The following is a 56085-nucleotide window of genomic DNA, read 5'->3' on the forward strand; positions in this document are numbered from 1 at the left end:
CGCAGCGCACCCATCCCGGCGATGTCGACGCGCATCGGGTTGAGCGCGACGCGGTCGCCAACCGACCAGCCGTGCCCGCCCCCCGGCGCACCAAGCGCGACGATCTCGCCGACCGCCTCGTGGGCGATCGCGGCCGGGAGGTGCGCGGGCGGGAAGTGACGGCCTTCCAGATATCGATTTTCGGCCTGGTTCAGGCCCACGGCGCGGATCGCGACCAGCGCTTCGCCCGGCTCCGGCGGCGGCAGCCCTTCATGCCGGCGCCGCATCACCCGTTCGGCCGGGCCGAATGTGTCGAAGCACCAGGCCTCGCTCTCCATGGCGGCCCCCTGTCCTCAACGCCGGCCGGCGGCGTGGCGCGCGGGTCTGCGATGATCCGCCGGACGGGCCGGCGGCGCGTGCCTCAGGCGGCCTTCTCCCACTGGACCATCTTCGCCGACACGTCGTCGACCGTTTCCTTGATCTGGCGGCGCTCCTCGTCCGAGGCGGCCTCGATGTCGAACTCGTTGACCGGGCGGTTGCTCGTCTCGTGGAGGAACTCGTCGCGCTCCGTGCCGGTCGCGCCGATGGCGTCGAGATAGCGCTCGTTGGAGCGGCGGTAGAAGTCCATGATCCGCGCGGCGGTGGCGGCGTCGAGACCGTTATAGGCGGTGTCGTTCCAGCCATACTGGTCGGCGAACTGGTTCATGATGATGGAGGACCAGCTCCGGATCCGGTCGCCGATCTGGACGACGGACGACCCGCGCCGCCCGTTCAGGACCCCCGTTAGGATGCGGCCGGTGTAGATGGTCTTCGGGCCCGGCGTCTCGTTCACCCGCTCGACCTCCTCGCACACCGAGAGGGCGTCAGAGATGCCGAGGACGCGGAAGAAGTTCGCCGTGATCCCCTCCCGCTTCACCGAGTCGGTGAAGAGGACGGGCAGGATCTCGACATCGTCGATCGAGCGGAGCCGCTTCAGGCGGCCGAAATAGTCGTTCCGGTTCGGGCCCGGCGCGAGGTTCTCGGCGACCTCCTCCGCGAAGGACTGCGTCGTCGCGAGGGTCTTGGCGCGCTGGGTGTACTGGCTGTGGATCGAGCTCGCCTGGGGGCGCTCGTAGATCATGAGCTCCGGCGTCACGCCGAGCCGTTCGGCGAGGATGTGGAGGGCGCCCGCGAGGCGGGGGACCGCCACCATCGAGAAGGATTCGCTGCTGAGGATCAGGTGGGTCGGCTTCGCCTCGGCCACCTCGGCCGCGATCTTGTCCCCGATCGCCTCATAGACCGGCCGGCTCACCTCGCCGTGCAGGATGTGCGCCGCGATCGGGTGATGCGCGCCGTACGCCAGCCGGTCTTCGCCACGCCCCGTCTGGGGGAAGAGGATTCCGCGGGTCGCGAGCGCGTCGCTGTTCGAGGACAGGAACCTCTGGAGTGTGGTCGTACCGGTCTTGTGGGCGCCGATATGGACGATGAAACGCATGGTCTCTGGGGTTTTGTTCTACTCTTTGGGAAAGCCTAGCACACCGAAGACGCCCCCGTGAACGCCGTGGACCGGACCAATGCCGGCGCCTGCCCGCTTGATTGCTGCCGCGCGACCCCGGAGCGCCGCCCGCATTGCTGCGAGACGCTCCGGCACGGGCGTCAGGCGGCGCGGGCCTTGTCGAGGAAGATCTCGACCTCGCGATCCAGCGTCTCGGCCTGGGTGGTGAGGGCGCCGGCCGCCGTCAGGAGCTCGCTCGCCGCATTGCCGGTCTCGCTCGCATCGCGGGAGACGCCGGTGATGCGCGAGCGGATCTCCAGCGTGCCGGACGCGGCTTCCGCGACGCGCTTCGCGATCTCGGCGGTGACCTGCGTCTGCTCGCCCACCGAGGTGGCGATCGTGGAGGAGATGCCGTTCATCTCACGGATGATTTCGCCGATGATGCGGATCGCGGCGACCGCCTCGTTCGTCGCCTCCTGCATGTTCGCGATCTGCTTGGCGATGTCCTCCGTCGCGGCCGCCGTCTGGTTGGCGAGATTCTTCACTTCCCCCGCGACCACAGAGAAGCCCTTCCCCGCCTCCCCCGCCCGTGCCGCCTCGATCGTGGCGTTGAGGGCGAGGAGGTTCGTCTGCGCCGCGATCTCGCTGATGAGGCCCACCACCTCGCCGATCCGGGCGGCGCCGTCGGCGAGCGTCTTCACCGTCGCGTCGGTCGCGTCCGACTGGGCGACCGCGTTCTGGGCGATCTCGGTGGAGTGGGCGACCTGGCGCGAGATCTCCGCGATCGAGGTCGACAATTCCTCCGCCGCGCTCGCGATCGTCTCCACGTTGCCGGCCGTCAGCTCGGTGGAGGCGGCGACCGCCTCGGCGCTGTGAGAGGTGGCGTGCGCGTTCTGCGACATCGAGCGCGCGCTGGTGTTCATCTGGCTCGCCGCCGAGGCGACGGTGTGGACGACGGTGCCGACGCGCCCCTCGAACGCATCGGCGAAACCGGCGAAGGTGCGCACGCGCTCCACCATGCGCTCGCTCGCCCCGTTCAGCGTCATCGCGCAATGGCGGTAGTAGCCGGGGAAGCCGCGCGGCAGGACGCGGCGATAATAGCGCCCCTCGGTGAAGGCGAGCATCGAGCCGTTCGCCTCGCGCGCGAAGGCGTCGGCGACGTCGAGGAGGTGGTTGACCGCGAGCTGAAGGCGGCCGAGCCGGCCGGCGGGCGCCACGCCCAGAATGCGGCGCTCGATGTCACCCTCGGCCGCGGCGTCGCACACGGCGGCGATCCCGTCGATCTGCTTGAGCGCGCTGCGGAAATAGAGGATCGCGACGAGGACGACGACGAGCCCCGCCCCGGTCGCGCCCGCACCGACCCACCATCCGCCGATCCCGGTGAGAAGCGCGAGGTCGGCCGCGAAGAGGAGCGAGACGCCGATCGCCCCCGCGAGCACGGACTTAGATAGAGAAGACGAACTCATCATAGCCAACCCCCTTGTCCGCCAGAATCGCGTTCAGCCGCTCCGCCCCGCCCATCATCCCGTCCTTGCGGTTCTTCGGCTCCGCCTCCGCCGCGCGGAGCGTGCGGTAGAGGTCGGCGATGGTCGCGACCTGGTGGGCGTCGGGCTTGCGGCGGTTCGAGTGGTAGCCGACGATGTTGCCGCGCTGGTCGTAGCTCGGCGTCACGTGGGCGAAGACCCAATAGTGGTCGCCGTTCGAGGCGAGATTGACGACGTAGGCGAAGATCTCCCGCCCGCTCTGCACCCGCTCCCAGAGGAGGCGGAAGACGCAGCGCGGCATGTCGGGATGGCGGTTGATGCTGTGCGGCTCGCCGAGCACCTCCTCGGCCCGGAAGTGGGAGACGCGCAGGAAGACCTCATTGGCGTAGGTGATCCGGCCCTTGAGGTCCGTCTTCGTCACGATGAGATCATTTTCGGCGAGGGGGCTCTCGCGCCCCGTCGGCTTGACGCCTTTGCGCATCTCTCCTCCGGCAACCGTTCGGGCCGCCGGTCGCGTGTACCGGACAGGGCTTGCGCCGGGCTCACGATGTGAGGGCGGCCTCGCCGAGACAGTGGTCGCGCAGGTGCGCCGAGAGCGCGGCGAGGTCGCCGACGCGCGTCGCCCGCCCGCGCCAGGCAAGGCCGAGCGCCCGCCAGGCGCGCGGGGCCTCGAACGGGATCGTCGCAACGCGAGACTGGTTCACCGCCCCCGCCCACACCGCGATCTGCGGGATCAGCGTCACCCCCATCCCCGCCTCGACCATGTGGACGAGGGTCGCGATCGTGTAGGCGCTGACGGCGCTCTCCTCGGCGATGTCGTCCCGCCCGACGGCGGTCAGCACGTGCTGGCGCAGGCAGTGGCCCTGATCGAGGAGAAGGAGCTTCTCGTCGGAGAGGTCGGCCGCACGCACGCGCTTGCGCGTTGCGAGGCGATGTCCCTCCGGCACCGCGATGAGGAGCGGGTCGCGCCCCACCTCCTCGAAATGGAGATCGTCGAGCCGGACGAGATCGGCGACGAAGGCGGCGTCGAGCCGGCCGTGGCGCACGTCGTCGAGCAGCGAGTGGGTGAGCCCCTCGCGCACATAGAGCTTGAGGTCGGGATAGCGCACCTCGAGCGTCTTCAGGATGCGCGGCAGGACGTAGGGCGCGATCGAGGGGATGATTCCAAGGCGCAGGCGCGTGGAGAGCGGCCGCGCGATCTCTACCGCGCACGTCGACAGTTCGGAGATCTGGACGAGGATCTCGCGCGCCTGCTGGAGCACGTTTTCCCCAAGCGGGAGCAGAACGAGCTCGCGGCCCGTGCGGTCGATGAGCGCACCTCCGAGGGTTGTTTCGAGCCCCTGAATCGCGCCGCTGAGGGTCGATTGCCCAATCCCGATGCGCTTTGCCGCTTTTGAGAACGACCCCGTCTCAACCAGCACGACAAAATAATGGAGGTGGCGAACGTTGAGATTGATCATCGCTTATTTATCGGATTTTCCGATTCCACCATTCCAAATTATCGGTTTGACGGAAAGACGCCGCGTCATTTTATTCGCCGCAACGGTGCTGTGATGAGGCCGTCACAGCGCCCGGCCAGGATCCATCCAGACCCCCGTCAAAGGAGCCCCGACATGCTCGGCATCGGCGACAAGCTGCCCGAATTCTCCGTCACCGGCGTGAAGCCCGGTTTCAACAACCACACCGAAAACGGCGAGTCCGCGTTCGAGCCGATCACCGAGACGAGCTTCGAGGGCAAGTGGAAGATCATCTTCTTCTACCCGAAGGATTTCACCTTCGTCTGCCCGACCGAGATCGCCGAATTCGCCCGCCTTTCCGGTGATTTCGAGGACCGCGACGCGGTCGTCATGGGCGGCTCGACCGACAACGAGTTCGTGAAGCTCGCCTGGCGTCGCGATCATCCGGATCTCGACAAGCTGCCGATCTGGTCGTTCGCCGACACTAACGGCTCGCTCGTCGATGGTCTCGGCGTGCGCTCGCCCGACGGCGTCGCCTACCGCTACACGTTCGTCGTCGACCCGGACAACACGATCCAGCACGTCTACGCGACGAACCTCAATGTCGGCCGCGCCCCGAAGGACACGCTGCGCGTGCTCGACGCGCTGCAGACGGACGAGCTGTGCCCCTGCAACCGCGAAGTCGGCGGCCTGACACTCGCCGCCTGATCGGCGCCGCGATCCTCCCACGACGCCCCGCGGCCGGCGACGGCCGCGGCCTCCCCGCGTCGCCGCCTTCGCGGCGGCGTCCCTTCATTCGCGCAAACGAGACGAAGCGATGTCCATCGACCAATTGAAGGCCGCCGTACCCGAATTCGCCAAGGACGTCCGGCTGAACCTCTCGTCCATGGCGAGCGACGAGACGCTGACCCCGGTGCAGAAATATGGCCTGATGGTCGCGTGCGGGATCGCCTCGCGCAATCCGATCGTGCGTCAGGCGATGATCGACGAGGCCAAGGGCCACATCGACGAGACGACCCTCAACGCCGCCAAGGCCGCCGCGGCGATCATGGGGATGAACAACATCTACTATCGCTTCACGCATCTGTCCGACAACAAGGACTACGAGTCGATGCCGGCGAAGCTGCGGATGAACGTCATCGGCAAGCCGGGCGTGGACCGGGCCGTGTTCGAGCTGTGGTCGCTCGCGGTGTCGGCGCTGAACGGCTGCGGCAAGTGCATCAACGCGCACGAGGACGTGCTGCGCAAGGCCGGCGTGCCGACCGACGAGATCCACACCGCGGTGCGCTACGCCTCGATCATCCAGTCCGCGGCGATCGCGCTGGAAGCGAACGAAGAGGCCGTGGTCGCCGCCTGAGCGGCGCCACAAATGACGGGACCGGTTGCGGGCGGAGCGCCCGCGCCGGTCATTCCGCGCCGCTCTTCAGGAGCGCCAGGATCGATTCCGGCCGCAGCGGCAGGCGGTTGACGAAGGCCCCCGTCCCGGCGAGCGCGTCGTTCACCGCGCCCGCGACGGCCGGCACCGCGCCGATCACGCCGCCCTCGCCCGCCCCCTTGAAGCCGCCGAGCGTCGCGTCGGTCTCCGACTCGATGTGGACCATCGCGATATCGGGAATGTCGCAGCTGCTCGGCAGCAGATAGTCGAGGAGCTGGGTGGTGAGGAGCTGGCCCTCCTCGTCGTAGACGACCCCCTCCATCAGCGCCTCGCCGATCCCTTGCGCGACGCCGCCATGGACCTGGCCGGCGACCAGCATCGGGTTGATCATTCGCCCGCAATCGTGCGCAACCGCGTACCGCTCGACCGCGACGCGGCCCGTTCCGACATCGACCGAGACGACGGCGATGTGGACGGCGTTCGCGATCGACACGTTCGGCGGATCGTAGAAGGCGCGGCTTTCGAGGCCGTAATCCTCGCCCTCGGGCAGCGGGCGGGCCTCCAGCGAATGGGCGATCGCGGCGAGCTCGCGGAAGCTCATCGCCATGTCGGCGCCCGCGACGCGCGCCTCCCCGCCGGTGAGCTCGATGTCGTCCGGCGCGACCTCCAGGTGGAAGCCCGCGATCCGCTTCAGCTTCGCGGCGAGCGTCTCGGAGGCGCGGAACACCGCCCCGCCCGCGACCACCGCCGCGCGGCTCGCGAAGGTGCCGGAGCCGAACGGGCTCGTCGCCGTGTCCCCCTCCTCCACGCTGATCTCGCCGGGGTCGACGCCGAGATGCTCGGCGATGATCTGGGCGAAGACGGTGAGGTGGCCCTGCCCCTGCGTCGACTGGCTGACGGCGGCGACGAGGCGGCCGTCCGATTCCATGCGCACCGTCGCCCCCTCGAAGCCCGGCACGCGGTGCAGGCCGCGCGTGCGGTAGCGCGAGGCGCCCTGGCCGGTGTGCTCGGTGATGCAGGCGATGCCGATGCCGTAGCGCTTGCCGTCGCGAACCTCGCCGCGCGGGTGGTCGCGGCGGAAGCCTTCATAGTCGATCGCGGCGAGCGCCTCTTCGAGGCAGGCCGCGTGGCTCTGCGTGTCGGAGCTGATGCCGGCCGCGTTGGTGAAGGGCAGGTCTTCCGGCTGCACGAGATTCTTGCGCCGCATCTCCAGCTTGTCGATGCCGAGCGCGGCGGCGGCGCGGTCGATCAGCCCCTCCTGCGCGAAGTGGGCGATCGGCGCCGCGACGCCGCGATAGACGCCGACGGGCGCGGTGTTGGTGAAGACCGAATGGGTCTCGAAAGCGTAGTGCGCGAACTTGTAGGCGCCGGGCAGATAGATCGCGCCCCCGCCCGCCTCGGCGCTGGAGCCGAAGGGGAAGCAGGCATAGGCACCGATATTGACGTGCAGGCGGTTCCGGACGGCAAGGATCGTCCCGTCCCGCGCGAGCGCCATCTCCACGTCATAGCGATAGTCGCGCGAGTGGGTGCTCGTGACGAAATCGTCCTGCCGGTCGCCGACCCACTTGATCGTCCCGCCGAGACGGCGGGCGAGCGCGGCCGCGATCACCTCCTCCGGATAGACGTGCGCCTTGATCCCGAAGCCACCGCCGACATCGGGCGCGACGACGCGGATCTGGCTCTCCGCCATGTCGAGGAGCTCGCCGAGGGAGGTGCGCAGGAGGTGGGGGATCTGGGTGGACGACCAGAGTGTCAGCGCGCCCTTGCCCTTGTCGTAGGACGCCATCACCCCGCGCGGCTCCAGCGAGACGCCCGCCATGCGCGCGGAGCGGAAGGTGTCCTTCACGACGAGGTGGGCCGAGGCGAAGGCCGCGTCGAACCCTTCGGTCTTGTATTGGCCCGCGAAGGGGATGTTGTCGGCGATGTCGTCGTGGACGGCGGTCGCGCCCTCGGCGATCGCGTCCTCGATGGAGACGACGACGGGGAGCGCCTCGTAGTCGACGAGGACGGTCTCCAGCGCGTCCTCCAGAAGGTAGGGATCCTCGGCGAGGATCACGGCCACCGTGTCGCCCACATAGCGCACGCGGTCGGTCGGCATCACGTCGCGGAAGGTCGCCTTGTAGCCGGGCTTCGGCCGGTCGGGCTCCATCGTGCGGATCGAGGGGGTGAGGTCGGCGGCGGTGTAGCCGGCGACGACGCCCGGCATAGACAGCGCCTCGGAGAGGTCGATCGACGTGATGCGCGCGTGCGCGACGGGGCTCCGCACGCAGCCGAGATAGAGCGTCCCCGGCGGCTCGGGCAGGTCATCGACATAGGCGCCATAGCCGCGCAGGAGGCGGCTGTCCTCCTGGCGGGGGACCGGGCGGCCGATATGGCGGAAGACGGGGCGCGTGTCAGACATGGCGCGCCTCCCCCTCGGCCCGCAATTCCTCGGCGGCGCTCATGACGGCGCGCACGATGTTCACGTAGCCGGTGCAGCGGCACAGATTGCCCGACAGCGCGGTGCGGACCTCCTCCTCCGTCGGCGTCAGCGTCTCGGCGAGGAGCTGGCGCGCGGCCATCAGGAAGCCCGGCGTGCAGAAGCCGCACTGGAGGGCGTGGTTGCGGTGGAAGGCCGCCTGGATCGCCGACAGCTCCTCGTCGGGGGCGAGCCCCTCGACCGTTTCGAGCGCGGCGCCGTCGACCTGGACGGCGAAGGTGAGGCAGCTTCGCGCTGTGCGCCCGTCGATCGAGACCGTGCAGGCCCCGCACACGCCGTGCGCGCAGCCCACATGCGTGCCGGTGAGGCGCAGATCGTAGCGCAGGAAGTCGGCGAGGAGGCGCCGCGGCTCGACCGCGCGCCGGTAGCGCCGGCCGTTGACGGTGACGCTGATGTCGATCTTGTCGCCGGTCACGCGGCCACTCCCATCTTGTCCGCCGCGACCCGCACCGCGCGCGCGACGAGAGTCGGCACGAGTTCGCGGCGGTAGGCGCTGGAGCCCTCCAGATTGTCGAGAAGGTCCGCATCGCCGAGCGGGTCGGCGACGCTGGCGACGGCGCTCTCGACCTCGCCGAGCGAACGGCCGGCGAGCGCGTCCTCCAGCGCGGCGAGCCGCACCGGCACCGGCGAGACGCCGATCGCGGCGAGCCGCACCCAGTCGATGCGTCCGCCCGCGATGCGCAGCGCCGCCGCGATCCCCGCGACCGCGAGGCCGTGGCCGCGCATTCCCGTCTCCACGAAGGCGGTGGCGGTGCCGGGCGCGAGCACGGGGAAGCGGACCGCCGTCACCATCTCGCCGGGCTCGACGACCGTCGTCAGCGCGTCGAGGAAGAAGTCGGCGGCCGGCACGGTGCGCCGTCCGCCCTGCCGCTCGATCACGACCTCCGCATCGAGCGCGACGGCGACGCCGGAGAGTTCGGCGACCGGGTCGGCGTGGGCGATCGTGCCGCCGACGGTGCCGCGATGGCGCGTCGCCGGGTGACCGTTCAGCGCCAGCGCCTCGGCGACCAGCGGACATGCCTCGATCACCACCGGCGACAGCTCGGCGTCGCGCTGGCGAACCATGGCACCGAGCTCGAGCACCCCGTCCGCGACGGTGATCGTCGCGAGGTCGGCGCAGCCATTGAGGTCGATGAGCGCGGAGGGCGCGGCGAAGCGCAGGTTCATGAGCGGCACGAGGCTCTGCCCGCCGGCGAGGGGACGGGCGTCCTCGTCCTCCTCGGCGAGCATCCGGAGCGCGTCCGCCTTGTCGGCGGGACGGTGGTAGCGGAAGGCTTTCGGCTTCATCGGGTCGTCACAGGAGGTTCGGGATGAAGGTGACGATCGGCGGGAAGGCCACCATCAGCGCCATGCCCAGGATGAACAGCGCCACGAACGGCCACACCGCGCGGAACACCTGCTGCAGGCTGATCTGCGGCGTCACCGACTGGAACGCGAAGAGGGTGTAGCCGAGCGGCGGCGTGATCCCGCCGAGCGTCATGTTGATGAGGAAGAGGAGCCAGAACCACACCGGATCGAAGCCGAAGCTCTTCATGATCGGCTCGAACAGCGGGATCAGGATCAGCATGATCGCGATCTGGTCGACGAACATGCACAGGATGAACGGCACGACCAGCATGACGATGAGCATCGGCAGAGCGTCGAGCCCCAGCCCGGCGATGACGTCGACGAGGGCGCGCGTCGATCCGGTGAAGGCGAGGAGCTGGGTCAGCATCTTCGACATCGCCATGATGACGAGGATCGTGCAGGCGATCGAGGCCGCTGCGGCGAGCGATTCCACGATCATCTTCCAGGAGAGGTTGCGGTAGATCGCGGCGGTCACGAGGGCGCCGATGACGCCGGTCGCGGCCGACTCGGACGGCGTCGCGACGCCGAGCATGATGAGCCCCATCACCATGAAGATGACGATGAGGAAGGGCAGGCAGCGCACGACCGCCATCACCTTCTCGCGGCCGGAGACCTCGGTCACCTCTCCCGCGGACGGGGGCGAGCGCGACGGGTCGATCCCGACGACGATGAAGACATAGCCGAGGAAGAGGGCCGCGAGCAGCAGGCCCGGCACCACGCCCGCGACGAGGAGCTTCGCGATCGACACGTCCGCGATGGTGCCGACAATGATGGCGAGGATGCTCGGCGGGATGATCGGCGCGAGGCTCGCCCCGGCGAGGATGGAGCCGGCCGAAAGGTTCACGTCATAGCCGCGCTTCAGCATGCCGGGCACCGCGGCGCGGCCGAGCATGGCGGCGACGGCCATCGCCGAGCCCGACAGCGCGCCGAAGACGGCCGAGAGCACGATGACGAGGACGTATTGGCGCCCCTTCACGCGGCCGACGAGCTTGTCCACCGAGGTGAAGAGGACGTCCATCGTGCCGGAGCGGAAGAGGAGCTCGCCCATCAGGATGAAGAGCGGGATGCTCGCGAGCGAGGTGGTCGTGGTCGCCTCGTAGAGGCTGTTCACGAACATCGAGAAGCCCGCCGGCCCGATGATCGCGGCGATGCCGATGATGATGACGACGAGGAAGGACAGGAAGATCGGCGTGCCGAGGAGGAACAGGCCGAAGGCGAGGCCCCCGCCGATCGAGAGGTAGGTGTACCAGGGCAGCATCAAAGGGCCTCGGTTGCCGTGCCGGAGGTGGCAGGGGCGAGCGGAGCGGGCGGGGCCGGACTATGGGTCATCGTCAGTATTGCAGCGCCTCGCGCGCCTCGGCGGGCGGCCGGATGAAATGGCGCAGGAAGTGAATTGCGGCGAGAAGGAGGCCAAACGTGATGAAGCCCGTCACCCAATATTTGGGGATGGGCTGGTTGGCGATCGTCATGATCCCCTTCTCGGCCTGGCGCACATTCTCGTTGAAGGAGAGCCACGCCGCGTAGCCGCAGAAGACCGCGCCGATGAGATCGATGAGGCGCAGGATCCGCTTCTCCGCCGCCTTGCCGACGCGCTCGAAGATCAGCGTCACGGCGACGTGGCTGCGGGTCTGCGTGACCTTCGGCAGGAGGAGGAAGACGCCGGCGCAGAGCGCATAGCCCACGAGGTCGGCGGCCCATTTGGTCGGCGCGGTAAAGAAATACCGCGCCACCACTTCGTAGACATAGGAGCCGGTGATCACGACCAGCATGATCGTCCCGGCGACGAAGGCAACGGCCGTCAGGGCATCGTGCAGCTTGACGAGGCCCTTCAGTAGCGAATGCAGCAAGGCCATCGCCCTCCCCCGGTGAAAACGATCTACTCGGTCATACCCTTTTCACGGGCGAATTCGTGGAACTCCTCCGCCTTTGCACCGGATTGCTCGGCCGCCATCGACCACGCCTTGTCGGCGAAGGCCTTCTGCGCCGCGGCGGCCCACTCTTCGCTCTGCTCGTCGACGCGGGCGCCGCAGGCGATCATCTGCGCGTCCTCGTCGGCGAGGATCTGCGAGAAGGTGTCGACGGTCGTCAGCTCGAGCTTCTCGCCCTCGGAAAGGAGGAGCTTCTGCTCGGCCTCGTCGAGCGCGTTGAACTTATCGAGGTTCATGAAGATGAGGTAGGAGACCGCGCCGAAAGACGGGCGCACCATGTTCGGCGTCACTTCGCACAGCTTGAAGCCGATGGCGCCGACCGCCGGCCAGGAGATGCCGTCGACGATGCCGCGCTCGGCCGCCGCGTACATCTCACCCGCGGGAAGAATGACGGGCGCGCCGCCGAGCGCCTCGATGAGGCCGTGATAGACCGAGGTGCCGCGCACCTTGAGGCCGGTCAGCTTGCCGTCGACCATCGGCTGGCGCAGCAGGATCTGGTAGCCCGTCAGCGCCGTCGGGATCGAGATGAGCTTCAGGTTGTGGTTCTCTTGATAGTAGGTGTCGAGCCAGTCCCACACGCCCGACTCGCGCCGCTTCGTCGGATCACCCTCGATCGCGTCGATCGCGGTGGAGATGCCGGTCTCGCCGCTGTGATAGCCGCCATGGGTGAAGAGCAGGTCGAAGACGCCGAGCGAGACGGGCTGGAGCTGCTCGAAGGGCGGCACCGCCTCGGGGCCGGTCATGGTGATGGTGGTGTCACCGCCGGAGGCTTCCGCGACCGAATCCACGAACACGCCGACGATGTTCGGAACGGCGGTGTAGCTCGAGTCCCACGACGAGAGCAGGCGCAGCTCGGTCGCGTTTGCCGGCCCGGAAAGAGCCACGATCGCTGCGGCGACGGCAGCGCCAAACGTATGTCTCATGCAACTTCCCTTTCGAGGATTAAAGCGTAGACGAAGGATATTCGGCGTCACGCCATCTCCACGAATGAGAGAGGAGATCATGATTTTTGTCAACGAGACCGTATGATTGTTGACGCCATTCGCGGACGGGGCGACCATGCCTCGTAAAGCTGAATTTGTTTGTACACACTCAATTGCACAAAGTCGCGGCATTCGCCGGACGATTGTGCGTCACAGGCGAACCATATCTATGCAGTATGTGCGATTGGGCCGCAGCGGGCTCAAAATCTCACGCATCGGGCTCGGCGGATTTTCGTTCGGCGACAAGGCCTGGCAATCCTGGATGCTCCCGGAGGCCGAGAGCCGCCCCATCATCGCCCGCGCGATCGACCTCGGCATCAATTTCATCGACACCGCCGACATGTACTCGAACGGCGTCAGCGAGACGATCATCGGCAATATCTGGCCCGATCTCGCGCGGCGCGAGGCGCTGGTGATCGCGACGAAGGCGTTCGGCGTCACCGGCCCCGGCCCCAACGAGCGCGGCCTCTCCCGCAAGCACCTCTTCGACGCGATCGACGGTTCGCTGAAGCGCCTCAAGACCGACTATGTCGACCTCTACCAGACGCACCGGACCGACCACGACACGCCGATCGAAGAGACGCTCGAGGCGATGCATGAGATCGTGAAGTCGGGAAAGGCGCGCTATTTCGGGATGTCCAACATCCTCGCCTACGAGCTGATGCGGGTCATTTCGATCTGCGAGAAGAATGGCTGGACGAAGCCCATCTCGGTGCAGAACCACTACAATCTCGCCTACCGCGAGGAGGAGCGCGAGATGATCCCGCTCTGCCAGCTCGAAGGCGTCGGCGTCACGCCCTGGAGCCCGCTCGCGCGCGGCTTCCTCGCCGGCAAGACGACGCGCGGCGGCGTGACCGGCTCGGAGCGCGCCGGGGCCGACCCGTTCATCCAGCGCTTCTTCTCGGGCGATGCCGACTATGACGTGCAGGACGCCGTCCGCGCGCTCGCCGAGGTGAAGGGTGTCTCGATGGCCGAGATCGCCGTCGCGTGGATGCTGTCGAAGCCCTATGTCGCGGCTCCCGTGATGGGCGCGACGAAGCCCGAGCAGATCGAAAGCGCGGTGCGCGCGCTCGACATCAGCCTCACCGCGGACGAGATCGCTGCGCTGGAAGCCCCCTACAAGCCGCACCCCGTGCTGCTGCACCTGTGACGGCACGCCGCTTGCACGGTCGAAGCATGGTCAATTTATGGCGTGTACATAAATTGACTTGCCGACCGGCGACTGAAAGTATTGGGTATACGTTGAATTATCGCGCCAACGAGCGCTCCCGTCCGGCCCCGCTCGCGCCTGGCGCGACCGGCGCCGACCGGCCGCTCCGGCATGGGGAGAAGTGACATGACGTCGATGCTCGAGATCTTCCGCAAGGAATTGGAGCTTTGCAAGGTCGGCAGCGGGCAGACCCTCGCGGTCCTGACCGAGGACGGCCATCGCCAGGACTATGCGAACGCCTTCCTCGCCGCCGCGCAGGAACTCGGCGCATCGGCCTTCCAGATCAACCTCACGCGCAGCGGCCAGGGCGGCCGGGGCGACCGCGCCGTCGGCGCCACCTCGCTCGCCGGCAACCGCCCCGCGATCGAGGCGCTGAAGTCGGCCGACATCGTGATCGACCTCATGTTCCTCCTCTTCTCCGAGGAGCAGATCGAGATCACCGACAGCGGCACGCGCATGCTCCTCGTCGTGGAGCCGTTCGAGGTGCTGTCCGAGCTTCTGCCGAACGAGACGCTGCGCAAGCGCGTCGAGGCGGGCGGCGAGCGCCTCAAGAATGCGCGCACGATGCGCATCACCTCCCCCGCCGGCACCGACGTCACCTACGAGCTCGGCAAGTACCCGACCCTCACCGAATATGGCTACACCGACGAGCCGGGCCGCTGGGACCATTGGCCCTCCGGCTTCCTCTTCACCCAGGGCAATGACGAGGGCGTCAACGGCACCGTGGTGATCGGGACCGGCGACATCATCTTCCCGCTGAAGCGCTATGTGGTCGACCCGATCACGCTGACGATCGAGAAGAGCATGGTCACCAAGATCAGCGGCGACGGGCTCGATGCCGCGATCATGCGCGACTACATGGAATCCTATAAGGACCCGCGCGCCTACGCGATCAGCCACATCGGCTGGGGCCTCAACGAGCTTGCCCGCTGGAGCCAGCTCGCGACGAGCGCCAATATCGGCGAAGAGATCGGCATGCACGGGCGCGCCTTCTACGGCAACGTCCTCTTCTCCACCGGCCCGAACACCGAGCTTGGCGGCACCAACGACACCATGTGCCACCTCGACATCCCGCTGAAGGGCGCGAGCCTGTGGCTCGACGGCGATCATATCGTCGATCTCGGCAAGATCGTCCCCAAAGAGATGCAGCCCGCCTGATGGGGACGAACCCGATCGGGGGATGGCTGAAGCGTGACGGTGTGCTCCTGCACACCTTCACCTATGAGGGGGACGGACCCGACCTCCTCCTCGTCCCCGGCATCACGAGCCCCGCGATGACGTGGGGCTTCGTCGCCGAGCGCCTCGCCGAATTCGCCCGCGTCACCGTCGTGGACGTGCGCGGGCGCGGCCTCTCTGACCACACGCCCGGCCTCGACTATTCGCTCGATGCGCTCGCGCGGGACACGCTCGCGGTCGCGGCGACGCTCGACCGGCCGATCCTCGTCGGCCACTCGATGGGCGGGCGGATCGCGGTCGCGGCGAGCGCCATCGACCCCACCGCGTTCGCGCGCACGATCGTGGTGGATCCACCGGTGAGCGGCCCCGGCCGCCGCCCCTATCCGAGCCCCCTCCCGCCCTATCTCGAGATGATGGACGAGATCGCGCGCGGCGGCGGGATCGAGGCGGTGAAGCGCACGATGCCGACCTGGACGGAGGCGCAGTGCCGGGCCCGCGCCGACTGGCTCCCGACCTGCTCGGTCGAGGGCGTCGTCGCGACCTACGAGTCCTTCCACAACGAGGACATGCACGCCCTCCTGCCGAAGGCCGCGCTCCCGATGCTGCTGATCTATGCGCAGAATGGCGACGTGGTGCGGGAGTCGGACGCGGCCGAGTTCACCGGCCTCGCGCCCGACTGCAAGGCCGAGCGAATCGACGATGCGGCGCACATGATCCCGTGGGATCAGCTCGACGCCTTCATCGCCTCCGTGCGGGCCTTCGCCCTCGCCTGACGGCCGCTGCCGAAGCGGCTCAGGCCGCTTCGGTCACCTTCAGGAACGCATCGCGCTCCATCAGCTCGGCATATTTCTGGCCCATGTCGAAGAGGTTCGCCTCGTGCGGGCCGATCGCGCGGTCGCCGACACAATCGGTCAGCACCACCGGCGTGAAGCCGGCATCCATCGCATCGACGACGCTCGCGCGCACGCACCCGCTCGTGGTGCAGCCGGCGATGGCGAGCGTCTTCACCCCGCGCCGCGTCAGCCACGCCGCGAGGTCGGTGAAGGCGAAGGCCGACGGCGTGCGCTTGCGCACGACGAGCTCGCCGTCGACCGGGGTCAGCTCCTCGACGATCTGCGAGAGCGGCGAGGCCTCGGTCAGCACGAGCATGCTCGGCACCTTGGTCGAGAACACGTTCCCGTCCGACCCGTCATCGGCATAGACGATGCGGGTGTGGGCGACGGGCCAGCCACGCTCCCGCGCGGTGGCGAGCAGCCCCTCGGTCTTCTCGATCGCCGGGCCGATATTGCCGCCGCCGAAAACGTCCGGCGAGGCGAAGCTCACGACGAAGTCGACGATGAGGAGACCGATGGGCGGCTCGACGGGGAGCGCCCCGCCGAAGCCTTGCCGCTGATAGACCGAGACGTCGTCGCTCATCCGCTCCGTTCCCCTCAGGCCGCCGCGGTGGTGCGCAGCGGCTCGCCAAACACGTCATAGCCGAACACCCAGCTCGGGTCCGTCTCCTCGCGGAGCCACGTGTTGTAGCGCGAGGTGGCCTGGACGCGCGAGGTGCGCTCGTGGCGGTTCAACTCGTAGAGCTTGAAGGCGGTCGCAACATCGTCGCCCGTCTCCTTCAGGCAGCGCACGAGCATCGCCGCGTCCTCGATCGCCATCGCGGCCCCCTGCCCCATGTGCGGCTTCATCGGGTGACACGCGTCGCCGAGGAGGACGACCGAGCCCTCGCTCCAGAAGGGGAGCGGGTCACGCTCGTAGAAGGCCCACTTGGTGATGCCGTCGGCCGGCGCGCACTCCAGGATGTGGCGGCAGTTCGGCTCGAAGCCCGAGAAGGTCTCGACGAACTCTTCCTTGCTGCACGGCAGGAAGGAGGACTCGGTGTTCCACTCCGGATGCGGCGCGCCGGTGACGATGTACACCTCATCCCGGTTGTGGGTGATGTAGTAGACGATGACGTGCAGCTCAGGCGCCCACCACTTGGTGAAGTCCTGCATGTCGAAGTTCGTCAGGAGCTCGCGCGGATAGAGCGAGCGGTGGCCGACGACGCCCGTGTAGCGCGGCTTCTCCGCGCCGAGGAGCACGTCCCGAACGCACGAGTTCAGCCCGTCCGCGCCGATCACGATGTCGGCGGTGGCGTTCGTGCCGTCCATGAAGGTGAGGCCGATATCGCCCCCCTTCGTGTCGAGCCCGACGAGGCGCTTGCTGAACTGGATCGCGCCCGGCGCCACGGCGTCGACGAGGACCTTGTGGAAGTCGCCGCGATGGACGGTGAGGTAGGGCGCGCCCCAGCGCTCCACCGACACGTCGCGGATCGCCATGTCGCAGAGCACCTCGCCGGTGTCCCACATGCGCGAGATCCAGGCCTCGGGCTGGACGCCGGTCTGGATCAGGCGGTCGCCGACGCCGGCCTTGTCGAGCACCTTGACCACGTTCGGGCCGAGATGGATGCCCGCACCGAGGCGGGAGAAGCCCGGCGACTGCTCGTAGACGTCGACCGAATAGCCCTCCTGCTGGAGGAGGATCGCGGCCACACATCCACCGAGACCGGCGCCGATCACGGCCACTTTCGGTTTCGTCGTCATCCCATCTCCTTCCGCGCCGCCGCCATTCAGGCGCGACGCCCAAAACGCGCCAACCCCATCATTTTACTACGTATACAAAATAAAACTCAACATCGATTCCACGTGATGCATCCAGTTTCACGTGCCTTTTATCGGCAACTTTCGCAATCGGATCAAACGTAAGCCCACTATCGTCACACCATGAGGCCCGGCAGGAAGAGCGCGATCTGCGGGAACGCGATCAGGAGCGCGAGGAGGATCAGGTCGATGACGAGATAGGGGAAGGCCGCGCGCGCCACGTCGCCGATCGTCGTCCCCTTCGGCGCCGCGCCCACCATCACGAAGAGGAGGAGGCCGAAGGGCGGGGTCATGGTGCTCATCTCGAGCGCCAGGAGGACGATGAGGCCGAACCACACCGGGTCGAAGCCGAGCGACTGGGCGAGCGGAATGAAGATCGGGATCGTCAGCATCATCTGCGACGTCTGGTCGATGAACATGCCGAGGAAGAGGAGCACGGCGAACATGATCAGGAGCATCGGCAGCGGGCCGAGATTGAGCGAGCCCGTCATCTCGATGAGCCCGGCCGTCGCGCCCGAGAAGGCCATCACCTGGCTGAAGGTGAGCGAGGCGAGCAGGATCGCGAGCAGCATCGTCGAGACCTTGAGGCTCGCCTTCAGCGACCTGTAGAGCGTCTGGAACGTGAGGAGGCGGAAGGCCGCCGCCACGATCAGCACGCCGAGCACGCCGAACGCGGCCGACTCGGTCGGCGTCGCGATGCCGAGAATGATGAGGCCGATGACGCAGAAGATGATGACGCCCGTCGGCAGGAGGTTCGTGATGACGAGCCGCACCTTCTCGCCGGTGCTCGCCGGCTCGACGGCATATTGCGGCGCGAGCGCCGGGTTCAGCCGGACGCGGATGTAGATGTAGACGACGAACATCAAGGCGAGCAGGAGACCCGGCAGGACGCCGGCGATGAGGAGCGCGCCGATATCGATCTTCGCGAGGCTGCCGAGGAGGACGGCGAGCGCCGATGGCGGGATCAGCACCGCGAGGCCGCCGGTCGCCATGATCGGCCCCATCGCGAAGCGCTTGTCGTAGCCGCGCGCCTCCATGTCGGGCACCAGCATCGAGCCGAGCATCGCGGTGTTGGCGATGCTGGAGCCGGAGAGCGAGGCGAAGAGCGAGCCGCCCGCGACGCTGATATAGCAGAGCCGCCCCGGCACCCGGCCGAACAGGCGGTCGATCGCGTGGAAGACCCGCTTCGAGACGCCGGTGTGGAAGAAGAGCTCCCCCATCAGCACGAAGAGCGGCACGGGGACGAGATAGAACGCGCTGATCGAGCGCGACATGTTGAGGATGAGCTGATGCAGCCCCGCCTCGCCGCCCATGTAGAGGATCACCCCCACGATGTTGGCGGTGAGGAAGGCGAAGGCGACGGGCATGCCGATCGCCATCATCGCCATCACCAGGCCGAGCATGATCGACAGCGGCGCGATCCAGCTCATCGCCGCGCCCCGGCGCCGGAACGAAGGTGAGGCATGCGGGTCAGTGCTCCTGCAGCTCGCTGGAGAAGACGCCGCGCCAGGCAAGGCGCAGGAACTCGATGGACAGGAGGGTGAAGCCGACCGGCATCGTGACGAGGACCGTCCAGCGCGGCACCGCGACGGAGCGGATGTCGTAGCCGGTGATGGTGAGCGTCGCGCGCGTCGCGTAGTAGGCGACGATCGCGCACGAGAGGGCGGCGATCACCGAGGCGATGCGGCGGATCTGGATCTGCGCCGCCGGCGGCAGCTTTTCGAGGAAGGTCGTGACGGAGACGTGGGCGTGTTCGCGCAGGACCCAGGGCGCGGCGAGCACCGTCATGTGCAGCATGCCATACTCGGTCGCCGACATCGTGAAGGCCGGCGGCTGGATCCGCAGCGAGCGCAGCGACACGTCCCAGATGATGGCGACGAAGATGAACGCCAGGATCGCCCCGCCGATGATGGCGCAGATTTTGACGATCCAGTCGTAGACGCGAACCGCGTCGGTCCACACTTTCGACAACGAAGGGTCCTTTCCAGCCGCGCGCGGCCCGTGAGGGTCCGGCCCGGCGCGCGGCCGGGCCGGTGTCGATCAGTTCTTGGACGGATCGTAGAAGGCGGCCTTCAGCTTCTCGACCTCTGCGGGGTCGACATTGGCCGCCATGTCTTCCCAGAGGTTGCCGATCGCGGCGTCGAGATAAGCCTCGCGCGCGGCGCCCTCGAGGTCGATGTCGACGATGCCGGCCTCGTGGAGCTTCTCCTCCTCGGCGACGGCCTGCTTCTTGTAGTTGTCGTGGGCGATGATCTCGTTCTCGGCGATGACCTTCGTCAACAGCGCCTTCGCCTCGTCCGAGAGGCCGTCCCACTTGGAGAGGTTCGCCATCAGCGCGATGTCGCCCTGACGCCAGCTCGGGGCGATCCGGTACTTGATGAATTTCGGCCAACCGTCGTCGGTCACCGACACGGACGTCCAGACGAGACCGTCGATCACGCCGCGCTCCATGGCGGCGTACATGTCCGGCGGGAAGATGCTGATCATGATGACGCCGAGACGGTCGAGGAAGGTCTTGTAGGGCGAGCCACCACGGATCTTCCAGCCTTCGAGGTCGACGCTGCCGTCGTCCTTCATCTCAGGCTCTTTGAGGAGGTAGATGTAGAAATTGTACCCCGAGCCGAAATAGCCGAGATATTTCGTGTTCACCCGCTCCTCGAAATAGGTGCTGAGGAGGTCGAGGGCGCCCTTCTCGCGCAGCTCGGCGGCGGAGAGGTTGCTGCCATTCTGGGCAACCGCCTCCGGCACGTCGCCGGAGAAGAGGGAGGACGCGCCGTAGAAGAGGTCGACGACGCCGCCGGAGAGAGCCTGGAGCATCTCACCGCTCGGCATCGCCTCGGGGCCGCCGAGGAAGTCGATCTGGACGACGCCCTTGCCCTGCGCGTTCACGTCCTCGATCAGCGCAAGGAGCGGCTTGTTGAGGTTGTGCGTCTTCGGATACGCCGAAATCAGGCGCAGCCGCGCTTCGGCCGCGGCGACCGGAGTGGTGAGCCCGGCGGCGATCGTCGCCACCGCCACAAGCGCGACGGCTGCGGCACGCAGCGCCCACCGCGCACGAAATTCATATGTGTACATACAACTCCCCGATTTTGATCGACCGATCGCGCATCGAGTCAAGTTGGGTGCGGCAGCGCGACCATCCCGCCGAATTCGGCTGACGACATAACGTTAGCGCGGCATTTTGACTTAAAGCAAGCGGCCCGTGTGCTGAGATTTCATGCGGCGGGGGCGCGCGATAATATTACGTATGCCCCAATTCTGGGCATCGGGCGTGCGCGTGCGGACGGCGCAGCGTCACCCGTGGTGCCACCACCGGAGCGTCAGAGCGTCCGCCGCGCGGGGACGCAGATCAATTGTCGGCGCTGATTTTCTTCAGGAGGTAGGTGAGCGCGACCTGCTCGGCGACCGAGAGGCCCTGGAGCGTGAGGCGGGTGATCTCACCCGCATTGGAAACCGAACGGCTGACGCATCCGGCCCCTTCCTCGGTCAGCGAGACGAGGACCTTGCGCCGGTCGGCCTGGTCCGGCGAGAGGGCCACAAAGCCCCGCTCACGCAGCCGCTCCACGACGCCGCGCATCGTCGCCGGGTCGATCGCCGTCGCCCGGCCGAGCGTCGTCAGCGAAGCCGGCCCCTGCTCGGCGAGCGCGCACAGGACGCACAATTGCACGGATGTGATCTGCGGATCGGGCGCGAGCTTCTGGAAGATCGCGGTGTGGCGCTGGTAGGCCTTGCGCAGAAGATGCCCGGCCTGCTCGGCGAATTCGTAGCGCTGGTTGCCCTCCGGCAGATTGAGCGCGTCCAGGCATGGCCCGTCGATCGCGGCCGGCTCCCCCTCGTCCGCGTTCACCTTCGCCACGCTCTTCCGACCCCGCGCACCCGCCACACAATCCTCGCTTGTCGTCACTCAGCCGCAATCATCTGAGGATTCGGCATATGTGTTTATCCAATTCTCGCACCAACTGCACACAGTTCCGCCGCGACGGCCAGCCTTTCGCACCACCGCGTCATGCGCGCGGCATGGCGGGCGGCGGCGGCGAGCCGTCGGCGTGCGGGTCCTGACGGGCGCGCTGGAGGGCCTTAACCCGCCATCCCGAGGCGTGTCGACAGTCGAAGGTGGTGGAGGACGTCACCCGCACCGTTCGCGAGCTGGTTGACGTGGCGGCGCATGTGGAGCGCCGCGCTCTCGCTGTCGTTCGCGAGGATCGCGTCGACGACGCTCTGGTGCTCGTCGATCGAGTCCACCATCCGCCCCGGCTGGAAGGTGATGCGCCGGCGATAGGTGGCGGTGAAAAGCTGGGCGGTGCGGATCTGGCCGGCGAGGATGCGGTTGTGGCTCGCCGCGATGATGGCGGCGTGGAATTCGCCGTTCGCCTCGTTGAAGGCCTCGTGGTCGCCCGCGCGCGCGGCGGCGGCGCAGACTTCGTGCGCGGCGGCGAGGCGGTCACGCTGCTCGGGCATAATGCGGCGCGCGGCCTGGCTCGCGGCGAGCGCCTCGAGCTCGGCATTGACGGTGAAGGAATCGAAGAGGTCCGCGACGTCGAGCTGCACGACCGACGCGCCCTGGCGCGACTGGACGAGGACGATGCCGCTCGCCGACAGGCGCTGCAGCGCCTCGCGCACCGGGGTGCGGGAGGTGCCGAAACGCGCCGCGAGGCTCCGCTCGTCGAGCCGTTCCCCAGGCGTCAGCGCGCCGGCGAGAATCTCCTCCTCCAGCATCTGGACGATCTCGTCGGCCCGGGATCCGTTCTCAGTCGACATGGTCAGCAGCTCCGCGCGGCGGCGCGACGCCTTATGCGCACAATCGGGGCGAAGATGGGATAGGCGACCGCGATCAAGGATATCACGAGGAGCGTGGCCGATATCGGCCGCTCCAGGAACACCCACCACGATCCGTCGCTGACGATCAGCGAGCGGCGCAGATTCTCTTCAAGGATCGGGCCGAGGATCAGGCCAAAGGCGAGCGGCGCGATCGGGATGCCGAGCCGCGTCATGATGAACCCGATCACCCCGAAGCCGACCATGACGATGACATCGTCGACATTGTTGCGGATCGCGAAGGCGCCGACGAAGCACAGGAGCGTCACGATCACGAGGAGGATGTTCGGCGGCAGGCGCAGAAGCCGCACGATCTGGCGCACGAAGACGAGGCCGAAGATCAGCGTGAAGATCAGCGCCAGGAGCAGCGCCACATAGACGGCCGCGACGAAATCCGGGCGCTCGGCGAAGAGCATCGGACCCGGCCGCAGGCCGTGGATGAGGAGCGAGGCCATCAGGATCGCCGTCATGGAGTCGCCGGGGATGCCGAGGGTCATCATCGGCACCAGTGCGCCACCGACGCAGGCATTGTTCGCCGCCTCAGGCGCCGCGATCCCCTCCGGCGCGCCCTTGCCGAAGCGCTCGGGCGTGCGGGAGAGGCGCTGCTCCTGCGTGTAGGACACCGCCACCGCGATCGCCGAGCCCGCGGCCGGGATCGCCCCGACGACCGCGCCGATGATCGAACCGCGGCCGATCGGCCCCCAGAGCCGCGCGAGGCTCCTCCAGGGCGGGATGAGCCGGCCGATCCCCTCCACGACGGCGGTGCGGGCCGAGCCGAGCTCGATCGTCCGCATCACTTCGGCGAGGCCGAAGATGCCGACCGTCATCGGCACGAGGTCGATGCCGCCCTCCAGCATCGTGGAGCCGAAGGTGAAGCGGGGCACGTCCGTCACCGCGTCGAAGCCGACCATGCCGCAGACGAGGCCGACGAGGCCCGACATCAGCCCCTTGAACGTGGAGCCGGGCGAGGCATAGGCGAGCATCGTGAGGCCGAAGATGGTCGCTGCGGCGAACTCGGGGCTGCGGAACTGCATCGCGCCCGCGACGATCAGCGGCGCGATCAGCATGAGCAGGAGCAGGCCGATGATGCCGCCGAGCGTGGAGGCGAAGAGCGCGATGGTGAGCGCCTCGCCCGCCTTGCCGGAACGGGCCATCGGGTAGCCGTCGAGCTGGGTGACGATCGCGCCGGGCGTGCCCGGAATATTGAGGAGGATCGCCGAGATCGACCCGCCATAGACGCTCGCCGAAAAGACGCCGATCAGGAACACGATCGCCGCCTCGGGCGCCATCGCATAGGTCACGGGCAGGAGGATCGCGAGCGACATCGTGGAGGAGATGCCCGGCAGGCAGCCAAGCACGATGCCGAGAACCGCGCCCGCCGCGCTCAGCCCCACGAGTTGGGGCGAGGCGATCACGCCGATGAGGTGGGCGAGGAAATCACTGTACATGGGGCTCGCGCCTGTCGCTCAGGGAAGGGGGACGCGGATGAGGTCCACGAAGACATAGGTGACGAGGCCGACCCCGAGCGCCGTGGCGACGAGGATGCCGAGAAGGCGCCGCCAGATCGCGCCGTGCCAGGCCTCGACGAGGACGACCATCCAGCCGAACGCGAACAGCGTCGCGGTGGCGAGGAAGCCGATCCGGTACATCAGCGGCACCATGAGGAGCACGGTGCCGGCGAAGGCCGCGGGCACCGTGAGATTGCGCAGGAGGTTGCGCGTGAAGACCCCGCCCCGCCGCGTGAGCATCACCGCGCGCACGAGCATCGCGAGGCTGCCGATCGAGAGCAGCGAGAGGACGAGGAGCGGCATCAGCACCGGCCCCGGATCGAGGCCGAAATCGCTCCACACATAGGAGTCGCGCAGGATCGCCCACCAGCCGATCACCGCCCAGACCCCGAAGAAGATCGGGACGCCATACTCGACCGTGAGGTCCCGCCCCTCCCCGTCCTTCATGCGCTCACGCCTCCTCGACGCCATGATGGCGGGCCGCGAGGGCGGCCCGCCGCACGATCACTGACTTACTTCTTGTTCGCCTTCACGAGGTCGGCGTCCATGAGGACCGGATAGTAGGCCTCGTCGAAATCGGCGATGTAGGCGCCGGTGTCGGCCGCGTTCATCGGCTGGATCACGAAGCCGACATTCTTGGCCGCTTCCTGGAATTCGGGGTCGGCGACCGTCTTCGTGAAGATCTCCTCGAGCTTGGCGAGGGTCTCCGCCGGGACGCCCGCCGGCGCGAACACCGCGCGCCAGTCACCGGCGACGAGGTCGATGCCGGCTTCCTTGAAGGTCGGCACGTCCGGCGCCATGAAGTGACGCGCATCGGCGGTCACGGCGAGGATGTTGATGTCGCCCGCCTTAGCCTGGTCGATGAGCTGGGGCACCGGCAGCGTGGCGGACTGGATCTCGCCCGACATGATGGCCGCGACGGTCGGCGAATAGCCCTTGTAGGGGACCTTCGTCATCTTCACGTCGGCCGCCTTCTCGATCAGCGCGGCGACGACATAGGACCAGCCGCCCGGCGCGTCGTTGCCGTTCTTGATCGAGCCCGGATCGGCCTTCAGCTTCTCGATGAACTGGTCGAGCGTCTCGATGCCGGTGTCGGCGCGCACCTCGAGGGCGCCGGGATCCGGGCCGAAGAAGGCGATCGGGGCGAGGCTCGAAAGCGCCGGCGCGTTCGGGTTGATATATTGCTGCGCCACGATGCTGGAGCCGAAGATCCCGACCGTCTGACCGTCGGGCGCGGCCTCGGCGACGAAGCGCACGCCCGTCGATCCACCAGCGCCGTCGACATTGTTCACCACGATGGGCACGCCGGCATATTTCTCGCCGAACTGGGCGAGGAGCCGGCCCGCGCGGTCACCGCCGCCGCCGGCCGGCCAGTTGACCACCAGCGTGATCGGTCCGTCCGGGAAATCGGCGGCCGCCGCGGGGCCAGGCGCCGCGAGCATGGCGGTGGCGGCGATGGCGCATCCTGCGAGCAGCGCGCGCTTCGTGAATGTGGTCCTCATCATATTCCCTCCGACCCTCTCTTTCGAACCAGGTTCCGACGCACCGCATGCCACACCGTGGTTTTCGGCACGCATCCCACACGCCGGACACGATGGCTGGAGTGTGAACTGCGGATCCCTGGCATCCAAGAGAAACTTTTGTGCATACGATGATGCGATTTTAGGCTTTGCGTGGCATACCACAAGGGGATATTTGGTTCTTGAAACGACGGAGCATGACGTGAACCAATCGGCGGCCCGCAATCGGCACTTCGACAGGCTGGTGAACACCGAAGGCCTGAAGTGGCTGGGACAGAACACCAACCACTACCCGGTCCATCCGAGCGTGAAGGCCGCGATGATCGCGTGTCTCGACAAGGAGGAATTCCACGCCTACGCGCCGCCGCTCGGCCTCGAGGCGCTGCGGGCGGGGATCGTCGCCGATCTCGGCCTCGACGGGATGGAGGCGATGGTGACGGACGGGGCGGTGTCCGGCCTCTACCATGTGTGCCACACCTTCTGCCGTCCGGGTGACCGTTTCGTCACGACCGACCCGACCTGGGCCTGGCCGATGTCGTTCGCGCGCTCGGTCGGCGCGGAGGTCGTCCAGCTCCCGATCTATGGCGACGAATATGGCTTCCGCCTCGACCCGGAGCGCCTTCGCGCCGCCGTCGATGAGCGCACGCGGATGATCTACATCGTCGACCCGAACAACCCGATCGGCTCGACCCAGACGGCCGAGGAGATCGAGGCGATCGCCGAGATCGCGCGCTCGGTCGACGCCGTCCTCGTCCACGACTGCACCTATCGCGACTTCGCCTACGACCATCACCTCGCCGCGCGCCACTATCCGGAGAAGACGATCACCACGTGGAGCTTCTCCAAGTGGCTGGGCCTTGCGGGCCTGCGCGTCGGCGCGCTCGTCGCCGCGCCCGATATGATCGAGACGCTCGCCGCCGCCCCGCCCAACAATCTCGGCTCCTCGATCCTCGCCCAGCGCGGCGCCCTCGCCGGGCTCGCCGCGAAGGCCGAGTGGTTCCCGGCGGTGCTGGAAAGCCAGCGGGCGAACCAGCGCCTCGTGAAGGAGGCGTTCGACGCCCTCCCCGGCTTCCGCCTCCCGGTATTCCCGTCGAGCGGCAACTTCCTCGTCATCGAGACCGTCGAGGCCGGGATCCGGCCGGAGGCGCTCTGCGCGGTGATGGCGCGCCACGGCGTGATGATCCGCCAGGGCTCCTACCACACGAAGACCTTCGGCGACCGCTTCATCAAGGTCTCCGTCACGGTGCCGACCGAATGGGTCGAGACCTTCTGCCGCCTGCTGCCCGAGGCGGTGGAGGAAGCCCGCGGCCTCAACGAAGAGATCGCGCTGTTCTGATCGGCCGACCAGACGCGCAACGATAAGGATATTGGTATGGATCTTGGTCTCACGGGCCGCACGGCGCTGATCACCGGCGCCTCGCAAGGGATCGGCGCCGCCTCGGCCCTCGGCTTCGCGGCCGAAGGCTGCAACCTCCACCTGACGGCCCGCTCGGCCGACAAGCTCGCCGCCCTGAAGGCCGAGATCACCGCCGCGCACGACGTGGAGGTGACGCTCCACCCGCTCGACCTCGCCGAACCCGGCGCGGCCGAGGGGCTCGCGGAGAGCGTCGGCCTCGTCGACATTCTCGTGAACAATGCCGGCGCCATTCCCGGCGGCGACGTCTTCTCCGTCGACGAGGCGACGTGGCGCGCGGCATGGGACCTCAAGGTCTTCGGCTACATCAACCTGTGCCGCGCCGTGTATGCGCGGATGCGCGAGGTCGGGCGCGGCGTCATCGTCAACGACATCGGCAATGCCGGCGAGCGGCTCGACGCCGACTATATTTGCGGCTCCACCGGCAACGCCTCGCTGATGGCCTTCACCCGCGCGCTCGGCGGCAAGTCGCTGACGGCGGACGGTGTGCGCGTCGTCGGCGTCAATCCGGGGCCGGTCGACACCGAGCGGATGCCGAAGCTCCTGCGCAAGCGCGCGAAGGACTGGTTCGGCGACGAGACGCGCTGGGAAGAGCTCCTCGACCGCTACCCGCTGAAGCGGATGGCGAAGGTGCAGGAGATCGTCGACGCCATGCTGTTCCTCGCGAGCGACCGCTCCGGCTACACGTCGGGCACGATCCTGACCATCGATGGCGGGATCACCTCGCGCAATTCCATCGTCTGAGGAGGCCGCCATGTCCGCAGGGACGACCATCGCCACCACCGACGACGGGGTCCGCCTCCACGTCGAGACCGCCGGCGAAGGCACGCCGATCGTCTTCGTCCACGAGTTCGGCGGCGACCACAGGAGCTGGGAGGCGCAGATGCGCCATTTCTCCCGGCGCCACCGCGTCGTGACCTACGCCGCGCGCGGCTATCCGCCGTCCGAGGTGCCTTCTGATGTCGCGAAATATTCGCAGGCCCGCGCCACCGCCGACATCATCGCCGTGATGGACCATTGCGGGATCGACAAGGCCCACATTGTCGGCCTGTCGATGGGCGGCTTCGCGACCGTCCATTTCGGCCTCACCTATCCGGACCGCGCCCTCTCCCTCACCGTCGCCGGCGCAGGCTACGGCGCGGAGAAAGAATTCGAGACCTATTTCCGCGGAATCTCCGAGGAGGTCGCCCGCCAGTTCGAGGCGATGGGCGCGGAGGCCTTCTCCAAGATCTACGGCATGGCCGCCTCGCGCATCCCCTTCCTCGTGAAGGACCCGCGCGGGCACGCCGAGTTCGTCGAGATGCTCGGCCAGCATTCGGCCGAAGGCTCGGCGAACACGATGCGCGGCGTGCAGATGCACCGCCCCTCCCTCTACGATCTCGAGGACGGGCTTCGCAAAATGGCCGTGCCGACGCTCATCATCTCGGGCGACGAGGACGACCACTGCCTCCAGCCCGCCCTCTTCCTGAAGCGCGTGATCCCGGCCTCCGGCGTCCTCGTGCTGCCGAAGACCGGCCACACGATCAACCTCGAGGAGCCGGACCTCTTCAACCGCGCCGTCGCCGATTTCATCGCGCAGGTGGAGGCGGGCCGCTGGCTGCCGCGCGACCCGCGCTCGGCGCCGAGCGAAATCATGAAGACGTCATGACCATGCGCGCCGCCGATCATGTGAACGAGGCGCGCCTGTGGGATCGCCACATGGCGCTCGCCCAGCACGGCGCGACGCCGAAGGGGGGCGTGCGCCGCCTCGCCCTCACGGACGAGGAGATCGCCGCCCGGCGCACGCTCATCGCCTGGGCGGGCACGCTCGGCATGTCGGTCGCGACTGACCCCATCGGTAACCTCTTCTTCCGCCTCGAAGGAAGCGAGCCCGGCCTCGATCCGGTGATGACCGGCTCGCACATCGATTCCCAGCCCGCCGGCGGCAAGTTCGACGGCGCGTTCGGCGTCCTCGCGGGGTTCGAGGCGGTGGAGGCCTTCCGCGCCGCCGGCATCACGCCGCGCCGCCCGCTTGTCGTCGTCTCCTGGATGAACGAGGAGGCCTCGCGCTTCGCCCCCGGCATGATGGGCTCGGAGGCATTCACCGCGATGAAGCCGCTCGAGACGATCCTCGCCGTCACCGACGATGACGGGATCAGCGTCGCGGCAGAGGTGCACCGCATGGCGGCCGCCTTCCCCGAGATCCCGGCCCTGCCGCTCGGCTTCCCGGTCCATGCCTTCGTGGAGGCCCATATCGAGCAGGGGCCGATCCTGGAGGAGGAGGGCAAGCCCGTCGGCATCGTGACCGGCATCCAGGGTTCGCGCCGCTTCCGCGTCACCGTCACCGGCGAGGAGGCCCATGCCGGGACCGAGCCGCTCGGCCGCCGCAAGGACGCGCTTCTGGCGGCGATCGACATCGTCGACGGGCTCCGCACCGCCTTCGCCGATCCGGACGACATCGTGAAGTTCACGGTGGGGCGCTTCGAGATCGCGCCGAACGCGCCCTCGGTCGTCGCCGCACACGCCTTCTTCTCGGTGGATCTGCGCCATCCGGACTGGCCGACGCTGAAGCGTCTCGGCGATCTCGTCGCCCCGATCTCGGAGGAGAAGAAGGGCCCGTGCGCGGTGGAGGTGAAGGAGATCGCGACCTCCCCCTCGCTGGATTTCCCCGAGGAGATCACCGCGCTCCTGGCGTCGGCGGCGACGGATCTCGGGATCGACCACATACGGATCTATTCCGCGGCCGGGCACGACGCGCGCCAGCTCCACTATTATTGCCCGACGGCGATGATCTTCGTGCCCTGCGCGGGCGGGATCAGCCACAACGAGGCGGAATCATGCGAGCCCGCCGATCTCGCGGCGGGCGCGCGTGTCCTGACCGAGGCGCTCGTTCGCCTCACGGCCTGACGGGTGGAGCCGGCGGCCTCGGCCGCCGGCAGGCCCTCACAGGATGACGTCGTTCGGGACGAAATCGTCGAGGTCGAAGCCGATCAGGATCAGCTTGTCGCCGCCGCCGAAATTCAGCACCGCGTTGTTGCCGCGCTGGGAGGCGATGTCGAGCACGTCGTCGAAGCTGTCGAAATCGAAGCTGCGCAGGTCGAGACGGTCGGCGCCGGTGAAGTCGAGCGCCTTGTCCCGGCCATAGCCCGCCTCATAGACGAGGATGTCGCGACCGGACCCGAGTTCCAGCACGTCGTTGCCGATACCACCATCGAGCGTGTCGTTGCCCGGACCGCCGAAGAGCTTGTCGTTCCCCTCCCCGCCGATGAGGAGGTCGTTCTTCGCCTCGCCGAACAGGCGGTCGTTGCCGTCGTCACCATTGATGGTGTCGTTGCCGCCGCCGCCATTGGCCTTGTCGTTGCCCTCTCCGCCGAACATCAGGTCGCGGCCATTGTCGCCGTCCATGAAGTCCTTGCCGTCTTCGCCGCGGATCGTGTCGTTGCCGTTGCCGCCGAAGAGACGGTCCGCCGCGTCGCCGCCGAAGAGGTTGTCCTTGCCGCCGCCGCCATCCAGCGTGTCGGCGTGCTCGTTGCCGCGCAGCGTGTCGTTGTCGTTGCCGCCCGACAGATTGTCCGCGCCTTCCTTGCCGACGATGTTGTCGCGCCCGGAGCCGCCGGAGATCTCGTCGTCGCCCTGCTCACCGTTCAGCGTGTCGTTGCCGTTGCCGCCGGAGATGAAATCGTTGCCGAAGCCGCCGAGGATGCGGTCGTTGCCGTCATTGCCGAAGAGGCTGTCATCGGCACCGAGGCCGAAGATCACGTCGTCGGCCGGGCCACCCGTCAGGACATCCGGAGAACCGCCGAGCTCGAAGGTCGAGAGGCCGTCATCGGCCGCCCCGGAGGCAAAGAGGATCGGCGCACCGTTGACGAAGGCAAACGTGTTGAAAACCGTGCCGTCGAGTTCAAGCGCGGCGGATTCGGTGTCGTTCACAACATCTTCGAGCTGGAGAAATCCGTTCCCGTCCACCCTGAAGAGCGTCTGGGCGTCGTCGTCACCGCCCGATGCGGCGAGATAGGTCTCGCCGTTGATCTCGAACGTGGTCAGTCCGCGCACGCCGTCGAGCCCGAGCGTCCCGTTGTCTGTCACGTTGAAGACGTTCGTGAGCTGTCCCGCATTGTCGACGGAGAAGACGCTGATCCCATCGTCCGTTTGACCGGAGACAAACAGGAAGAGCGTTCCGTCGATGACGGCGGTCGCGAGGCCGGTCGCGAAGTCGAGCTCGAGAGCACCACTGTCGGTCACCACATCGGTGTTCGTCAGCTGACCGTTAGAGTCGAGCTCGAAAACGTTGACACCGTCCTCGTTGCTCCCCGCCACGAAAACGAAAGTCTTTCCGCCGATCGTGCCGACCGCTGAATCGTTTGTTCCATCCAGTGCGAGCGCCGCGCTGTCTGGAACATTGTCGCGGTTCAGGAGCGTTCCGTCGGCCTGGATCTGGAATGTGCTGACGCCGTCATCGTTGAAGCCGGTCACGATGAGGAAGTCGTTGCCGCCGACGTTGGCGTGCGACATGCGTCCCGCAACGCCCTGGATTTCCAGCGTGGCATTGTCGGGCGTGTTTTGGATGAAGTTCAAATTCCCGTTCGGCGCGATCGAGAATGCGGTGACACCGTCATTCGCCCCGAAGTTGCCGACATAGAGAAAATTGCCGTTTTCCGTGCTGACGGCGAGCGGTTGCGTCGCGGTGGTCAGCGGGATGGCCGCGCTGTCATTGACGACGGCCCCGGCAATGGACGTCAGATTGCCTGCACCATCCACGCTGAAGCCCGACACGCCGCTGTCAACGAAACCGGCGGTGTACAGGAATGTGGTGCCATTGATCTCGATCGTATCGAGGCCAAATGCACCATTGAGATTTACAGCGGCCGAGTCTGCAAAGTTGTCTCGGTTAAGTAGATCCCCCACGAGTACTGCCATTGCCCTCTCCCAACCTAGTGAATTTTGGTGGATTCTATCTGGTCGCGGAATTCGGCTGAGCAATCAGAAACATTCAGAAAATTTGCGAAATTTTCCATCCTATTGATATTATTGAGAAATTTTCAGTCGAAAAGCACACCTATTGATTTCAAAGACGAAATAATCTTGTTACTATAAGTAGAAGCGTGACATGAATCACAAGATCCATGGAGCTACATTGAAATTATTTTCCTGCCCAAATGTGCGTTCGCACAGTGATGCGCAGGATTGTTATCGCAACGCGCAATGTCTCGACCTTCATCTCCGGGCAATGCAGTCGATTTCGATCAGCGCGTCACGCACCAGGTCGGTGACGCCGACGCAGGTGCGCACCGGCCGTGCCCCCTCGGGGAAGAAGCTCGCATAGACCTCGTTCATCTCGTCATAGTCGCGCTTGAAGTGGGTGAGGAAGACGCGGACGCTGAGGACGCGGTCGGCCCCGAGCCCCAGCGCGTCGAGGGCGCGCATCATGTTGGCGAGCGTCTGGCGCGTCTGCGACTTGATCCCGATCGGCAGCTCCTTGTCCGGATTGTCGAGGTCGCGGGCGAACTGGCCGGTGAGGAAGACGAACCCGTCCGTCTCGCTCGCGTGGCTGCTCGGCGACATCGACTTCGGAAACCCGGCCAGCGTGTGGAAGACGATCTCGCTCATGACAATGCCCCTTCTCGGCCACGCCCGGTCACTCGAAAGCCGGCGCGCCAGTTAACCAATTCGCTAATTGGCACAGGTTGCAAGCATCCTGCCCCGCCGCGCAAGGGACAACGTGTGGCGTTCGCCGCCCGCACCCGCGCCGGGGGGACGGCCCGACCGGCGGTCGATTGACGCAAGGCTAAACCATGGCGCGCCGATTGCATCCGAATTGCGGCCATCGCGGAGCACGATCGGGAGAATTGCCGGCGGATGAGTGCGCTGACGTTCGACATCAGGATCCTGCGGTCCCTCCTGTCCATCGCGGAGACGGGGAGCGTCACCGAGACGGCGCGGCGGCTCGGCCGCACGCAGCCCGCCATCACCCTGCAGCTCCAGCGCCTCGAAGGGTTGTCCGGCCGCGAGCTCTTCCGCCAGGAAGGGCGGCGCATGGTGCTGACGCGCGACGGCGAACTGATCCTCACCTACGCGAAGTCGATCCTGCGCACCCACGACGAGCTCGTCTCCAAGCTCTCGTCCGACGAGATCGAGGGCCACGTCATCCTCGGCATCCCCGACCTCTATGCCGCCTATGTCCTGCCTGACGTTCTCTCCCATTTCCGGCAGGAATTTCCGCGCGTCCAGGTGCAGCTCCAGTGCCGCCTGTCGACGCCGCTCGTCCAGCTCGTCCATCGCGGAGAGGTGGACGTCGCGCTCGTGACGCGCATGAACGACTTCACCGGCGGCCAGGTCATCCACCGCGAGCAGCTTGTCTGGCTGACCGGCACCAACTCGAAGGCGCATGAGGATTCGCCCGTCCCCCTCGCCCTCCTCCCGCCCGGCAACATCTTCCGCGACTATGCGATCGAGGCGCTGGAGAGCGCGGGCCGCCAGTGGATGATCTCGTGCATCTCGGAGAGCGTGTCGGGGCTTCAGGCCGCCGTCTTCTCGGGGATGGCCGTCACCGTGCTCGGGCGGCACGCGATGGTGCCCGGCATGCGCGAGATCGTGCCGAACGACGACTTTCCGCAGCTCCCCAAGGTGGAGCTGCTCCTCTACAAGTCGCGCGCCTCGACCTCCCCGGCCGCGCACGCCCTCCACGAATATCTGAGCTTCTATCTCGGCTCGACGCGCCAGGAAGTGGAACGGTCGATCCCGCATCCGCTGAGCGGGACGGCGGCGCTCTAGGTCTTGCGGAGCGGGGACGCCAGACGCCCCCGCCCCGTCTCGTGCCTCAGAGGCTCGGCCAATAGTGTGCCCAGGGCGCGGCCGCCTCGTAGGCCGCCGCGAGCGCGACGAGGCGCTGCTCCCCGAGCCACGGGGCGATCACCTGGAGGCCGATCGGCAGCCCGTCCCCGTCGAAGCCGCAGGGAATGCTCGCCGCCGGAAGGCCCGCGAGGTTGATCGGCCAGGTGAAGGGCGACCAGCCGAGATGCCGGTCGACCGGCCGGCCGTCGACGGCGGAGACGCCAAGCTCCCCCGCCCCGAAGGCGGTGACGGCGACGGTCGGGGTGACGAGAAGGTCGACCGTGTTGAACACCTCCACGAAGCGCCCGCGCAGCTGCGAGCGGCGGTGCGAGGCGTTCACATAGTCGACGCCGCTATAGGTGCGGCCCTTGGCGAGCACGCTGCGGAAGTCGTCGTCGGATTCGGCGAAGGCCGCGTCCGTGCGCACCCCGACGGAGGCGGCCTGCTCGCTGAAGGCGATCGGTTGGAGCACCTTCTCCAGGATCTCAGGATCGACGCCGAGATCGACGGGGATGATTTCCGCGCCGAGGCTCGCGAGCGTCGCCGCCGCCTTCTCGAACGCGTCCGCCACGTCCGGCGCGACCGCCGCGTAGCCGAGGTCCGGCGATACGCCGACCTTCACGCCTTTGAGGCTCGTCGTCTCCCGCGCCCGGCTGAAGCCCGACGGGAAGGAGGCCGCGTCGCGCACGTCATACCCGGCGAGGATTTCGAGCATCGTCGCCGCGTCCCCGACCGTGCGGGCGATCGGCCCCGTGTGGGCGAGGCTCCCCCAGGAGGGCGGGAAGAAGCCCGGCGCGCGCGAGACGAGCCCGAAGGTCGGCTTGATGCCGAAGACGCCGCAGAAGGAGGACGGAACGCGGATCGAGCCGACGCCGTCCGTGCCGATGGCGATCGGGCCGCCGCCACCCGCGACGCCCGCCGCAGCGCCGCCGGACGAGCCGCCCGAGGTGCGGTCGGTGGACCACGGATTGCGGGTGATCCCGGTGACGGGGCTGTCGGCGGTGAGCTTGTAGCCGGACTCGCAGGTGGTCGTCTTGCAGGTGACGATCGCGCCCGCCGCCTTCAGCCGCTCCACGACGTGGGCATCCTTCTCCGGCACGAAGTCGACGAGGGACGGCGCGCCCCCCTTCGCGACGACGCCCTTCACGAAGACGAGGTCCTTCACGCTGACCGGCACGCCCGCGAGCGGCCCCGGCTCGGACCCGTCGCGATACGCCTTGCCGGCGATGTCGGCGGCCGCGCGCGCCTCGTCATAGAGCGGGGTGACGACCGCGTTGCAGGCCGCGTCGACCTCCTCGAGGCGGGCGATCACGTCCTCGATCGCCTCGCGCGGGGTGAACGTGCCGGCGCGATATCCGGCGACGAGCTCCGCGGCCGATAGGCGTGCGAGCCCCTTGGGCCCCGCCTCCGCGGCGCGGCCCTCTTTCAGATCGGTCATGGGGTCTGGCTCCTGCTAGGCGAGTGCCGCGCTCACCGCGCGACGCGCGAGCACCACGACAAGGTTGGCGCGATACTCACGGTCGCCGCTGAGATCGGAGAGCATGTCGCTCGCGTCGATCGACAGGCGGTCGAGCGCGGACGGGGTGAAGGAGGCGGTCAGCGCCTCTTCGAGGTCGGTCGAGCGGAAGACGGCGGGGGCGGCGCCCGTGACGGCGACGCGCGCCCCATCCGGGAAGAGCGCGACGAACACCCCCGCGAGCGCATAGCGCGAGGCGGGCGAGCGCATCTTCATGTAGGCGGCCTTGTCGGGCACGGGAAAGCGCACCGACAGGATGACCTCGTCCTCCGCGAGCGCGGTCTCGAACATGCCGACGAAGAAGTCGTCGGCCGCGATCTCGCGCCGGCTCGTGACGATGGTGGCGCCGAGGCCGAGGACGGCGGCCGGATAGTCCGCCGCCGGGTCGTTGTTCGCGATCGAGCCGCCGATGGTGCCGCGATGGCGCACCTGCGGATCGCCGATCCCGCCCGCGAGCGTCACGAGCGCCGGGATGAGGCTCGCGACGAGCGGCGAGGCCGCGACATCGGCATGGCGCGTCATTGCGCCGATGACGAGCACCCCGTCCTCCTCGCTGATCCCGGCAAGGCCCGGCACCGCGGAGAGGTCGATGAGATCGGTCGGGCTCGCCAGCCGCTGATGGATCGTCGGCAGCAGCGTCATGCCGCCGGCGAGGAACTTGCCGTCCGCCGCTCCCGTGAGGAGCGCGGCCGCCTCTTCGACCGTCGCCGGCCGGTGAAAGTCAAAACTCATCGGGGTTTCCTCACTCGGCCGCGACCGGCGTCGCAGCGCGCGCATTCTTGACGATGTTCCAGATGCGGGCCGGACTCGCGGGCATGTCGACATGGGTGATGCCGAGCGGCTTCAGGGCGTCCACCACCGCGTTGATGACGGCTGCCGGCGAGCCGATCGTGCCGCACTCGCCGCAGCCCTTCACGCCCATCGGGGTGTGCGCGCAGGGCGTCACGTGCGGCGAGATGACGAGGTTCGGCAGATGGTCCGCGCGCGGCATCGCGTAGTCCATGAAGGAGCCGGACAGGAGCTGCCCCGATTCCTCGTCATAGATGCCGTGCTCGTAGAGGGCCTGGCCGATGCCCTGGACGATGCCGCCATGGAGCTGGCCCTCCACGATCATCGGGTTGATGATCGTGCCGACATCGTCGACCGCCGTGTAGGCGACGAGCTCGACGATGCCGGTGTCGGGATCGATCTCGACCTCGCAGAAGTGCGAGCCGCCCGGATAGGTGAAGTTGATGGGGTCGTAGTAGGCCTGCTCTTCGAGGCCCGGCTCCAGGACCTCCAGCGGGTAGTTGTGCGGCACATAGGCCGCGCCCGCGATCTCGGAGAAGGACTTGGCGCGGTCGGTGCCGGCGACCTTGAAGGAGCCTTCCTCGAAGACGATGTCGTGCTCGCCGGCCTCCAGAAGGTGAGCGGCGATCTTCTTGCCCTTCATGATCACCTTGTCGCCCGCCTTCGACAGCGCGGCGCCGCCGACGACCAGCGAGCGCGAGCCGTAGGTGCCCATGCCGAACTGCACGCGGTCGGTGTCGCCGAAGACGACGTCGATGTCCTCGAAGGGAACGCCGAGCTGTTCGGAGATGATCTGCGCGTAGGTCGTCTCGTGACCCTGGCCGTGATTGTGGGTGCCGATGAGGATCGTCACCTGCCCGGTCGGGTGGACGCGCACCGTCGCGCTCTCATAGAGGCCGCCGCGCGCGCCCATCTGGCCGGCGAGGCGCGAGGGGGCGAGGCCGCACGCCTCGACATAGGTGGAGAGGCCAAGCCCGCGATATTTGCCGCGCTGAGCCGCTTCCTTCCGCCGGGCCTCGAAGTTCGCGATGTCGGCAAGGCCGATCGCCTTCTCGAGGCACCCCATCGGATCGCCGCTGTCATATTCGACGACGACCGGCGTCTGGTATGGATAGGCCTCCTTCGGGATCATGTTGCGCTTGCGGATCTCGACCTTGTCGATCCCCATCTCGATCGCGGCGACGTCGACGAGGCGCTCCAGCACGAAGGTCGCCTCCGGCCGCCCCGCCCCGCGATAGGCGTCCACCGGCACGGTGTTGGTGAACATCACCTGCACCTGGCAGAAGATCGCCGGCATCGTGTAGACGCCCGAGAGGAGCGGCGCGTAGAGGTTCGTCGGGATGTTCGGGCCGAAGGTCGACAGATAGCCGCCCATGTTGGCGAGCGTCTTGACCCAGAGGCCGAGGAACTTGCCGTTCTCGTCGAGGGCGAGCTCGGCCTCGGTGACGTGGTCGCGTCCCTGCCGGTCGGAGACGAAGCCCTCCGACCGCTCGGAGACCCATTTGACCGGCCGCGCGAGGCGTCCCGCCGCCCAGGTGACGACCGCCTCCTCGTTATAGTGGAACTGCTTCACGCCGAAGCCGCCGCCGACGTCCGGCGCCACCACGCGCAATTTCTGCTGCGGGATGCCGAGGACGAGGCCGCCCATCAGGAAGCGCACGACGTGGGGGAACTGGCTCGTCGTGTAGAGCGTGTACTTGTCGCGCGAGGGCTCGTACTCGGCGATCGCCGCGCGCGATTCCATCGGGTTGCCGATGAGGCGGTTGTTGACGAGCTCGATGCGCGCGATGTGCGCGGCCTCGGCGCGCGCCTTGTCGACCGCGGCGGCGTCACCCATCGACCAGTCGCAGCACAGGTTGTTCGGCACGTCGTCGTGGACGAGCGGAGCGCCCGGCTTGAGCGCGCCGATCATCGAGACGACCGGCTCCAGCATCTCGTACTCGACCTCGACGAGCTCGGACGCGTTGCGCGCCTCCTCCAGTGTCTCGGCGATCACGATCGCGACCGGGTCGCCCACATGGCGCACCTTGCGCACGGCGAGCGGGGGATGCGGCGGCTCCTTCATCGGCTCGCCGTCCGAGCCGGTGATGCCCCAGCCGACGGGAAGGCCGTTGACGCCCGCCGCCTCCATCTCCTCGCCCGTATAGACCGCGACCATGCCGGGCGCCGCCATCGCGGCGCTCGAGTCGATCGACAAAATCTTGGCGTGGGCGTGGGGCGAGCGCACGAAGACGGCGGCCGCCATGTTCGGCAGCTTGATGTCGGAGACGTAGGTCCCCTTGCCGGTGAGGAAGCGCAGGTCTTCCTTGCGCTTGGGCGACTGGCCGATACCGATGGACGACATGGGAGAGCCCTCCTAGCTGCGCTGGTTCATGACGGCGGCGCCCGCCATCACGGACTTCACGATGTTCTGGTAGCCGGTGCAGCGGCAGATGTTGCCTTCGAGCCAGCCGCGCACCTCGGCCTCGCTCGGGTCCGGGTTGCGGTTGGCGAGGTCGACCGCGCTCATCAGCATTCCGGGCGTGCAGAAGCCGCACTGGAGGCCGTGATTGTCGCGGAAGGCCGCCTGCATCGGGTGGAGCGTGCCGTCGGCCTCGGCGAGGCCCTCGACGGTAGTGACGGACCGCCCGTCGACGGCGACCGCGAGCAGGCTGCAGCTCTTCACCGCCTCCCCGTCGAGGAGGATCGTGCAGGCGCCGCACTGGACCGTGTCGCACCCGATATGGGTGCCGGTGAGGCTCAAGGTCTCGCGCAGCATGTCCGCAAGGCGGGTCGAGGGCGCGACGTCCACGGAGACGGGCTTCGCGTTCAAGGTGAATTCGATCTTCATGGGTGGACCTTCCCTACTTCGCCATGAGGTGCGCGTGAGAGACGTCCCAGGCGGCGTAGACGACGTCGCCGATCTGCAGCGGGTCTTCGTAGAAGCGCCGCTCGGGGACGAATGCGATGAAGGCGACATCGTCGGTCGCGTCGAGCATGACCTTCACGAAGTTGCCCTGGTATTCGATGCCGGTGATGCGGGTGGTGACGGAGGCGCGTCCGTCGAGGCGCTCGGCCCGTTCCGGGCGCAGGAGCTCGATGTCGTCGCGCCGGATCGCGATGTCGATGTCGGCGCCCCTGTCGACGAGCTTGGCGCCGCCGAGCGAGACCTCGATCGGCCGCTGGCCTTCCTTGATCATGGTCGCGCGGACGCCGTTCACCGTCTCGACGCGGCCGCGCAGGACATTCTGCCCGCCCATGAACTCGGCGACATAGCGGTCGCGGGGCGTCACGTAGACATCGCGCGCGCTGCCGGCCTGCTTGATCTTGCCCTTCTCCATCACCACCACGAGGTCGGCGAGCGCGATCGCCTCCATCTGCGTGTGCGTCACGTGGACGAAGGTGATGCCGAGATCCTTCTGCATCGATGCAAGTTCGGTGCGCATCTGGATGCGCAGGTGTTCGTCAAGGGCGGAGAGCGGCTCGTCGAGGAGGAGGACGCGCGGCTCGGTGATCGCCGCGCGGGCGAGCGCCACGCGCTGCTGCTGGCCGCCCGAGAGTTGTGCCGGCAGGCGGTCGGCGAACTCGGTGAGATGGACCTTCGCCATCATCGCCTCGGCCCGCTCGTTGCGCGCCGCCTTCGCCATGCCCCGCACGCGCAGCGAATAGGCGATGTTGTCGCGCACGGAGAGGTGCGGGAAGAGCGCGTAGGACTGGAACATCATCGCCGTGCGCCGCTTCACCGGCGGCAGGCCGACGACATTCTCCCCGCCGATGAGAATCTCGCCCTTGGTCGGGTCCTCGTGGCCGGCGATCATCCTGAGGATTGTCGACTTGCCGCAGCCCGAGGGGCCGAGAAGACAGCAATAGGCGCCGTCCGGGATCTTGAGGTTGATGCCGTCCACCGCGAGCGTGTCGCCGCCATCGTAGGACTTCACCACCCCGGCGAGCTCGACCGCTCCCTTGCCGATCGGTGCGTCGGTCATGTCAGGCCCCTTGCTTGATGCGTGCCGCTCGGCGCCGCTGGATCAGCACGATGCTGCCGATCGCGAGGCCGATGATGAGGAAGGAGACGAGCGTCGTGACGGTGCCGAGCGCGTAGAGGGCGGGCGAGGTCACGTTGAGCGTCATCGACCAGATCTCGAGCGGCAGCGTGTTGAGGGTGCCGGCACTCTGGAGCGTGCGCGCGAACTCGTCATAGGAGAGGGTGAAGCCGAAGAGCGCGACGGCGACGAGGCCGGGCAGCAGGATCGGCAGGACCACCAGGCGGACCGTCTGGAGCGGCGATGCGCCGAGGTCGCGCGAGGCCTCCTCCCAGGCCGGGTTGAAGCGGCTCATGACGGCGAACATCACGAGGACGCCGAACGGGAGCGTCCAGGAGAGCTGCGCGCCGAGGCCGGAGGTGTACCAGTCCGGGCGGATGCCGAGGAAGTTGAACATCAGCCCGACGCCGAGGCCGAGGACGAGGCCCGGCGCCACCAGCGAGCCGATCATCAGGTAGAACACCACTGTGTCGCCGAAGAAGCGGCGGCGGAAGGCGAGGCCCGCGAGGAAGGACACGATCACCGTCAGGAGGGTGACGAGGAGCGCGAGGCGGAACGAGCGGTCGAACGAGCCTTTCACGTCGCCGGTGCGCACCTGGGTGAAGAGGTCGACGAACCAGTGCGTCGAGAAGCCCTTCATCGGGAAGACGAGCCCGCCCCGCACGTCCTGGAAGGAGAGGAGATAGATCGAGATCATCGGCGCGTAGAGACCGATGACGTAGAGGACGAAGACGGCGAGGAGGACATAGTAGGTCCAGGGCCGCCCCGTGCGCGGCGTGCCGGTGCGGTTCATCGCGTGATCTCCTTGCGGATATCGACGGTGCGCAGCACCAGGAAGACGATGAGGAGGACGACGACCGTCAGCACGATCGAGCTCGCGGCGGCCGAGGGATATTGGAGCACGCCGACATCCTCGTAGAGCGCGCCGACGACCGAGGCAGACCCGCCGCCCGACATCACCTTCACGACGAAGAAGTCGCCCATCACGATGGAGAGGACGAAGATCGTCCCGAGCGCGATGCCCGTCTTCGACATCGGCAGGATGATGGTGCGCATCACCTCGAAGCGGGAGGCGCCGGAGTCGCGCGCGGCCTCGATCAGCGACTTGTCGATCTTGGCCATCGAATTGAAGATCGGCACGATCATGAAGATCGTGAGCTGGTGGACGTAGGCGACCACCACCGCGAAGGGAGAGAAGAGCAGGAATGTGAGCGGCTGGTCGATCGCGCCGACGCCCTGGAGCGCCTGGTTCACGAGCCCTTCCTTCCCCAGCAGCGGGATCCACGAGATCATGCGGATGATGTTCGAGGTCCAGAACGGCACCGTGCAGACGAGGAAGAGCCCGATCGCGAGCAGCGGGCTGCGCACGTGGAAGACCAGGAAGTAGGAGACCCAGAAGCCGATGATCGTGGAGAAGATCCACGCGAGAACGGCGTACTTCGCGGTCTCGAAATAGAGGTCGAAGGTCAGCTGCGAGCGGAATATGCTGATGTAGTTGTCCAGCGTGAAGGTCTGGATCATCCCGCCGAAACCGTCGCTTTCCATGACGCTCGCGGCGAAGATCACCGCGATCGGCACCAGGAAGAACGGGATGATGACGAGGAGGAGCGGCGTGACGGCGAGCCAGCCGAACACGTCAGCGCGCTTGGTGCTCATGGCAACATCCGGGTTGGCGGGGATCGTGGGACGGCCCTTCGGCCGCCCCGTCTCGATGGAAGGCGCGCATGCGCCCCGAGGAGCGGTCCAAGGTCAGGCGACCTTGAACTCGTTCCAGCGCTTGTTCATGTACGCCGCCTCGTCCATCAGCGTGTTCCAGCACGAGATGTTGGTGACGCGCTCGACGAAGGAGCCGCCATCGCGCTTGGCGCCGACGGGTTCCATCGGGACGCCATAGGGATCGCTGATCGGCTCGGGCGCGGGGGCGCCTTCGTACCAGTAGGCCCACTCGGCCGGCGTCAGGAACTTCTGCGCGGTGGTCGGCACGGGCGAGTAGTAGCCGTAGCGCGCCACGAAGCCACCCTGCCAGCCGGAGAGATACCAGTTGAGGTATTCATAGGCGGCGTCGAGCTTCTTGCCTTCGAGGTGACGCATCAACGCCATGCCGTTGCACCAGCCGCGATAGCCTTCCTTGCCGTTCTTCTTGTTCACCGGCGCGTAGATGCAGGGCACTTCCTTCACGCGCACGGCGGCGACGGCGGGCGACCACATCGACTGGATGATGACCTCGCCGGCGGCCATGAGCTGGACCGACTGGTCGAAGGTGGTCCAGGTCGCGCGGAAGTGGCCGTCGCGCTTCAGCTGGATCAGCGCGTCGATCGTCTTGTCGATCTCCTCGCGCGTCATGTTGCCCTTGTTGCCGTACTCGATCATGCCGGCGCTCTCGAAGCACAGCGCCGCGTCCATGATGCCGATCGCAGGAACGTCGAGGATCGCCGCCTTGCCCTTGAATTTCGGGTCGATCAGCTCCTTCCACTCGGTTACCTCGTGGCCGACGAGGTCGGGGCGGTAGCCCATCGAGTCGGCGTTGTAGACCTGCGGCAGGAAGGTCATCCAGTCGGTGACGCCCTCGTGGAGGTCGGTCGCCATCGGATCTTCGATGTACATCGCCTCGTAGGGGGAGATGCCCTGGCGCGGAATCTGGACGCCGTCGATCTCACCCTTGGTGAAGATCGGGAGAATATTGTCGAATTCCTTGATCTTCGCGCGCTCGATGCCCTGGAGAACGCCGCGCTTGGTCGCGAGCTTGGCCTGCCAGCCTTCGACGTCGGCGATGTCGACCGAGTTCGGCTGCGTGATGAAGCGGTTGATCGCGGCCGACGTATCAAGGTTCTGCATCGTGACCTTGAAGCCGAGATCCTTGGAGGCCTGGTCGCCGATCGCCTTCACGACCGAATAGGAGACGCCGACATGGGTCAGCTCGATGTCCTTGATTTCCTGGGCCCAGATGGTCGGGAAACCACCGAGCGCGCCGGAACCGGCGGCGGCACCGGCGGCGGCCGCCGCGCCCTTCATCACCGAACGTCGAGAGATCCCGTTGCCGCTCTTCGAGTTGTTTGTGACGTTGTCGGACTTCTTTGTCATGGTCACACCTCTCCTGTTGAGCCGCCCGTTGCCTTCAAAACGGGAGCTCCCAAGTCGTCGGAACTTGAAACCTTATGGAGACGGTAGCGATGACATCTGGAGATCGGCCAATTCGAAAGACAAATGCTCCATATTGGCGATTCTTATTTGCTCGATTTCAAAGCACTTCACGCGCATAGGTCGAGAAACCTGCCGGAAATCGGTCGTTTCGCTGCGCCATCGTTGTGCAGCGCAGGCTGGAATCGCTTTATTTTTGAACAGCGGTCGATTGCGGACCCGCGTTTCACCGCGCACTATAAGAGTTGCTTTGGTTCGCGTGCCCGCCGGCCTCCCAAACCCGGCAGAACCAAGGCGAGACCACCCGTTTGGCCCCGGAATTGCTGGGATCGGCTGTCATGCGACGCCTTTGGCGGCGGCAGCGGCCCTTCCGGCGATGCATCGCGGGGCCGGCGCGAGCGGCCTCGTCACCCAGCGGCCCGTCCGCGTTCGATCTTCCTGCGGTTCGGCGTCCGTCCGAACACCACCCTGAAGGAAACCCACTTCGATGATGCGACGCGACTTCAATGTCGGCCGATCGGCCGTCTACGCGGAAAACGGCGTGGCGGCGACGGCCCACCCGATGGCGACCCTCACGGCGGTCGACGTGATGCGCGCGGGCGGCAACGCGGTGGACGCGGCGGTGGCCGCGATGGCGCTCCTGTGCGTGATCGAACCCCATTCGACCGGCCTCGGCGGCGACTGCTTCGCGATCTATTCCAAGGGCGGCAAGGGCAAGCCGATCGGCTTCAACTCCTCCGGCCGCGCCCCTGCGGCGGCGACGGTGGACTGGTATCTCGAGAACGGCATCAGCGAGATCAAGGTCGAGACGCCGCATTCGGTGACCATTCCGGGCGCGGTCGACGGCTGGTGCCGCCTCGTCGAGGACCACGGCACGAAGTCGATCGAGGAGCTACTCCAGCCGGCCATCAAGGCGGCGGAGGAAGGCTTCATCGTCGCCCCGCGCGTCGCCCATGACTGGGGCAAGATGGTCGCCAAGCTCTCGCTCGACCCCCACACCAAGGCCCGCTTCCTGCCGGGCGGGCGCGCGCCGCTCGTCGGTGAGCGCCACGTCCAGCCGGAGCTCGCCGAGACGCTGAAGCGCGTCGCCAAGCTCGGCCGTGCCGGCTTCTATGAAGGCCCGGTCGCGGAGGACATCGTCAATCGCCTGCGCGAACTCGGCGGCCTCCACACGATGGACGATTTCGCCGCGAGCGAGCCGACCTATGTCGAGCCCCTCTCCTCCAACTATCGCGGCTACGACGTCTACGAGATCCCGCCGAACGGCCAGGGCATCCTGTGCCAGGTGATCCTCAACGTCCTCGCCGGCTACGACTATGCCGACCCGCGCTACAGCGAGGCCGACCGCGTCCACCTCCTCGCCGAGGCCTCCAAGGCCGCCTATCTGCGGCGCGACGTCCTCATCGGCGACCCGGACTTCGTGGACGTCCCGGTCGAGCGGCTCCTGTCGGCGGCCGAGGGTGACCGCATCCGCGAGGCGATCTCGCTGGAGCGCGCCGGCGACCCCGCCCCCGTCGATCCGGTCGTCCACACCGACACCACCTACCTCACCGTGGTCGACCGCGACCGGAACGCGATCTCGTTCATCAACTCCCTCTTCTCCGCCTTCGGCTCGGCGATCATGGCGCCGAAGAGCGGCGTGATGCTGCAGAATCGCGGATCGAGCTTCCGCATCATCAAGGACCACCCGAACGCGATCGCGCCGAAGAAGCGGCCGATGCACACCATCATTCCGGGCATGATGGGCAAGGGCGAGACCATGCTGATGCCCTTCGGCGTGATGGGCGGCCACTACCAGCCCGTCGGCCACACGCAGGTCGTGACCGGGATCGTCGATTTCGACCTCGATCCGCAGGATGCGATCGCCGCCCCCCGCTCCTTCGCCTATGACGGCGAGATGCGCCTGGAGGCGACCTTCAGCGCCGAGGTGGCACAAGATCTGCAGGCTCGTGGTCACAAGGTCGTTCGGCAAGACCCGGTCGGCGGAGGTCAGGCGATCTTCATCGACCATGAGCGCGGGCTCCTCATCGGAGGGTCAGAGCCGCGCAAGGATGGTTGCGCGATCGGCTACTGACCGCCGCCCCAAGGCGGGACATGCGTTGCCCGTCGCGCCGCCCCGGCGGCGCGGCCCCTCAGTGACGCCGCGCGGCGGTCTTCGTCCTCCAGGGCGCGGGCGCGCGCGGTCGCCAACCCAGGACGAAAGGCACCCGTGCTTCCCACACTCGACGCCGCCGCCGCGGAGGGCGAAGCGCCCGCCGCACAACCGGTTCTCTCCATCGACGGACTGAAGACCCACTTCTTCACGCGCGACGGCGTGGTGCGCGCCGTCGACGGGGTCTCCTTCGACGTGCGGCGCGGCGAGACGGTGGGCGTCGTCGGGGAGAGCGGCAGCGGCAAGAGCGTCACCGCCCTCTCCATCATGCGGCTCCTGTCCAAGCGGACCGGGCGCATCGTCGACGGCTCGATCCGCCTGTCCGGTGAGGAGATCACCACCGCGAGCGAGAAGCGGATGCGCCAGATCCGCGGCAACGCGGTGTCGATGATTTTCCAGGAGCCGATGACGAGCCTCAACCCCGTCCTCAAGATCGGCTTCCAGATGATGGAGACGATCCGCGTCCATCAGGGGCTCGGCCGGGCGGAGGCGCGGGCGCGCGCGCTCCAGATGCTGCGCCTCGTCCACATCCCCGAGCCGGAGCGGCGGATCGGCCAGTACCCGTTCGAACTGTCCGGCGGAATGCGCCAGCGCGTCATGATCGCGATGGCGCTCTCGTGCAATCCCGCCCTCCTCATCGCCGACGAGGCGACGACCGCGCTCGACGTCACGATCCAGGCGCAGATCCTGGAGCTGATCCGCGAGCTGCGCGAGAAGATCGGCATGGCGGTCATGATGATCACCCACGATCTCGGCGTCGTCGCGGAGACGTGCGACCGGATCGTCGTCATGTACGCCGGCAAGGTGGTGGAGCGCGGCACGGTGCGCGAGGTCTTCCGCCAGCCGCTCCACCCCTACACCAAGGGCCTCCTCGCCTCGATCCCGCGCCTGCCCGCGGCCGGCGCCGCCGCGCGCGCCCGGCGCGGCAAGCTGACCGAGCTGCCGGGCTTCGTCCCCTCGCTGCGCAACGTGCCGCCCGGCTGCCGCTTCGCGCCGCGCTGCCCGCTCGTGGTGGAGCGCTGCACCGTGGAGGAGCCGCCGCTCGTCGAGAAGGTGCCCGGCCGCCTCACCGCCTGCTTCGAGGCCGACCGCATGTTGGAGGCGGCCGATGTCTGAGACCGCTATCGTGGACGCCCCCCCGGCCGCGCCCACCACGACCACCGCCGCCAAGCCGCTGGCGGTCGAGAACCTCACCAAGCACTACAGCGTGAACCGCGGCATCCTCAGCCGCGAGGTCGCGAAGGTCCACGCCGTCGACGGCGTCTCCTTCGATCTCGGCCACGGCGAGACGCTCGGCCTCGTCGGCGAGTCGGGATGCGGGAAGTCGACCGTCGGGCGCTGCATCCTGCGCCTCGTCGAGCCGACGAGCGGGGTAATCCGCCTTGCGGGCGAGGACGTCACCCACCTCGACCGTGCCGCGATGCGCCCGCACCGCCAGCGCCTCCAGGCGATCTTCCAGGACCCCTATTCCTCGCTGAACCAGCGCATGAAGGCGGGCGAGATCGTCGCCGAGCCGCTCGTCAATTTCGGCCGCAAGCCGAGCCGCGAGGAGATCGCGGCGCTGTTCGAGCGGGTGGGCCTGCGCCCCGAGCAGATGGACCACTATCCGCACGAATTCTCCGGCGGGCAGCGCCAGCGCCTCGTCATCGCGAAGGCGCTCTCGCTCCAGCCCTCGGTCATCGTGTGCGACGAGGCGGTCTCCGCGCTCGACGTGTCGGTGCAGGCGCAGGTGATCAACCTCCTCACCGAGCTCCAGGAAGAGCGCGGCATCGCCTACCTCTTCATCGCCCACGACCTCGCCGTCGTGGAGCACATCAGCCACCGCATAGCGGTGATGTATCTCGGCGAGATCGTGGAGCTTGCCGACAAGCGCGACCTCTTCGAGGACCCGCTCCACCCCTACACCAACGCGCTCCTGTCGGCCGTGCCCGTGCCGGACCCGGAGGCGAAGCGCGACCGCACCATCATCGCCGGCGACGTGCCGAGCCCGCTCAACCCGCCCAAAGGCTGCCGCTTCAACACGCGCTGCCCGAAGGTGTTCGACCGCTGCCGCGTCGAGCCGCCCGCCTATCGCGAGGTGAAGCCGCGCCATTACGCGGCCTGCCACCTCAACGATTGAGGCCGCTCAGGGCGTCGCGAGGTGGCAGGCGGCGCTGCGGTCGGGCCCCATCGGGCGCAGCGCCGGATCCTCGGTGAGGCAGCGGCCAACGCGGATCGGGCAGCGCGGATTGAAGTTGCAGCCGGGCGGTGGGCTCATCGGCGACGGGATCTCCCCCTCGATCGCCTTCAGCTCCACCAGCGCGTCGGAATCGAGGACCAGCTTCGGCACGCTGTCGAGGAGGCCCTGCGTGTAGGGGTGCTTCGGCGCGTCATAGACCGCGCGCACCGGCCCCTCCTCCACGATCCGGCCGAGATACATGATCGCGACCCGGTCGGAGAGGTGCCGCACGACGGAGAGGTCGTGCGAGATGAAGATGATCGTCAGCTGGAGCGAGCGGCGCAGCTCCAGGAAGAGATTGATGATCTGCGCCTGGATGGACACGTCGAGCGAGGCGACCGGCTCGTCGCAGACGAGGACGTCGGGCCGCATCGCGAGGGCGCGGGCGATTGCGATGCGCTGGCGCTGGCCGCCGGAGAATTGGTGGGGAAAACGCGAGGCGAGCGCCGGATCGAGACCGGCCTGGGTCAGCGCCGCGGCCACCGCCGCGTTCTTGTCGCGCGCCTTGACGAGGCCGTGGGCGAGTGGCCCCTCGGCGATGATGTCGCCGACGCGCATCCGGGGATCGAGCGAGGCGAACGGGTCCTGAAACACGGTCTGGATCCGCGTGCCGGCCTTTCGCCCGTCCCGCATCACCGGCGCGCCGTCGAGCGTCACGGTCCCGGAGGTGGGCGTCATGATGCCCGCGATCATCCGGCCGAGCGTCGACTTCCCGCAGCCCGACTCGCCGACGAGGCCGAGCGTCTCGCCGCGCCGGATCGAGAGGCTCACCCCGTCCACCGCCTTCAGGGCCCGCGTCTCGACGCGCGCGCCGAGGCGGGCGGCGATCCGGTCGCCGAGCGTCAGCTGCGGCGCGAAATGCTTGCGCACGTCGGCGATGGTGAGGAAGGCCTCGTCCGCCGCCACCGACCGCTCCATCTCCACCGCGCTCACGCCGCGACCTCCATCGGGTGGATGCAGCGCCAGCCGCGCGTGCCGTGGCGTTCGAGCGGCGGCTCCACGCGGCATGCCTCGCTCGCGCGGCCGCAGCGGGGGCGGAAGGCGCACCCTTCGGGCAACGCCAGCAGCGAGGGGGTGCTGCCGGGGATCTGCTCCAGCGGCGTGCCGGGCTCGGCCGTCGCCGGGAGCGATTTCAGGAGCCCCGCGGTGTAGGGATGGCGCGGCACGCGCAGTACGTCGGCGGCGGGCCCCTCCTCAACGATCCGCCCCGCGTACATCACGAGGATGCGCGAGGCGATGGTCGAGACCGTCGCGAGGTCGTGGCTGATCCACAGGAGCGCGGTGCCGCTGTCGCGCGCGAGCTCGCGCACTTCGGCCAGAATCTGGGCCTGGATCGACACGTCGAGCGCCGTCGTCGGCTCGTCCGCGACGATGACGTCGGAGCCGTGGAGGAGCGCGATCGCGATCGCGACGCGCTGGCGCATTCCGCCGGAGAATTCGTGCGGGAAGGCCTTGAGGCGCGCCGCGGGGTCGGGGATGCCGACCTTCGCCAGCACCTCGACTGAGCGCGCGTCCGCCGCGCGGCGGGAGGTGCGGCCGTGGGCGCGGATCGCAAGGCGCATCTGCGTGCCGATGGAAAGGACCGGGTTCAGCGTCATCATCGGGTCCTGGAAGACCATCGCGAGGCGCGCCCCGCGCACCTTGCGCAGCTCCCGCTCCGGCCGGCCGACGAGCTCCTCCCCGCCGAGCCGGACCGAGCCCTCCACGATGCGTCCCGGCGGATCGACGAGGCCGAGGAGCGAGAAGCCGGTGACGGACTTGCCCGATCCCGATTCCCCGACGAGGCCGACGATCTCGCCCCGCCCGATCTCGAAGGTGACGCCGTCGACCGCCTTCGCGACGCCCGCACGGGTGAAGAAGTGCGTTTTCAGCCCTTCGACCGAGAGGACCGGCGTCATCGGTCGAGCCTCGGGTTGAGGATGTCGCGCACATGGTCGCCGACGAGGTTGATCGCGACGATCAGGATGATGAGCGCGATGCCCGGATAGACGGAGATCCAGGTGCGCCCGCTCATCATGTATTTGACGCCGTTCGAGATCAGCATCCCGAGCGAGGGCTCCGTCACCGGCAGGCCGAGGCCGAGGAAGGAGAGCGTCGCCTCCAGCGCGATCGCGTAGGCGATCTGCACCGTCGCGACCACGATGAGCGCCGGCATCGCGTTCGGCAGGAGGTGGCGAAAGACGATGCGGCGGGCCGAGAGCGGCGTCGCGGCGGCCGCCTCGACATAGTCCTTCGAGCGCTCGGCCGAGGCCGCACCATAGGCGGTGCGGGCGAAATAGGCGTACTGCGCGGTGACGAGCGCGGTGATGAGCTGCGCCTTCCCCTGGCCCAGCAGCGCCACGAGGACGAGCGCGAGGAGGATCGGCGGGAAAGAGAGCTGGAGGTCGACGATGCGCATCAGCACATTCTCGGCGAGCCCGCGCGCATAGGCGGCCATGATGCCGATGATCGTGCCGATCACGAGCGCGATCGTCCCCGCCGCGATGCCGATCTGGAGCGAGACGCGCAGCCCGTAGAGGATCGCGCTGAAGAGATCGCGCCCCTGCGCGTCCGTGCCGAGCCAATGGGTGTAGCCGCCGGAGCCGACATAGCCGGGCGGCCGCCGCGCGTCGCGCAGCGACAGGCCGGAGAGGTCGTAGGGGTTCTGCGGCGCGATCAGCGGGGCGAAGATCGCGAGGAGGATGAGGAGGATCACCACGATCAGCGCGACGACCGCGATCTTGTCCTCGGCGAAGCGGGACCAGAAGCGGCGGAAGGGGGAGACGGCGCCGGCGGCGGGCGCGGTGCCGGCGCTCATGCCCTGCGCCCCCGCCGCAGCCGCGGGTCGAGCATCGCATAGACGAGGTCGACGAGGAGGTTGATCGTGACGAACAGGCCGGCGGTGAGGATGAGGTAGGCCATCATCACCGGCCGGTCGAGATTCTTGATGGAGTCGATGATCAGCTTTCCCACTCCGGGCCAGGAGAAGATCGTCTCCGTCACCACCGCGAAGGCGAGCGTGGAGGCGAGCTCCAGCCCGAACACGGTCGCGATCGGGATGGCGATCAGCTTCAGGACGTGGCGGCGCATGATGGTGCCGTCCGAGATGCCGGCGGCGCGGGCGAATTTCACCGTGTCCGACAGCATGATCTCGCGCGTGCCGGCCCGTGCGAGGCGGATCATGATGGCGAGCTTGAAGAGGGCGAGGTTGATCGCCGGGAGCACGAGGTGGGACCAGCCGTCGAGCGTGAAGATGCTCCACGCGACGCCGAACACCTCCACCGTGTCGCCCCGCCCGCCGGACGGGAGCCAGCCGAGATTGACCGCGAAGGTGAGGATCAGGATGAGCCCGATCCAGAAGGTCGGCACCGAGAAGCCGAGGATCGAGATCGCCATGATGAGGCGCGAGGAGATCGCGTCCGGCTTGTAGCCCGCCCACATGCCGAGCGGCACGCCGAGGACGAGTGCGCCGATGACGGCGGTCAGCACGAGCTCAAGCGTCGCCGGGAGGCGGCCGAGGATCAGCGAGACGACCGGCTCGTTGTAGACATAGGAGCGGCCGAGATCGCCCTGGAAGAGGTTCACGATGTAGTAGAAATACTGCTCGTAGATGGGCTTATCGAGGCCGAAGCGGGCGATCGTCGCCTCGCGCACGTCCTGCGTCGCCTCGGGCGGGATCAGCACCTCGAGCGGGTTGCCGATGGCGTAGATCCCGGCGAACACGATCACCGACATCACCGCCATAATCACGATGGCCTGCATCAGTCGCTGGAGGAGAAAGCCCGGCATGACGGCCCTTTGACTGGTGAGACGGGGGCGAGGCCGCGCCGTCCGCGGCTGATCGGGGCGACCGGGGCTTCAGCGCCCGAGCGGCCTCTGTGCGCGCCACGGAGGGAGATGGCGAGGCGCGTGCGCCTCGCCGAAAGCCGCGCGGATCCGCGCCGCGCGTCGTCCGCGATCAGTTCGCCGGCTTGATGAAGTAGGCCAGCGTCTCTTCGTCCGCGCGCGGCGTCACGACGACCTTGTCGGAATTGCCCGCCCAGACCGTCTGGAGGACGACGATCGGGATATAGGCGCGGTCGGCGACGACGAGCTCCATCGCCTTCTCATAGGCCGCCCGGCGCTTGTCCGCGTCAAGCTCGCGCGAGCCTTCCTGGAGGAGCTTGTCGACCTCGGGGTTCGAGTAGGCGATGCGGTTGAAGGCGCCCATCTTCACGTCGGGATTGTTCGTGTGGGCAAGGCCGCCGAGCGTGTAGGAGGCTTCACCCGTCAGCGTGCCCCAGCCGTTCATGAAGGCCGAATATTCGAGGCGCGACTGGGCCGGGAAGTAGACCGTCTTCGACACGGCGTTGACGTTGGTGTCGATCCCGATCTGGGCGAACATCTGGCCGAGACCCTCGCAGATCGCGCCGTCGCCCGGCAGGCGGTCGTTGGTGCAATAGAGGTCGACCTCGAAGCCGTCCGGATAGCCGGCATCGGCGAGCAGCGCCTTCGCCTTCTCCGGATCATAGGGCTTCGCCTCGATCGCGTCGGAGGAGCCGAAGAAGCCCGCCGGCATCAGCTGGTTCGCCGGCGTGCCGAGCCCTTCAAGCACGATCTCGACCATGGTCTCGCGGTCGATCGCGAGGTCCATCGCCTCGCGCACCTTCGGATCCTTGAACGGATTGGCGTCGAGCTTGCCGCCGCCCTTGGCGCGCACCAGCGGGGTGTCGTCGCGCTGGTCGAGCTGGAGGTTCATGACGTAGACGGAATCGCCGATGAAGGTCGCGATGTCCGGATCGCCTTCGAGCGAGAGATAGTCGGCCGAGGAGACGTAGTTGATGACGTCGACGTCGCCCGCCTTCAGCGCCGCGAGGCGTGAGGAATCGTCGGAGATCTCCTTGCGGACGACCTTCTCCCACGGCGCGGCGCCGCGCCAATAATCGTCGAACCGGTCGAGCACCAGGTCGCCCTTCGGCTCCCAGGAGACGAACTTGAACGGGCCGGTGCCGATCGTCGCCTTGCCGGAGGAGAAGCCTTCGGCGGCCGTCTCGGCGGTGGAATAATCCTTCGCCGCGTCGGCGCTGACGATGAAGAGACGCACGAAATCATAGGGCAGCGTCGCGGCCGGCCCGTCGGTGTGGATGAGGACGGTGTGGTCGTCCACGATCTCCACCTCGGCGACGCGGCGCACGTAGATCTGCGTCGTCATCGGGCCGGTGACGGTCGGGATGCGCTCGATCGAGAACTTCACGTCCTCGGCGGTGAAGTCCGACCCGTCGTGGAATTTCACGCCCTCGCGGAGCTTGAACTCCCAGGTGTCCTCGTCGACCGGCTCCCAGGAGACGGCGAGACCCGGCTCCAGCTGGAGGTCGTCGCCGGTCCACACCAGCGGGTCGAAGATGTGCTTCAGCGCGTCCGAATTGGGGCCGAGCGAGGAATAATGCGGGTCCATCGAGTCCGGTCCGCCGCGCACGCCGACCGTCAGCGTCTGCGCCCCCGCCGCGCCCGAAGCCAACACGCCGACGAGTGCGGCGACGAGTGTGAAGTGCTTCATCATGCCGTCCCTCTTCTTGTCGAAAGCCTGTTCGCAGACCCTGGTCTGGCGAGCAGAAATGCTTCCAAATGGAACTTGTTTCAGCGAGCGTGATGCCGCATCCTCTCCCTGTCAAGCGGCGAAAGGCGACCTCCAATTCCTCGAGCGCATAAAAACTCGGCAGGCCCAACGATTGAGCTTGGGGATGAGGCAGCCGCGCCGTCGGGGCTGAGCCCCATGGTCGAGGCCAAGCTTTGGGAGAACCCCTGCTGGCTGACCTACCGGCTGAACTACCTCGCGCTGAGGTACAACGTGCCGCTCTATTCGTGGATCGAAGAAACCTACAATTTGAGCAGGCCCGAGTACGTGGTGATCTACTCGCTCGGCCTGATGGACGGCGCGGTCGCGAGCGATATCGCCGCCTCCTCCGGCTTCCCCGCCGGCACCCTCTCGCGCGCCATTCACAAGAACGTGCGCCGCAAGCTGATCCAGCGCACGCCCGACGCGCACGACCGGCGCCGCTTCCTCCTCACGCTGACGCCGGCCGGCCGCGCCCTCTTCGAGGAGACGCTGCCGCGCTTCATCGCTTACGAGAAATTGATGCTCTCCGCGCTCAGCCAGACCGAGCAGCGGACCCTCTCCAACCTGATGGCGAAGATGGTGATGGCCTCCCCCGGATGGCCCGCCACCGCCGACATCCCGCCCGCCCTCTAAGGAACGCCGATGCGCATTGCCGACATGAACTGGTCCGACGTGGAAGCCCGGGTCGCCAAGGACGATCGCTGCGTGCTTCCGCTCGGCTCGACCGAACAGCACGCGCAGCTCTCGCTCTGTGTCGACATGATCCTCGCCGAGCGTGTCGCGCTGGAGGCGGCGGAGCCCCTCGGCATTCCGGTCTTCCCCGCGATGCCTTATGGCCTCGCCCCCTATTTCGGCGCCTATCCGGGCACGGTGACGCTGAAGGTGGAGACGCTCCTCGCGGTGGTGCGCGACGTCGTCGCCTCGTTCGAGCGCATGGGCTTCCGCCGCATCCTCATCGTCAGCGGTCATGGCGGCAACGCGCCGGCGGGGGCGCTCGCCAACGAACTGATGCTCGAGAGGCCGCACCTGTCGATCAAGTTCCACGAGTGGTGGAAGGCGCCGAAGACCTGGGCGAAGGGGCAGGAGATCCACCCCTCCGGCAGCCACGCCAACTGGATGGAGAATTTCCCCTGGACGCGGCTCGCCCACGCCCCTGCCCCCGCGACGGAGAAGGCGAAGCTCGACGTCGCCCACTTCAAGGCGGTGAGCCCGCCCGCCGGGCGCGCCCTCCTCGGCGACGGCAGCTTCGGCGGCGCCTACCAGATGGAGGACGAGGCGATGCTGGCGCTCTGGCAGGCGGGCGTCGAGGAGACGCGCGCCGCACTCGAAGGACCGTGGGCCGATGCCTGAGCCGAGCGAGACGATCCTCATCTGGGGCGCGGGCGCGATCGGCGGCACGCTCGGCGCCTACTGGGCACGCGCGGGCGAGGATGTGCTCCTCGTCGACATCGTGCCGGAGCACGTGGAGCGGTGCCGCACCGAGGGGCTCGCCATCACCGGCCCCGTCGAGGAATTCCGCCAGGTGATCCCGGCGATCACTCCCGGCAAAGTGACCGGCACCTACCGGCGCATCGTCCTCGCCGTGAAGGCGCTGCACACCGAAGCGGCCGCCGCCGCGCTCCGCCCCCATCTCGCCGAGGACGGCTACGTCCTCTCCGCCCAGAACGGGCTCAACGAGATCGCCATCGCGGCGGCCGTCGGGCCGGAGCGCACGATGGGCGCGTTCGTCAATTTCGGCGCCGACTGGCACGGGCCGGGCGAGATCCTCTTCGGCAATCGCGGCGCGGTGGTGGTGGGCGAGATCGACGGCTCGGTCCGCGAGCGCACGCGCGAGATGCATCGCCTCCTCCAGATCTTCGAGCCGGACGCGATCCTCACCGACGACATCTGGTCCTACCTCTGGGGCAAGCTCGGCTACGGCGCGATGCTGATCGCGACCGCCCTCACACCTGATTCCATGAGCGCGAATTTCGCCGATACCGCGCGCGCCCCGGCCTTCGTCGCCCTCGCGCGGGAGGTAATGGCCGTGGCGGCGGCGCGCGGCGTCACGCCCCGCGGCTTCAACGGATACGACCCGTCCGCCTTCATGCCGGCCGCCGGGCCCGAGGCGGCCGCGCAGAGCCTTGCCGACCTCGCCGCCTTCAACGCCAAGACCGCGAAGACCCACAGCGGCATCTGGCGCGATCTCGCCGTGCGCAAGCGCAAGACCGAGGTCGGCCCGCAAGTCGGCCTCGTCATCGAGAGCGCGCGGGAGGTCGGCGTTCCGACCCCCGCGCTCGCGGCGCTGAGGGATCTCATCGAGGACATCGAGGAAGGCCGCCGGCCGCAATCGCGCGAGACATTCGAGGAGCTGCTGCGCCGATGCGCCTGACCTTCGCGGACAAGACCGTCCTCGTTACCGGCGCAGCGCAAGGCATCGGCCGCGCCATCGCCGAGGCCTTCAAGGCCGCCGGCGCGACGCTCGTCCTGACCGACATCGACGCCGAAGGGCTCGCCGCGACCGCTGACGCGATCGGCGCCGAGGCGATCGCCGCCGATATCGGCGACCGGGCGCGCGCCCACGCAATGGTCGAGGCCGTTCACGCCCGCTTCGGCGGCCCCGACATCGTGGTCCACGCCGCCGGCGGCACGCGCGGCCAGGCGGGTCGCCCGCTGACCGAGATCGACGAGGCGTCGTGGCGGGCGATCTTCGCCGCCAATGTCGACGCCGCCTTCTGGATCGCGCAGGCCGCCGCCCCGCACATGCGCGCCGCGGGCGCGGGGCGCTTCGTCGCGATCGCGTCGGGGGCGGGCCTGCGCCCCTCCCTCACCGGCATCCAGGCCTATGCGGCGGCCAAGCACGCCCTCGTCGGCCTCGTGAAGCAGCTCTCCTGGGAGCTTGCGCCGGACGGCATCACCGTCAACGCCGTCGCCCCCGGCTTCGTGCGCTCCAACCCCACCACCGAGCGGCAATGGGAGGCGATGGGGCCGGACGGACAGGCCTCGCTCCTCAAATCCATCCACACCCACCGCCTCGGCACGGCGGAGGACATCGCCGCCGCCGTCCTCTTCTTCGCGAGCGAACAGGCGGGGTGGATCAGCGG

General features: G+C 67.8%; 53 protein-coding genes and 1 pseudogene (1 of these 54 only partly in view). 17 read left to right on the forward strand and 37 right to left on the reverse strand.

The window, feature by feature from the left end; all coding sequences use genetic code 11:
- The 6 genes and pseudogenes from DBV35_RS26820 to DBV35_RS31210 form a co-directional block, all read right to left on the reverse strand.
- On the reverse strand, positions 1–317 hold a 317-nt coding region (locus DBV35_RS26820; protein ID WP_157962005.1), incomplete at its 3' end, for an alcohol dehydrogenase catalytic domain-containing protein.
- Positions 318–400: 83 nt separating this feature from the next.
- A complete protein-coding gene (locus tag DBV35_RS26825) occupies positions 401–1453 on the reverse strand; it encodes a hypothetical protein (RefSeq protein WP_108663497.1) in 1053 nt (350 codons plus the stop codon).
- 161 nt (positions 1454–1614) lie between these two features.
- Positions 1615–2919, reverse strand: coding sequence for a methyl-accepting chemotaxis protein (locus DBV35_RS31335; protein ID WP_281262252.1), 1305 nt, complete (start codon positions 2917–2919; stop codon positions 1615–1617).
- Positions 2897–3418: a PAS domain-containing protein gene (locus tag DBV35_RS26835; protein ID WP_108663499.1), complete on the reverse strand. Its 522-nt coding sequence runs from the start codon at positions 3416–3418 to the stop codon at positions 2897–2899. The genes DBV35_RS31335 and DBV35_RS26835 overlap by 23 nt, the downstream gene beginning before the upstream one ends.
- 61 nt (positions 3419–3479) lie before the next feature.
- Entirely contained in the window at positions 3480–4199 is a 720-nt protein-coding gene (locus tag DBV35_RS26840) for a hydrogen peroxide-inducible genes activator (protein WP_245944129.1), read from the reverse strand.
- A 15-nt stretch (positions 4200–4214) separates the two neighbouring features.
- Positions 4215–4397, reverse strand: a pseudogene (locus DBV35_RS31210) (LysR family transcriptional regulator); the annotation flags it as partial.
- Between the two features lie 153 nt (positions 4398–4550).
- On the opposite strand from DBV35_RS31210, the gene DBV35_RS26845 reads away from it, so the two are divergent.
- Positions 4551–5102: a peroxiredoxin gene (locus DBV35_RS26845; protein WP_108663501.1), complete on the forward strand. Its 552-nt coding sequence runs from the start codon at positions 4551–4553 to the stop codon at positions 5100–5102.
- Between the two features lie 109 nt (positions 5103–5211).
- Positions 5212–5751: an alkylhydroperoxidase, AhpD family gene (gene ahpD / locus DBV35_RS26850; protein WP_108663502.1), complete on the forward strand. Its 540-nt coding sequence runs from the start codon at positions 5212–5214 to the stop codon at positions 5749–5751.
- Positions 5752–5800: 49 nt separating this feature from the next.
- On the opposite strand, the gene DBV35_RS26855 is transcribed toward ahpD, so the two are convergent.
- The 6 genes from DBV35_RS26855 to DBV35_RS26880 form a co-directional block, all read right to left on the reverse strand.
- The gene (locus DBV35_RS26855) at positions 5801–8170 is read right to left on the reverse strand and encodes a xanthine dehydrogenase family protein molybdopterin-binding subunit (RefSeq protein ID WP_108663503.1); all 2370 of its coding nucleotides are present in this window, start codon (positions 8168–8170) and stop codon (positions 5801–5803) included.
- Positions 8163–8663, reverse strand: a complete 501-nt coding sequence (locus DBV35_RS26860) for a (2Fe-2S)-binding protein (RefSeq protein WP_108663504.1) — start codon at positions 8661–8663, stop codon at positions 8163–8165. The genes DBV35_RS26855 and DBV35_RS26860 overlap by 8 nt, the downstream gene beginning before the upstream one ends.
- Positions 8660–9535, reverse strand: a complete 876-nt coding sequence (locus tag DBV35_RS26865; protein ID WP_108663505.1) for an FAD binding domain-containing protein — start codon at positions 9533–9535, stop codon at positions 8660–8662. The genes DBV35_RS26860 and DBV35_RS26865 overlap by 4 nt, the downstream gene beginning before the upstream one ends.
- Before the next feature lie 7 nt (positions 9536–9542).
- Complete coding sequence (locus DBV35_RS26870) at positions 9543–10853, reverse strand: TRAP transporter large permease (RefSeq protein ID WP_108663506.1); 1311 nt, start codon at positions 10851–10853, stop codon at positions 9543–9545.
- A 73-nt stretch (positions 10854–10926) separates the two neighbouring features.
- Complete coding sequence (locus tag DBV35_RS26875; RefSeq protein WP_157962006.1) at positions 10927–11442, reverse strand: TRAP transporter small permease; 516 nt, start codon at positions 11440–11442, stop codon at positions 10927–10929.
- Between the two features lie 29 nt (positions 11443–11471).
- Positions 11472–12446, reverse strand: a complete 975-nt coding sequence (locus DBV35_RS26880; protein ID WP_157962007.1) for a type 2 periplasmic-binding domain-containing protein — start codon at positions 12444–12446, stop codon at positions 11472–11474.
- Between the two features lie 229 nt (positions 12447–12675).
- Between DBV35_RS26880 and DBV35_RS26885 the strand changes: the two genes are divergently transcribed.
- From DBV35_RS26885 to DBV35_RS26895, 3 genes are all read left to right on the forward strand, one after another.
- Positions 12676–13656 (forward strand): aldo/keto reductase, encoded by a 981-nt coding sequence (locus tag DBV35_RS26885; RefSeq protein ID WP_108663509.1) that lies wholly within the window; start codon positions 12676–12678, stop codon positions 13654–13656.
- Between the two features lie 186 nt (positions 13657–13842).
- A complete protein-coding gene (locus DBV35_RS26890; RefSeq protein ID WP_108663510.1) occupies positions 13843–14874 on the forward strand; it encodes a 2,5-dihydroxypyridine 5,6-dioxygenase NicX family protein in 1032 nt (343 codons plus the stop codon).
- Positions 14874–15665: an alpha/beta fold hydrolase gene (locus DBV35_RS26895; protein ID WP_108663511.1), complete on the forward strand. Its 792-nt coding sequence runs from the start codon at positions 14874–14876 to the stop codon at positions 15663–15665. The genes DBV35_RS26890 and DBV35_RS26895 overlap by 1 nt, the downstream gene beginning before the upstream one ends.
- A gap of 19 nt (positions 15666–15684) precedes the next feature.
- Here DBV35_RS26895 and DBV35_RS26900 read toward each other — a convergent pair whose 3' ends face one another.
- From DBV35_RS26900 to DBV35_RS26945, 10 genes are all read right to left on the reverse strand, one after another.
- Complete coding sequence (locus tag DBV35_RS26900; RefSeq protein ID WP_108663512.1) at positions 15685–16308, reverse strand: isochorismatase family protein; 624 nt, start codon at positions 16306–16308, stop codon at positions 15685–15687.
- A gap of 14 nt (positions 16309–16322) precedes the next feature.
- Positions 16323–17468, reverse strand: coding sequence for an FAD-dependent monooxygenase (locus tag DBV35_RS26905; protein ID WP_108663513.1), 1146 nt, complete (start codon positions 17466–17468; stop codon positions 16323–16325).
- A 173-nt stretch (positions 17469–17641) separates the two neighbouring features.
- Positions 17642–18955: a TRAP transporter large permease gene (locus DBV35_RS26910; protein ID WP_108663514.1), complete on the reverse strand. Its 1314-nt coding sequence runs from the start codon at positions 18953–18955 to the stop codon at positions 17642–17644.
- Between the two features lie 40 nt (positions 18956–18995).
- The gene (locus tag DBV35_RS26915; protein ID WP_245944130.1) at positions 18996–19487 is read right to left on the reverse strand and encodes a TRAP transporter small permease; all 492 of its coding nucleotides are present in this window, start codon (positions 19485–19487) and stop codon (positions 18996–18998) included.
- A gap of 78 nt (positions 19488–19565) precedes the next feature.
- The gene (locus DBV35_RS26920; RefSeq protein WP_108663516.1) at positions 19566–20600 is read right to left on the reverse strand and encodes a type 2 periplasmic-binding domain-containing protein; all 1035 of its coding nucleotides are present in this window, start codon (positions 20598–20600) and stop codon (positions 19566–19568) included.
- A 274-nt stretch (positions 20601–20874) separates the two neighbouring features.
- Positions 20875–21381 (reverse strand): MarR family winged helix-turn-helix transcriptional regulator, encoded by a 507-nt coding sequence (locus DBV35_RS26925; protein ID WP_281262253.1) that lies wholly within the window; start codon positions 21379–21381, stop codon positions 20875–20877.
- 221 nt (positions 21382–21602) lie between these two features.
- Positions 21603–22283: a GntR family transcriptional regulator gene (locus DBV35_RS26930; protein WP_108663517.1), complete on the reverse strand. Its 681-nt coding sequence runs from the start codon at positions 22281–22283 to the stop codon at positions 21603–21605.
- 2 nt (positions 22284–22285) lie between these two features.
- Entirely contained in the window at positions 22286–23788 is a 1503-nt protein-coding gene (locus DBV35_RS26935) for a tripartite tricarboxylate transporter permease (RefSeq protein WP_108663518.1), read from the reverse strand.
- 18 nt (positions 23789–23806) lie between these two features.
- Complete coding sequence (locus DBV35_RS26940; protein ID WP_108663519.1) at positions 23807–24295, reverse strand: tripartite tricarboxylate transporter TctB family protein; 489 nt, start codon at positions 24293–24295, stop codon at positions 23807–23809.
- A gap of 65 nt (positions 24296–24360) precedes the next feature.
- Complete coding sequence (locus DBV35_RS26945; RefSeq protein ID WP_205648904.1) at positions 24361–25350, reverse strand: Bug family tripartite tricarboxylate transporter substrate binding protein; 990 nt, start codon at positions 25348–25350, stop codon at positions 24361–24363.
- 220 nt (positions 25351–25570) lie between these two features.
- On the opposite strand from DBV35_RS26945, the gene DBV35_RS26950 reads away from it, so the two are divergent.
- The 4 genes from DBV35_RS26950 to DBV35_RS26965 are packed head-to-tail and all read left to right on the forward strand — an operon-like array spanning position 25571 to position 29668.
- The gene (locus tag DBV35_RS26950) at positions 25571–26704 is read left to right on the forward strand and encodes a pyridoxal phosphate-dependent aminotransferase (protein WP_245944121.1); all 1134 of its coding nucleotides are present in this window, start codon (positions 25571–25573) and stop codon (positions 26702–26704) included.
- Between the two features lie 36 nt (positions 26705–26740).
- The gene (locus DBV35_RS26955) at positions 26741–27526 is read left to right on the forward strand and encodes an SDR family oxidoreductase (protein ID WP_108663521.1); all 786 of its coding nucleotides are present in this window, start codon (positions 26741–26743) and stop codon (positions 27524–27526) included.
- A gap of 10 nt (positions 27527–27536) precedes the next feature.
- Complete coding sequence (locus tag DBV35_RS26960) at positions 27537–28430, forward strand: alpha/beta fold hydrolase (protein ID WP_108663522.1); 894 nt, start codon at positions 27537–27539, stop codon at positions 28428–28430.
- Positions 28427–29668: a M20 family metallo-hydrolase gene (locus tag DBV35_RS26965; protein WP_205648905.1), complete on the forward strand. Its 1242-nt coding sequence runs from the start codon at positions 28427–28429 to the stop codon at positions 29666–29668. Before DBV35_RS26960 ends, DBV35_RS26965 begins: the two co-directional genes overlap by 4 nt.
- Before the next feature lie 36 nt (positions 29669–29704).
- Here DBV35_RS26965 and DBV35_RS26970 read toward each other — a convergent pair whose 3' ends face one another.
- Positions 29705–31741, reverse strand: a complete 2037-nt coding sequence (locus DBV35_RS26970; protein ID WP_157962008.1) for a beta-propeller fold lactonase family protein — start codon at positions 31739–31741, stop codon at positions 29705–29707.
- 234 nt (positions 31742–31975) lie between these two features.
- Positions 31976–32368: a RidA family protein gene (locus tag DBV35_RS26975; protein ID WP_108663524.1), complete on the reverse strand. Its 393-nt coding sequence runs from the start codon at positions 32366–32368 to the stop codon at positions 31976–31978.
- Between the two features lie 249 nt (positions 32369–32617).
- On the opposite strand from DBV35_RS26975, the gene DBV35_RS26980 reads away from it, so the two are divergent.
- Complete coding sequence (locus DBV35_RS26980) at positions 32618–33532, forward strand: LysR substrate-binding domain-containing protein (protein WP_108663525.1); 915 nt, start codon at positions 32618–32620, stop codon at positions 33530–33532.
- 46 nt (positions 33533–33578) lie between these two features.
- On the opposite strand, the gene DBV35_RS26985 is transcribed toward DBV35_RS26980, so the two are convergent.
- From DBV35_RS26985 to DBV35_RS27020, 8 genes are all read right to left on the reverse strand, one after another.
- Positions 33579–35030, reverse strand: coding sequence for an amidase (locus DBV35_RS26985; protein WP_108663526.1), 1452 nt, complete (start codon positions 35028–35030; stop codon positions 33579–33581).
- Between the two features lie 15 nt (positions 35031–35045).
- Entirely contained in the window at positions 35046–35840 is a 795-nt protein-coding gene (locus DBV35_RS26990) for an FAD binding domain-containing protein (RefSeq protein ID WP_108663527.1), read from the reverse strand.
- Positions 35841–35850: 10 nt separating this feature from the next.
- Positions 35851–38241, reverse strand: a complete 2391-nt coding sequence (locus DBV35_RS26995) for a xanthine dehydrogenase family protein molybdopterin-binding subunit (RefSeq protein ID WP_108663528.1) — start codon at positions 38239–38241, stop codon at positions 35851–35853.
- Positions 38242–38253: 12 nt separating this feature from the next.
- Complete coding sequence (locus tag DBV35_RS27000; protein ID WP_108663529.1) at positions 38254–38727, reverse strand: (2Fe-2S)-binding protein; 474 nt, start codon at positions 38725–38727, stop codon at positions 38254–38256.
- A 13-nt stretch (positions 38728–38740) separates the two neighbouring features.
- On the reverse strand, positions 38741–39862 hold the full coding sequence (locus DBV35_RS27005; RefSeq protein ID WP_108663530.1) for an ABC transporter ATP-binding protein: 1122 nt from the start codon (positions 39860–39862) through the stop codon (positions 38741–38743).
- Between the two features lies 1 nt (position 39863).
- Positions 39864–40712, reverse strand: coding sequence for an ABC transporter permease (locus tag DBV35_RS27010; RefSeq protein WP_108663531.1), 849 nt, complete (start codon positions 40710–40712; stop codon positions 39864–39866).
- Positions 40709–41575, reverse strand: coding sequence for an ABC transporter permease (locus tag DBV35_RS27015; protein ID WP_108663532.1), 867 nt, complete (start codon positions 41573–41575; stop codon positions 40709–40711). Before DBV35_RS27015 ends, DBV35_RS27010 begins: the two co-directional genes overlap by 4 nt.
- A 93-nt stretch (positions 41576–41668) precedes the next feature.
- The gene (locus DBV35_RS27020; RefSeq protein WP_108663533.1) at positions 41669–43000 is read right to left on the reverse strand and encodes an ABC transporter substrate-binding protein; all 1332 of its coding nucleotides are present in this window, start codon (positions 42998–43000) and stop codon (positions 41669–41671) included.
- Between the two features lie 547 nt (positions 43001–43547).
- Between DBV35_RS27020 and ggt the strand changes: the two genes are divergently transcribed.
- From ggt to DBV35_RS27035, 3 genes are all read left to right on the forward strand, one after another.
- Entirely contained in the window at positions 43548–45131 is a 1584-nt protein-coding gene (gene ggt / locus DBV35_RS27025; protein WP_108663703.1) for a gamma-glutamyltransferase, read from the forward strand.
- A gap of 135 nt (positions 45132–45266) precedes the next feature.
- Complete coding sequence (locus tag DBV35_RS27030) at positions 45267–46325, forward strand: ABC transporter ATP-binding protein (RefSeq protein WP_108663534.1); 1059 nt, start codon at positions 45267–45269, stop codon at positions 46323–46325.
- Positions 46318–47328 (forward strand): ABC transporter ATP-binding protein, encoded by a 1011-nt coding sequence (locus tag DBV35_RS27035; protein WP_108663535.1) that lies wholly within the window; start codon positions 46318–46320, stop codon positions 47326–47328. Before DBV35_RS27030 ends, DBV35_RS27035 begins: the two co-directional genes overlap by 8 nt.
- 6 nt (positions 47329–47334) lie before the next feature.
- Here the strand turns inward: DBV35_RS27035 and DBV35_RS27040 are convergent, their stop codons facing one another.
- The 5 genes from DBV35_RS27040 to DBV35_RS27060 form a co-directional block, all read right to left on the reverse strand.
- Positions 47335–48345, reverse strand: coding sequence for an ABC transporter ATP-binding protein (locus DBV35_RS27040; RefSeq protein ID WP_108663704.1), 1011 nt, complete (start codon positions 48343–48345; stop codon positions 47335–47337).
- Positions 48346–48356: 11 nt separating this feature from the next.
- Positions 48357–49325, reverse strand: a complete 969-nt coding sequence (locus DBV35_RS27045) for an ABC transporter ATP-binding protein (RefSeq protein ID WP_108663536.1) — start codon at positions 49323–49325, stop codon at positions 48357–48359.
- Entirely contained in the window at positions 49322–50224 is a 903-nt protein-coding gene (locus DBV35_RS27050) for an ABC transporter permease (protein WP_108663537.1), read from the reverse strand. The genes DBV35_RS27045 and DBV35_RS27050 overlap by 4 nt, the downstream gene beginning before the upstream one ends.
- On the reverse strand, positions 50221–51195 hold the full coding sequence (locus DBV35_RS27055) for an ABC transporter permease (protein ID WP_108663538.1): 975 nt from the start codon (positions 51193–51195) through the stop codon (positions 50221–50223). The genes DBV35_RS27050 and DBV35_RS27055 overlap by 4 nt, the downstream gene beginning before the upstream one ends.
- A gap of 169 nt (positions 51196–51364) precedes the next feature.
- On the reverse strand, positions 51365–52942 hold the full coding sequence (locus DBV35_RS27060) for an ABC transporter substrate-binding protein (protein ID WP_245944124.1): 1578 nt from the start codon (positions 52940–52942) through the stop codon (positions 51365–51367).
- Between the two features lie 216 nt (positions 52943–53158).
- Here DBV35_RS27060 and DBV35_RS27065 point away from each other — a divergent pair, with 216 nt between their 5' ends.
- The 4 genes in view from DBV35_RS27065 to DBV35_RS27080 are tightly spaced (at most 9 nt apart) and all read left to right on the forward strand, a layout consistent with a single transcriptional unit that may run on beyond the window.
- Positions 53159–53635 carry a MarR family winged helix-turn-helix transcriptional regulator gene (locus tag DBV35_RS27065; RefSeq protein WP_108663540.1) on the forward strand — a complete coding sequence of 159 codons (477 nt, stop codon included), beginning with the start codon at positions 53159–53161 and terminating at the stop codon, positions 53633–53635.
- Between the two features lie 9 nt (positions 53636–53644).
- Positions 53645–54352 (forward strand): creatininase family protein, encoded by a 708-nt coding sequence (locus tag DBV35_RS27070; protein ID WP_108663541.1) that lies wholly within the window; start codon positions 53645–53647, stop codon positions 54350–54352.
- The gene (locus tag DBV35_RS27075; RefSeq protein WP_108663542.1) at positions 54345–55373 is read left to right on the forward strand and encodes a ketopantoate reductase family protein; all 1029 of its coding nucleotides are present in this window, start codon (positions 54345–54347) and stop codon (positions 55371–55373) included. Before DBV35_RS27070 ends, DBV35_RS27075 begins: the two co-directional genes overlap by 8 nt.
- On the forward strand, positions 55364–56085 hold the 5' portion of the coding sequence (locus tag DBV35_RS27080) for an SDR family NAD(P)-dependent oxidoreductase (RefSeq protein WP_108663543.1). The gene runs 34 nt beyond the window's last position; 722 of the gene's 756 nt are visible here — the first part of the coding sequence; it begins with the start codon at positions 55364–55366; its stop codon lies beyond the right edge, outside the window. Before DBV35_RS27075 ends, DBV35_RS27080 begins: the two co-directional genes overlap by 10 nt.

This window comes from Acuticoccus kandeliae (genome assembly GCF_003073115.1).

Coding starts and splice junctions, on each gene's coding strand:
- DBV35_RS26825 (WP_108663497.1), bottom strand. CDS start 1,453: ATGCGTTTCATCGTCCATATCGGCGCCCACAAGACCGGTACGACCACA.
- DBV35_RS31335 (WP_281262252.1), bottom strand. CDS start 2,919: ATGAGTTCGTCTTCTCTATCTAAGTCCGTGCTCGCGGGGGCGATCGGC.
- DBV35_RS26835 (WP_108663499.1), bottom strand. CDS start 3,418: ATGCGCAAAGGCGTCAAGCCGACGGGGCGCGAGAGCCCCCTCGCCGAA.
- DBV35_RS26845 (WP_108663501.1), top strand. CDS start 4,551: ATGCTCGGCATCGGCGACAAGCTGCCCGAATTCTCCGTCACCGGCGTG.
- ahpD (WP_108663502.1), top strand. CDS start 5,212: ATGTCCATCGACCAATTGAAGGCCGCCGTACCCGAATTCGCCAAGGAC.
- DBV35_RS26855 (WP_108663503.1), bottom strand. CDS start 8,170: ATGTCTGACACGCGCCCCGTCTTCCGCCATATCGGCCGCCCGGTCCCC.
- DBV35_RS26865 (WP_108663505.1), bottom strand. CDS start 9,535: ATGAAGCCGAAAGCCTTCCGCTACCACCGTCCCGCCGACAAGGCGGAC.
- DBV35_RS26870 (WP_108663506.1), bottom strand. CDS start 10,853: ATGCTGCCCTGGTACACCTACCTCTCGATCGGCGGGGGCCTCGCCTTC.
- DBV35_RS26880 (WP_157962007.1), bottom strand. CDS start 12,446: ATGAGACATACGTTTGGCGCTGCCGTCGCCGCAGCGATCGTGGCTCTT.
- DBV35_RS26885 (WP_108663509.1), top strand. CDS start 12,676: ATGCAGTATGTGCGATTGGGCCGCAGCGGGCTCAAAATCTCACGCATC.
- DBV35_RS26890 (WP_108663510.1), top strand. CDS start 13,843: ATGACGTCGATGCTCGAGATCTTCCGCAAGGAATTGGAGCTTTGCAAG.
- DBV35_RS26895 (WP_108663511.1), top strand. CDS start 14,874: ATGGGGACGAACCCGATCGGGGGATGGCTGAAGCGTGACGGTGTGCTC.
- DBV35_RS26900 (WP_108663512.1), bottom strand. CDS start 16,308: ATGAGCGACGACGTCTCGGTCTATCAGCGGCAAGGCTTCGGCGGGGCG.
- DBV35_RS26905 (WP_108663513.1), bottom strand. CDS start 17,468: ATGACGACGAAACCGAAAGTGGCCGTGATCGGCGCCGGTCTCGGTGGA.
- DBV35_RS26910 (WP_108663514.1), bottom strand. CDS start 18,955: ATGAGCTGGATCGCGCCGCTGTCGATCATGCTCGGCCTGGTGATGGCG.
- DBV35_RS26920 (WP_108663516.1), bottom strand. CDS start 20,600: ATGTACACATATGAATTTCGTGCGCGGTGGGCGCTGCGTGCCGCAGCC.
- DBV35_RS26930 (WP_108663517.1), bottom strand. CDS start 22,283: ATGTCGACTGAGAACGGATCCCGGGCCGACGAGATCGTCCAGATGCTG.
- DBV35_RS26935 (WP_108663518.1), bottom strand. CDS start 23,788: ATGTACAGTGATTTCCTCGCCCACCTCATCGGCGTGATCGCCTCGCCC.
- DBV35_RS26940 (WP_108663519.1), bottom strand. CDS start 24,295: ATGAAGGACGGGGAGGGGCGGGACCTCACGGTCGAGTATGGCGTCCCG.
- DBV35_RS26945 (WP_205648904.1), bottom strand. CDS start 25,350: ATGAGGACCACATTCACGAAGCGCGCGCTGCTCGCAGGATGCGCCATC.
- DBV35_RS26955 (WP_108663521.1), top strand. CDS start 26,741: ATGGATCTTGGTCTCACGGGCCGCACGGCGCTGATCACCGGCGCCTCG.
- DBV35_RS26960 (WP_108663522.1), top strand. CDS start 27,537: ATGTCCGCAGGGACGACCATCGCCACCACCGACGACGGGGTCCGCCTC.
- DBV35_RS26965 (WP_205648905.1), top strand. CDS start 28,427: ATGACCATGCGCGCCGCCGATCATGTGAACGAGGCGCGCCTGTGGGAT.
- DBV35_RS26975 (WP_108663524.1), bottom strand. CDS start 32,368: ATGAGCGAGATCGTCTTCCACACGCTGGCCGGGTTTCCGAAGTCGATG.
- DBV35_RS26980 (WP_108663525.1), top strand. CDS start 32,618: ATGAGTGCGCTGACGTTCGACATCAGGATCCTGCGGTCCCTCCTGTCC.
- DBV35_RS26985 (WP_108663526.1), bottom strand. CDS start 35,030: ATGACCGATCTGAAAGAGGGCCGCGCCGCGGAGGCGGGGCCCAAGGGG.
- DBV35_RS26990 (WP_108663527.1), bottom strand. CDS start 35,840: ATGAGTTTTGACTTTCACCGGCCGGCGACGGTCGAAGAGGCGGCCGCG.
- DBV35_RS26995 (WP_108663528.1), bottom strand. CDS start 38,241: ATGTCGTCCATCGGTATCGGCCAGTCGCCCAAGCGCAAGGAAGACCTG.
- DBV35_RS27000 (WP_108663529.1), bottom strand. CDS start 38,727: ATGAAGATCGAATTCACCTTGAACGCGAAGCCCGTCTCCGTGGACGTC.
- DBV35_RS27005 (WP_108663530.1), bottom strand. CDS start 39,862: ATGACCGACGCACCGATCGGCAAGGGAGCGGTCGAGCTCGCCGGGGTG.
- DBV35_RS27010 (WP_108663531.1), bottom strand. CDS start 40,712: ATGAACCGCACCGGCACGCCGCGCACGGGGCGGCCCTGGACCTACTAT.
- DBV35_RS27015 (WP_108663532.1), bottom strand. CDS start 41,575: ATGAGCACCAAGCGCGCTGACGTGTTCGGCTGGCTCGCCGTCACGCCG.
- DBV35_RS27020 (WP_108663533.1), bottom strand. CDS start 43,000: ATGACAAAGAAGTCCGACAACGTCACAAACAACTCGAAGAGCGGCAAC.
- ggt (WP_108663703.1), top strand. CDS start 43,548: ATGCGACGCGACTTCAATGTCGGCCGATCGGCCGTCTACGCGGAAAAC.
- DBV35_RS27035 (WP_108663535.1), top strand. CDS start 46,318: ATGTCTGAGACCGCTATCGTGGACGCCCCCCCGGCCGCGCCCACCACG.
- DBV35_RS27040 (WP_108663704.1), bottom strand. CDS start 48,345: ATGGAGCGGTCGGTGGCGGCGGACGAGGCCTTCCTCACCATCGCCGAC.
- DBV35_RS27045 (WP_108663536.1), bottom strand. CDS start 49,325: ATGACGCCGGTCCTCTCGGTCGAAGGGCTGAAAACGCACTTCTTCACC.
- DBV35_RS27050 (WP_108663537.1), bottom strand. CDS start 50,224: ATGAGCGCCGGCACCGCGCCCGCCGCCGGCGCCGTCTCCCCCTTCCGC.
- DBV35_RS27055 (WP_108663538.1), bottom strand. CDS start 51,195: ATGCCGGGCTTTCTCCTCCAGCGACTGATGCAGGCCATCGTGATTATG.
- DBV35_RS27060 (WP_245944124.1), bottom strand. CDS start 52,942: ATGAAGCACTTCACACTCGTCGCCGCACTCGTCGGCGTGTTGGCTTCG.
- DBV35_RS27065 (WP_108663540.1), top strand. CDS start 53,159: ATGGTCGAGGCCAAGCTTTGGGAGAACCCCTGCTGGCTGACCTACCGG.
- DBV35_RS27070 (WP_108663541.1), top strand. CDS start 53,645: ATGCGCATTGCCGACATGAACTGGTCCGACGTGGAAGCCCGGGTCGCC.
- DBV35_RS27075 (WP_108663542.1), top strand. CDS start 54,345: ATGCCTGAGCCGAGCGAGACGATCCTCATCTGGGGCGCGGGCGCGATC.